Source organism: Methanothrix sp., assembly GCF_024518575.1.
Classification (GTDB): domain Archaea; phylum Halobacteriota; class Methanosarcinia; order Methanotrichales; family Methanotrichaceae; genus Methanothrix_B.
Map to the genome: position 1 here is coordinate 1 of NZ_JANIHG010000008.1, position 51,944 is coordinate 51,944.

General features: G+C 55.1%; 44 protein-coding genes and 2 tRNA genes. 34 read left to right on the forward strand and 12 right to left on the reverse strand.

Annotation, left to right across the window (positions count from 1 at the left end; translation table 11 throughout):
* A partial coding sequence (locus NQU42_RS03050; RefSeq protein WP_296608944.1) for a hypothetical protein occupies nt 1–231 on the reverse strand: 231 nt, incomplete at its 3' end.
* A gap of 411 nt (nt 232–642) precedes the next feature.
* On the opposite strand from NQU42_RS03050, the gene NQU42_RS03055 reads away from it, so the two are divergent.
* Nucleotides 643–1,599 (forward strand): TerC family protein, encoded by a 957-nt coding sequence (locus NQU42_RS03055; protein ID WP_296608945.1) that lies wholly within the window; start codon nt 643–645, stop codon nt 1,597–1,599.
* Nucleotides 1,600–1,604: 5 nt separating this feature from the next.
* Entirely contained in the window at nt 1,605–4,127 is a 2,523-nt protein-coding gene (locus NQU42_RS03060; RefSeq protein ID WP_296608947.1) for a cation-translocating P-type ATPase, read from the forward strand.
* A 103-nt stretch (nt 4,128–4,230) separates the two neighbouring features.
* Here NQU42_RS03060 and NQU42_RS03065 read toward each other — a convergent pair whose 3' ends face one another.
* The 3 genes from NQU42_RS03065 to folP form a co-directional block, all read right to left on the reverse strand.
* Nucleotides 4,231–4,962, reverse strand: a complete 732-nt coding sequence (locus NQU42_RS03065) for a DUF128 domain-containing protein (RefSeq protein WP_296608948.1) — start codon at nt 4,960–4,962, stop codon at nt 4,231–4,233.
* A gap of 80 nt (nt 4,963–5,042) precedes the next feature.
* Complete coding sequence (gene cofE, locus NQU42_RS03070; RefSeq protein WP_296608950.1) at nt 5,043–6,224, reverse strand: coenzyme F420-0:L-glutamate ligase; 1,182 nt, start codon at nt 6,222–6,224, stop codon at nt 5,043–5,045.
* Between the two features lie 2 nt (nt 6,225–6,226).
* Nucleotides 6,227–7,477 (reverse strand): dihydropteroate synthase, encoded by a 1,251-nt coding sequence (folP, locus tag NQU42_RS03075; protein ID WP_296608952.1) that lies wholly within the window; start codon nt 7,475–7,477, stop codon nt 6,227–6,229.
* A gap of 270 nt (nt 7,478–7,747) precedes the next feature.
* On the opposite strand from folP, the gene trpB reads away from it, so the two are divergent.
* The 6 genes from trpB to NQU42_RS03105 all read left to right on the forward strand — a co-directional run bounded on the left by trpB (nt 7,748) and on the right by NQU42_RS03105 (nt 13,318).
* Nucleotides 7,748–8,932 carry a tryptophan synthase subunit beta gene (gene trpB, locus NQU42_RS03080; protein WP_296608954.1) on the forward strand — a complete coding sequence of 395 codons (1,185 nt, stop codon included), beginning with the start codon at nt 7,748–7,750 and terminating at the stop codon, nt 8,930–8,932.
* The gene (gene trpA, locus NQU42_RS03085; protein ID WP_296608955.1) at nt 8,919–9,707 is read left to right on the forward strand and encodes a tryptophan synthase subunit alpha; all 789 of its coding nucleotides are present in this window, start codon (nt 8,919–8,921) and stop codon (nt 9,705–9,707) included. Before trpB ends, trpA begins: the two co-directional genes overlap by 14 nt.
* Entirely contained in the window at nt 9,704–10,309 is a 606-nt protein-coding gene (locus NQU42_RS03090) for a GDSL-type esterase/lipase family protein (RefSeq protein ID WP_296608957.1), read from the forward strand. The genes trpA and NQU42_RS03090 overlap by 4 nt, the downstream gene beginning before the upstream one ends.
* A 181-nt stretch (nt 10,310–10,490) precedes the next feature.
* Complete coding sequence (locus tag NQU42_RS03095; RefSeq protein ID WP_296608961.1) at nt 10,491–11,768, forward strand: ATP-binding protein; 1,278 nt, start codon at nt 10,491–10,493, stop codon at nt 11,766–11,768.
* Nucleotides 11,765–12,502, forward strand: coding sequence for an MBL fold metallo-hydrolase (locus tag NQU42_RS03100; RefSeq protein WP_296608962.1), 738 nt, complete (start codon nt 11,765–11,767; stop codon nt 12,500–12,502). The genes NQU42_RS03095 and NQU42_RS03100 overlap by 4 nt, the downstream gene beginning before the upstream one ends.
* Before the next feature lie 144 nt (nt 12,503–12,646).
* Entirely contained in the window at nt 12,647–13,318 is a 672-nt protein-coding gene (locus tag NQU42_RS03105) for a hypothetical protein (protein ID WP_296608963.1), read from the forward strand.
* Between the two features lie 83 nt (nt 13,319–13,401).
* On the opposite strand, the gene NQU42_RS03110 is transcribed toward NQU42_RS03105, so the two are convergent.
* Nucleotides 13,402–13,668, reverse strand: a complete 267-nt coding sequence (locus NQU42_RS03110) for a winged helix-turn-helix domain-containing protein (RefSeq protein ID WP_296608964.1) — start codon at nt 13,666–13,668, stop codon at nt 13,402–13,404.
* A gap of 509 nt (nt 13,669–14,177) precedes the next feature.
* Between NQU42_RS03110 and NQU42_RS03115 the strand changes: the two genes are divergently transcribed.
* The 20 genes from NQU42_RS03115 (at nt 14,178) to NQU42_RS03210 (ending at nt 37,811) form a co-directional block, all read left to right on the forward strand.
* A complete protein-coding gene (locus tag NQU42_RS03115) occupies nt 14,178–15,377 on the forward strand; it encodes a methionine adenosyltransferase (RefSeq protein ID WP_296608965.1) in 1,200 nt (399 codons plus the stop codon).
* An 8-nt stretch (nt 15,378–15,385) separates the two neighbouring features.
* A complete protein-coding gene (locus NQU42_RS03120) occupies nt 15,386–16,288 on the forward strand; it encodes a hypothetical protein (protein WP_296608966.1) in 903 nt (300 codons plus the stop codon).
* Between the two features lie 67 nt (nt 16,289–16,355).
* Nucleotides 16,356–16,652: a DUF424 family protein gene (locus NQU42_RS03125; protein WP_366070077.1), complete on the forward strand. Its 297-nt coding sequence runs from the start codon at nt 16,356–16,358 to the stop codon at nt 16,650–16,652.
* The gene (locus tag NQU42_RS03130; protein ID WP_296608968.1) at nt 16,628–17,683 is read left to right on the forward strand and encodes a 60S ribosomal export protein NMD3; all 1,056 of its coding nucleotides are present in this window, start codon (nt 16,628–16,630) and stop codon (nt 17,681–17,683) included. The genes NQU42_RS03125 and NQU42_RS03130 overlap by 25 nt, the downstream gene beginning before the upstream one ends.
* A 497-nt stretch (nt 17,684–18,180) precedes the next feature.
* A complete protein-coding gene (dnaG, locus tag NQU42_RS03135; protein ID WP_296608969.1) occupies nt 18,181–19,476 on the forward strand; it encodes a DNA primase DnaG in 1,296 nt (431 codons plus the stop codon).
* Nucleotides 19,477–19,814: 338 nt separating this feature from the next.
* The gene (gene carA / locus NQU42_RS03140) at nt 19,815–20,900 is read left to right on the forward strand and encodes a glutamine-hydrolyzing carbamoyl-phosphate synthase small subunit (RefSeq protein WP_296608970.1); all 1,086 of its coding nucleotides are present in this window, start codon (nt 19,815–19,817) and stop codon (nt 20,898–20,900) included.
* Nucleotide 20,901: 1 nt separating this feature from the next.
* The gene (gene carB, locus NQU42_RS03145; protein WP_296608971.1) at nt 20,902–24,126 is read left to right on the forward strand and encodes a carbamoyl-phosphate synthase large subunit; all 3,225 of its coding nucleotides are present in this window, start codon (nt 20,902–20,904) and stop codon (nt 24,124–24,126) included.
* Between the two features lie 196 nt (nt 24,127–24,322).
* On the forward strand, nt 24,323–25,573 hold the full coding sequence (locus tag NQU42_RS03150; protein WP_296608972.1) for a 3-isopropylmalate dehydratase large subunit: 1,251 nt from the start codon (nt 24,323–24,325) through the stop codon (nt 25,571–25,573).
* Nucleotides 25,574–25,668: 95 nt separating this feature from the next.
* Nucleotides 25,669–26,472: a tRNA pseudouridine(38-40) synthase TruA gene (truA, locus tag NQU42_RS03155; protein ID WP_296608973.1), complete on the forward strand. Its 804-nt coding sequence runs from the start codon at nt 25,669–25,671 to the stop codon at nt 26,470–26,472.
* A gap of 130 nt (nt 26,473–26,602) precedes the next feature.
* Nucleotides 26,603–26,755 (forward strand) — tRNA-Ser (locus NQU42_RS03160).
* A gap of 33 nt (nt 26,756–26,788) precedes the next feature.
* Complete coding sequence (locus NQU42_RS03165) at nt 26,789–26,935, forward strand: 50S ribosomal protein L40e (protein ID WP_296608974.1); 147 nt, start codon at nt 26,789–26,791, stop codon at nt 26,933–26,935.
* Nucleotides 26,936–26,943: 8 nt separating this feature from the next.
* Nucleotides 26,944–27,711, forward strand: coding sequence for a geranylgeranylglyceryl/heptaprenylglyceryl phosphate synthase (locus NQU42_RS03170; RefSeq protein WP_296608975.1), 768 nt, complete (start codon nt 26,944–26,946; stop codon nt 27,709–27,711).
* Nucleotides 27,704–28,855: a Xaa-Pro peptidase family protein gene (locus tag NQU42_RS03175; protein WP_296608976.1), complete on the forward strand. Its 1,152-nt coding sequence runs from the start codon at nt 27,704–27,706 to the stop codon at nt 28,853–28,855. Before NQU42_RS03170 ends, NQU42_RS03175 begins: the two co-directional genes overlap by 8 nt.
* 448 nt (nt 28,856–29,303) lie before the next feature.
* Entirely contained in the window at nt 29,304–30,545 is a 1,242-nt protein-coding gene (gene glyA / locus NQU42_RS03180; RefSeq protein ID WP_296608978.1) for a serine hydroxymethyltransferase, read from the forward strand.
* A gap of 15 nt (nt 30,546–30,560) precedes the next feature.
* A complete protein-coding gene (locus NQU42_RS03185; RefSeq protein WP_296608980.1) occupies nt 30,561–31,403 on the forward strand; it encodes a tetrahydrofolate dehydrogenase/cyclohydrolase catalytic domain-containing protein in 843 nt (280 codons plus the stop codon).
* Nucleotides 31,400–31,978: a DUF2121 domain-containing protein gene (locus NQU42_RS03190; RefSeq protein ID WP_296608981.1), complete on the forward strand. Its 579-nt coding sequence runs from the start codon at nt 31,400–31,402 to the stop codon at nt 31,976–31,978. The genes NQU42_RS03185 and NQU42_RS03190 overlap by 4 nt, the downstream gene beginning before the upstream one ends.
* Nucleotides 31,975–32,613 carry a molybdenum cofactor guanylyltransferase gene (locus NQU42_RS03195; RefSeq protein WP_296608983.1) on the forward strand — a complete coding sequence of 213 codons (639 nt, stop codon included), beginning with the start codon at nt 31,975–31,977 and terminating at the stop codon, nt 32,611–32,613. The genes NQU42_RS03190 and NQU42_RS03195 overlap by 4 nt, the downstream gene beginning before the upstream one ends.
* A 332-nt stretch (nt 32,614–32,945) precedes the next feature.
* A complete protein-coding gene (locus NQU42_RS03200; protein ID WP_296608984.1) occupies nt 32,946–34,403 on the forward strand; it encodes a NosD domain-containing protein in 1,458 nt (485 codons plus the stop codon).
* Nucleotides 34,404–34,429: 26 nt separating this feature from the next.
* Complete coding sequence (locus NQU42_RS03205; protein ID WP_296608986.1) at nt 34,430–35,857, forward strand: rhodanese-like domain-containing protein; 1,428 nt, start codon at nt 34,430–34,432, stop codon at nt 35,855–35,857.
* Between the two features lie 16 nt (nt 35,858–35,873).
* Nucleotides 35,874–37,811: a S8 family peptidase gene (locus NQU42_RS03210; protein WP_296608988.1), complete on the forward strand. Its 1,938-nt coding sequence runs from the start codon at nt 35,874–35,876 to the stop codon at nt 37,809–37,811.
* A gap of 83 nt (nt 37,812–37,894) precedes the next feature.
* Here NQU42_RS03210 and NQU42_RS03215 read toward each other — a convergent pair whose 3' ends face one another.
* From NQU42_RS03215 to NQU42_RS03230, 4 genes are all read right to left on the reverse strand, one after another.
* Entirely contained in the window at nt 37,895–39,043 is a 1,149-nt protein-coding gene (locus tag NQU42_RS03215; RefSeq protein WP_296608990.1) for an ATP-NAD kinase family protein, read from the reverse strand.
* Nucleotides 39,021–40,373: a TrpB-like pyridoxal phosphate-dependent enzyme gene (locus tag NQU42_RS03220; protein WP_296608991.1), complete on the reverse strand. Its 1,353-nt coding sequence runs from the start codon at nt 40,371–40,373 to the stop codon at nt 39,021–39,023. The genes NQU42_RS03215 and NQU42_RS03220 overlap by 23 nt, the downstream gene beginning before the upstream one ends.
* 330 nt (nt 40,374–40,703) lie before the next feature.
* On the reverse strand, nt 40,704–41,369 hold the full coding sequence (locus NQU42_RS03225) for an endonuclease V (RefSeq protein WP_296608993.1): 666 nt from the start codon (nt 41,367–41,369) through the stop codon (nt 40,704–40,706).
* A 164-nt stretch (nt 41,370–41,533) separates the two neighbouring features.
* Nucleotides 41,534–41,608, reverse strand: a tRNA-Ile gene (locus NQU42_RS03230).
* Nucleotides 41,609–41,932: 324 nt separating this feature from the next.
* Between NQU42_RS03230 and NQU42_RS03235 the strand changes: the two genes are divergently transcribed.
* From NQU42_RS03235 to NQU42_RS03245, 3 genes are all read left to right on the forward strand, one after another.
* A complete protein-coding gene (locus NQU42_RS03235; protein WP_296608995.1) occupies nt 41,933–42,064 on the forward strand; it encodes a hypothetical protein in 132 nt (43 codons plus the stop codon).
* Between the two features lie 136 nt (nt 42,065–42,200).
* Nucleotides 42,201–43,241 (forward strand): TGS domain-containing protein, encoded by a 1,041-nt coding sequence (locus tag NQU42_RS03240; protein WP_296608996.1) that lies wholly within the window; start codon nt 42,201–42,203, stop codon nt 43,239–43,241.
* Nucleotides 43,242–43,413: 172 nt separating this feature from the next.
* A complete protein-coding gene (locus NQU42_RS03245) occupies nt 43,414–43,791 on the forward strand; it encodes a carboxymuconolactone decarboxylase family protein (protein ID WP_296608997.1) in 378 nt (125 codons plus the stop codon).
* A gap of 92 nt (nt 43,792–43,883) precedes the next feature.
* Here the strand turns inward: NQU42_RS03245 and NQU42_RS03250 are convergent, their stop codons facing one another.
* Together NQU42_RS03250 and NQU42_RS03255 are read right to left on the reverse strand one after the other, a co-directional pair.
* A complete protein-coding gene (locus tag NQU42_RS03250) occupies nt 43,884–44,687 on the reverse strand; it encodes a D-aminoacyl-tRNA deacylase (protein ID WP_296608999.1) in 804 nt (267 codons plus the stop codon).
* Nucleotides 44,684–45,715: an Lrp/AsnC family transcriptional regulator gene (locus tag NQU42_RS03255; protein WP_296609000.1), complete on the reverse strand. Its 1,032-nt coding sequence runs from the start codon at nt 45,713–45,715 to the stop codon at nt 44,684–44,686. Before NQU42_RS03255 ends, NQU42_RS03250 begins: the two co-directional genes overlap by 4 nt.
* Nucleotides 45,716–46,393: 678 nt before the next feature.
* Here NQU42_RS03255 and NQU42_RS03260 point away from each other — a divergent pair.
* Nucleotides 46,394–47,356: a flavodoxin domain-containing protein gene (locus tag NQU42_RS03260; RefSeq protein WP_296609002.1), complete on the forward strand. Its 963-nt coding sequence runs from the start codon at nt 46,394–46,396 to the stop codon at nt 47,354–47,356.
* A 93-nt stretch (nt 47,357–47,449) separates the two neighbouring features.
* Here the strand turns inward: NQU42_RS03260 and NQU42_RS03265 are convergent, their stop codons facing one another.
* Nucleotides 47,450–48,706 carry a tRNA(Ile)(2)-agmatinylcytidine synthase gene (locus NQU42_RS03265; protein ID WP_296609004.1) on the reverse strand — a complete coding sequence of 419 codons (1,257 nt, stop codon included), beginning with the start codon at nt 48,704–48,706 and terminating at the stop codon, nt 47,450–47,452.
* 303 nt (nt 48,707–49,009) lie between these two features.
* Between NQU42_RS03265 and NQU42_RS03270 the strand changes: the two genes are divergently transcribed.
* Together NQU42_RS03270 and NQU42_RS03275 are read left to right on the forward strand one after the other, a co-directional pair.
* Nucleotides 49,010–49,633, forward strand: coding sequence for an ArsR family transcriptional regulator (locus NQU42_RS03270; RefSeq protein WP_296609006.1), 624 nt, complete (start codon nt 49,010–49,012; stop codon nt 49,631–49,633).
* A 20-nt stretch (nt 49,634–49,653) separates the two neighbouring features.
* Nucleotides 49,654–51,819 carry a CDC48 family AAA ATPase gene (locus tag NQU42_RS03275; RefSeq protein ID WP_296609007.1) on the forward strand — a complete coding sequence of 722 codons (2,166 nt, stop codon included), beginning with the start codon at nt 49,654–49,656 and terminating at the stop codon, nt 51,817–51,819.
* Nucleotides 51,820–51,944: the final 125 nt, after the last annotated feature.

Consider the following 51,944-nt stretch of genomic DNA (forward strand, 5'->3'; position numbering starts at 1 on the left):
AGGGCATCCGGGCACTGCTTCTTTATGCTGAAGTATTGCTCCATAAGTGGAGAGAGCCTGGCCATCAATCACATGTACACCACCTGTTAGATATGGCTTTCGAATATATGGATGAATATAAAGAGACATATATATGAGCCTCATCCGGTGACCGGTACCAAGAATTTCCTCCTGGATCAGATCTCTTGACCGGAAATATGGCATCGAAATCGGCATCCTGAGATCTGTCAATCCTTGTATGCCACCTGCAGATTGGGTGATGGAAATTATTCACCAAAAGTTGTTGTGTCTATTCTGGGTAGACCACCTGGTTTTTGGTTGTGTACTTTTATGTATTCGTCTCGATTTAAGCTGAAATGGGCCTGAGGCGAGTGGAGATACACTTAACAGAATCGATATGCTTGGCGATTTTGAGATGACCAATTGAAATCGGCAGCGCACCATCAGCCTCATCTTGCGCGCTGCTGGTTAAGATCCATCAAGCTATTCGAGCCCACGACCGAATGATAGACTGCAGCCGTTCCGCATGCCGGAGATCTCCACATCGTAGCTCATTTGCTTGACGTAATGGAAAGGCCTTAAATATCGGCAAATACGTATTGTGGGTTCGTCAAATCGCAAAATTTCGACGGATGTGTCCCCTTGACATCGAACCAGGTTGTGCTTTGGATCGGCTTTGGCGTTCTCGTCGTCCTGCTTCTCACAGTTGATCTGGGGGTCTTCCACAGAAGATCGAGCGTCATAACAGTGAAGGAGTCGCTGATCTGGAGCGGAATCTGGACAGCGATCGCGCTTGTGTTCAACATAATGATATTTCTCTGGCATGGCCAGGACAGGGCTGTAGAGTTCCTGGCAGGCTATCTCATAGAGAGATCGCTGAGCGTCGACAACCTTTTCGTCTTCCTGATGATATTCAGCTACTTCCAGGTTCCCGAGACGCATCAGTACAAGGTCCTCTTCTGGGGCATCGTCGTGGCGCTTCTCATGAGGGCATTATTCATAGCAACTGGTTTGACGCTAATAGAGCACTTCGACTGGATCATATACCTCTTCGGGGCGTTTCTCATAGTGACAGGGATCAAGATGGCCCTCCAGAGGGAGTCTAACGTGCAGCCGGACAGGAATCCGGTTGTGAGGATGTTCAGGAGCTTGATACCTTCGACAGATCACTACGATGGCGGAAGGTTCATCACCAGAGCGTACGGCAGAACCATGGCCACACCGCTTCTGATCGTTCTGGTCGCGGTTGAAATGACAGACCTGGTATTCGCAATGGACTCGATCCCCGCGGTCTTTGCCGTCACCGTCGATCCCTTCGTGGTTTACACATCCAACGTCTTTGCGGTACTCGGCCTGAGAGCGCTCTACTTCGCTCTGGCCGCCTGCGCTCACATGTTCCACTACCTCAACCACGGTGTGATACTGATACTGATATTTGTTGGCATCAAGATGCTTCTCTCAGATGTGTACGAGATACCGGTCACATTCGCCCTTGGTGTTGTAGCCCTGGTTCTTGTGGTCTCGATGCTGGCATCTCTGGCGAGAAGCTCAGACAGAGAGCGGGTCTTGAACTGCCTGAAGAGCTACTCAGGCAAGTGATTTGTATGCAGATCAAAGCTGCTGGTCTCTCGAGCGCTGAGGCAGAGAGGAGGCTTCGGGATGAGGGCTACAACGAGCTCCCGTCTGAGAGACGGCGTGGTCTCCTCTCAATTGCCATGGATGTTCTGAGGGAGCCGATGATAGCTCTCCTCATGGCCTGCGGAGGCATTTATTTTCTCCTAGGAGACCACAGGGAGGCGCTGATTCTGATCTTCTTCGTGTGTGTTGTGATCTCAATAACGCTCTACCAGGAGAGGAGGGCAGAGGGCGCGCTGGATGCTCTTAGGGCTCTCTCGAGCCCGAGGGCTCTGGTTATAAGGGATGGTCAGCCAGTGAGAATCCCCGGGCGGGAGGTCGTCCGCGGAGACCTCATCGTCCTTGAGGAGGGGGACCGGGTACCGGCGGATGCTGCAGTGATCTCCTGCACCAGTCTGCTGGTGGACGAATCGATACTGACTGGAGAATCTGTGCCTGTCAGGAAGACCTCCTGCGAATATCAGGAGCATCTGGAGGTCACGCCACCTGGTGGAGACGGGCTGCCCTTCGTCTACTCCGGCACGCTTGTCGTTCAGGGGAGGGGGCTGGCAAGGGTGGTAGCCACCGGCTCCAGGACGCTGATGGGAAAAATAGGTGCGTCTCTCAAGAGCATAGAGCTCGAGGAGAGCAGGCTCAAGGGTGAGACGCGGTTGATGGTCCGCAGGCTCACAATTTTCGGTCTCGCCCTGAGCACAGTCCTCCTGGTAGCGTATGCGCTCGAGACCGGCGATCTTCTAGGCGGTCTTCTTGCAGGTATAACGCTCACCATGGCGATACTCCCTGAGGAGTTTCCAGTTGTCCTCACGATCTTCCTCGCCCTCGGCGCCTGGAGGCTCTCCAGGATAAATGTGCTGACCAGAAACCTCTCTGCCATAGAGACCCTCGGCTCCGTCACCGTCCTCTGCACCGACAAGACGGGCACTGTGACCCTGAACAGGATGCGTGTGAGGAAGATCTTCGCGAGAGGCAGGATCTACGATTTGGATGGGGTGCTTCCAGAGGAAGTTCACGATGTCGTTGAGTTCGGGATCCTAGCCGGCAGGAGGGATCCATTCAATCCGATGGAGATCGCACTCCAGGAGATGGGGAGGAGGGAGCTCAACGGGACGGAACACATCCACGACGACTGGACATTTGTACAGGAGTATCCGCTCACAGATGACATTCTCGCGATGTCGGTGGTCTGGATGCGCGGGAATGAGTATGTCATAGCTGCAAAGGGCGCGCCAGAATCGATATTCGATCTCTGCCATCTCGACAGGGAAGAGGTTGAGGAGCTCAGCGAGGTTGTGGAGAGGATGGCAGAGGACGGGCTGCGCGTTCTGGGGGTTGCCAGGGCCGCGATCCCGGAATCAAAGCTGCCGGATGGGCAGCACGGTTTCGGCTTTCAGTTTCTGGGATTGCTCGGCTTCTCAGATACCCTAAGGCCAGGCGTTCCTGATGCAGTGACTGAATGCCAGAGGGCAGGCGTGAGGGTGATGCTGATCACAGGAGACCATCCTGTTACTGCATCTTCAATTGCATCCGCAATCAATCTTCACCCCGGCAATGTGCTTACCGGACCTGAGATCGAGTCGATGAGCGATGAAGAGCTCTCAAAACGCCTTAGAGATGCAAACGTCTTCGCAAGGATGGTTCCCGAGCAGAAGCTCAGGCTTGTCGAGCTCCTGAAGAGGGATGGGGAGATAGTTGCGATGACCGGAGATGGAGTCAATGACGCGCCAGCTCTGAAATCATCTCACATAGGCATCGCGATGGGCTCAAGGGGCACAGATGTCGCTCGCGAGTCCGCGGATATTGTGCTTCTGGACGATGACTTCTCCTCAATAGTCAGAGCGATACGTCTGGGGAGGAGGATCTTTGACAACATAAGAAAGGCGACCGCGTACATACTTGCAATCCACGTTCCGATCGCAGGCATATCCATACTGCCTGTGGCTCTCGGCCAGCCGCTGCTGCTCCTTCCGATCCACATAGCCTTCCTGGAGCTCATAATAGATCCTGCGTGCTCGATAGCATTCGAGGCCGAGGCTGAGGAGAGCGATATAATGTCCAGGCCTCCTCTGGATCCAAAGACCTCGCTCTTCAGCACCGGTGTGATCGGCCTGGGCGCGCTTCAGGGGATCAGCGTTCTTGCAGTGCTCTCCGCGGTTTACCTTATGAGCATATGGAGGGATATGAACGAGGCGAGAGCTCTGATATTCACCACGCTTGTTCTGGCAAACCTCTTTCTCATACTCATAAACAGATCCTGGTCCCAGACGATAGTCCAGAGCATTAGGACCAGAAACTCTGCGCTCTGGATGATCTTTGGGGGGACATTGCTTCTTCTCTCGATGATACTCTACGTGCCACCGCTCAGGGAGATGTTCCATTTCGGATACCTGCACCCAAACGACATCGTGATCTGCCTCGCTCTGGCCTCCGCGAGCGTGCTCTGGTTTGAGGCTTGGAAGCTGATACTCAGAAGAGGGCGAGCCGGCCTGGCATGAAGAGCGATGCTTCCAGACCGCGCTTGAGGAATTGTGCCACTGGAGAGCGATTCGGAGAGAATAGAGCCAGCAACCATATTTCGGAGTGATGAGTGTGGATTGATCAGAGCATGCGATCCATCAGCTCCTCTATGTGGCACATCTCAGAGATGTCGGTGAGCCCCGATATGGACTCTGTCTCGATATCGAGCCCGAGCTCGACCGCAGCCGCAGCGGGGTTTGTGCCGCCGACCAGCGCCATCCCGAGATGATCTCGCTCCACAGGCATTCCCAGAACCTCCATGTTCGGCTCGCCGAGCTCCACGACCCCCATAATCCCTGCCTCTCTGAGCTCATCAAGCAGATCCTCTATTGTATCGCGGGAGAGCATCGGAGCCTCATGCAGGTTTCCGAGTATCCTGCCGGTCCCGGTGCGCATCATCTCGCATATGCCGGTCAGCTCCTGAGCTATGAGAAGGTCGAGGGGATCTATGGTCGTGGCCCAGTACATTATCATATCTGTGAAGCGCACAGTCTCTCCGTCTATAACCTCTATTAGCCCGCCGCCCTTCGGGCGAACAGGTATCCCGTGCTTTATGAGATATCCGTCTATGGTCATGCTGCAGACGGTGTATATCCTGAACCTCTCCCCTGCTTCCTCCAGCCTGACCAGGGGAGAGACTGCAAGACCGCTGTCTATCGCATTTTTGAATATCTCAAGCGTCTCATGAAGATCATCCCTGGCCACAAGGGATCTGTTCGTTATAACCCTGCCAGCGCCCCTCGCCGGGTCGAGACTAACCTGATGGATCAGACTCTCTATCCTGCCCAGGGCAAAGACCAGTGGTTCCTGCATTATGATATGGATCTGCAATGGTTGATAAATACATGCTCATCCGTCCTGGGGGCCGGAGAGAACGCGATCCTTTTTCTCTGCTAATGCTGCTCTGATCCTGAGCATCTCGATTCGCATGAGAGGGTGAATGCGTCAGGCAGCAGTTCGCTCGCCTTCACCATCAGCGCATCGCCATTCGAGCCGACCATCACAACGTCCATATCTCCGAACTCGATCATCATCTGCCTGCATATGCCACAGGGCGTGATGGGCTTCGGCAGCTCTCCAGCGACAGCAAGGGCTACAAGATCCCTCTCACCCGCAGCCACTGCGCTGGCTATCGCGGCCCTCTCAGCGCATATTCCGGCGCCAGATGATGCGTTCTCCACATTTGCGCCTCTGTATATCCTCCCGCTTCTGCACAGGACTGCGGCTCCGACCCTGAACTTCGAGTAAGGGGCGTATGCCTGGTTCCTGGCATCGATGGCGGATCTGACGAGCTCATCGTATTCGCCTGTGTACGGACGCGGTATCGATCTAAGGACGCCGATGTACATGCACTCGTGCGGCGGTATGTTCGGTATCGCAACAGGCCCCGAATCTGAGAGCTCGACCGGCGCTCCCCGTATCACGACCGCAGGAATCCCCTCATCCCCCTCGCCCATGACAAGCTGCGCGGCAGATACAAGGTTGTCGGCCACAGCCTTAACAGTTATTCTCAGTGGCCTACCGTAGAGGTCCTTTCTTCCGCGGGCGTCCTCCACGGGGAGGATGCCATCGCATGCGAGCGCAACGCCGACACATCCGAGACGGAGCGGATGGGTCCTGCTGTCTCCTATGATCACCCCTATCCTGGCGCCGTTCGAGAGAGCGTTCCTTATTCTAGAGGCTGCGTTCTTCGGATCGGATGGAAGGAGAACCACATGCCCGGGAGGCGCATTCGAATGATCCACTCCTGCGTTAGGATAAAGAAAACCGTCCTTGAGCGTCAGAACAACACCAGGTATCCCGCCAAGGATCTCATCAGACTCCCTGAGGATCAGCTCCATCTCTGCGGGATCCTTTTCGTACCTGGATGCGAGGGAGATCGCACGCTCACCGGGTGTGATATCGGCGAGAGAGACGACGCGACCCTCTCCGGTTGCAACGAAGCTCTCGGAGACGACGATCACATCTCCATCCATGAGCCTGATGCCGGCCTCATCAAGCCCCCTTCTGAGAGATTCCACGATATCATCGCCGGGCTTCAGGAGGCCTGTCTTTATCCCGAATATCTCCAACATTCTCACCCCTTACTTTGCGGACTGGAGGTGGTGGTTTGGTCATCAACACTCCTGTACCTGCTCACATCTGTGTATAGGACGCGCTCGATCTCGCTCGCTATTGATGGCAGAGAGAACGGCTGAAGCCTGAGCTTTCTCACAAGCCTCTCGATCTGAGCCAGCGTTCCGAATATCACAGCTCTGTTCGCCGAAGGATCACATCTCAGGGCGCCTCGGGGCACCGCAGCATCTCCACCCGCAGCCAGCATCTCCTGCTTTATGACCAGCGCCTCCATAGGGGTTATGTCCTCGATGGCAACCGCCATAAACGAGCCCTTCTTCCAGAGTATATCATGAGCTCCCGGGTCGACCTCGACCCAGTCGAGGATGCACATCAGCTCCTCTGCCGAGCCTGCGAGCTGGAGCAGCTCAACCCTTCCGGAGCGCATCTGCCTTCCACGGGCGGCCTGGGCGATCCTGACCGCATCCCTGCATACAGCAACATCGTGTGTTCTCACCACATGAGCTCCGTTGTAAACAGCTATGGCTGTCGCAGCTATCGATCCAGTCAGCCTCTCAGCAGGATCCCTGAGATCGAGAACAGCGCCGATGAACGACTTCCTGGAGACGGCTGCGACTATCGGCTTCATCAGTGAGCGCAGGCTTCTCATCCGATCCAGAATCGCGAGATCGTACTCGTATGTCTTTTCAGGGATCCACCGGCCGATTCCTGGATCTATCAAAATCTTTCTGGGGTCGACTCCGCCCTTCACAGCGGTGCAGACAGCCGCTGCGAGCCTGGGGATTATATCCTTCATCTCCAGGAGATCCCCGGGCCTCTCCTTTGAGGCCATGACGAGCAGCGATGCATCGTGCTCTGCGACTGCCTTTGCCATCAGGGGATCCTTGAGGCATGAGACATCGTTGATGCAGCTTGCGCCTCTCGACAGCGCGAGATCTGCTATAGATGCCCTCTGGGTGTCCACAGAGACCTCGACATCAACATCATCCAGGATGTTCTCCAGAGCGGGGAAAAGCCTCTCACGCTCCACATCCTCTGAAATGAAAGGAGAGCCGGGCGCTGTGGATACAGCTCCGACATCTATCACCTCGGCGCCCTCATCTGCCATCTTCCTGGCGAAAGATGCCGCGCCCTCAGGCGTGGAGACGGATCCCTTGTAGAACGACTCGGCGCTCAGGTTGATTATCCCCATGAGCCTGACGGGGTGGACGTCTCCGACTTTCAATCTGCCCAGCTCGCCCTCTATGGTCAATCGCAACGCCTCTGATTCCAGTGGTCTCCTTTGTGTTACCTACTATATGGCTATTCTGTTGGCGGGGAGATCTTGCTCGGGACGCGCGGAGAGGCGATCGTGCGGCGCGGCCCAAGGCCATAGGAAATCAGGCAGAAGGCCCCTTCCGGGGAAGGGTGGATGTCACAAGACCGTCCTCATGCATCCTCACACCATCCGGCAGTTTTAAATACAATGTACTATTAAGTCCAACAATGTATTTTGTTATACATCAAACTGGTGGCGTGATTTATGGATGAGATATCCTGCGAGGTCAGGTTCGGCAGATACGGTGGCAGGTTTGTTCCCGAGACGCTGGTGCAGCCGCTTGTCGAGCTCGCTGAGGCGTTTGAGAGGCTGCGAGCGGATCCGGAGTTCTCAGGGGAGCTCTCAAAACTCATGAGAGATTTCGCCGGCAGGCCGACGCCGCTTTACAGGGCTGAGAATCTCAGCAGAGCTATTGGAAGGGATGTGTACCTCAAGAGGGAGGACCTCCTCCACGGCGGCGCACACAAGATCAACAACACGCTGGGGCAGGGCCTTCTGGCCAAATACATGAAGAAGAAAAGACTGATAGCAGAGACCGGTGCCGGCCAGCATGGGGTCGCCACGGCGATCGTGGGCGCGCTGCTGGGATTTGAGACTGAGATATACATGGGCGAGGTGGATATCGAGCGGCAGCGCATGAATGTCTACAGGATGGAACTTCTGGGCGCCAGGGTGATACCTGTCAGATCTGGTTCCAGAACACTGAAGGATGCGATAAACGAGGCTCTCAGGGACTGGGCTGCCAGTTACGAGAGCACCCACTATCTGCTCGGAACAGTCGCCGGACCTCATCCGTATCCGTCGATCGTACGGGAGTTCCAGAGGGTCATAGGAGATGAGACTAAATCACAGATCCTCGCTGAGGAGAAGAGGCTTCCAGACTCCATAGTCGCATGCGTCGGCGGGGGATCGAATGCGATGGGCATATTCACCCCGTTCATAGAGGACGACGTCAGGCTCATAGCGGTCGAGGCTGGAGGCAGGGGTCAGGGCATGGGAACTCATAGCGCGGAGCACGGGGCGTCGCTCGCATTTGGGGATCCGGGGGTGCTTCACGGAGCCATGACAAAGATACTGCAGGATCCATACGGCCAGATACTGGAGTCGTACTCGATAGCTGCCGGCCTGGACTACCCTGGGGTGGGGCCTGAGCTCGCACATCTTGTGGAGACGGGGAGGGTCGAGACGGCGACAGCTGGCGACAAAACCGCGATCATGGGGTTCAAGGCTCTCTCAAAGCTGGAGGGCATAATACCAGCGCTCGAATCTGCTCATGCGGTTGGATACGCGATAGAGCACCCTGAGATGCTGGGTGAGCTGAGCGTGATAAACATCTCAGGCAGAGGGGACAAGGATCTTCACACGGTGATCGCCTATGAATCTGTCTGAGGTGTTCAGGAGATGCAAACCTCTCATAGTCTACATCTGCGCCGGCGATCCCTCTCCAGATGAGACCGTGGAGATCGCAGAGCGAATAGTGCGCGCAGGTGCTGACGTGCTCGAGCTCGGCCTACCTCACTCGGACCCGATCGCGGATGGTCCCGTAATACAGGCAGCATCCCAGAGGGCGATAGCCGCTGGCATGAACACAGACCTCTACTTCGATATCGCATCCAGAATAGATGGCGTGCCAAAGGTCTTCATGGGATACTACAACATGGTTTACCGGCGTGGCCTGGATAGGTTTGCATCAGACTGCAAAGCATCTGGTATATGCGGGATGATTGTGCCAGATCTGCCAGTGGAGGAATCGCGCCCCCTCAGGGAGGCGGCGAGCCGGCATGGCATAGATCTCATAAACATGATAGCTCCGAACACTCCTGATAAACGCATCCTTGAGATCATCTCCCTGAGCTCTGGTTTTGTGTACCTCGTCGCCAGATCTGGGGTCACGGGCGCAAGCGCAGATCTTCAGGAGTCTACAAGGCATCTGATAGAGAGGGTGCCTCCCGTCATTCCAAGAGCTGTTGGCTTCGGAGTCTCCAGGCCAGAGCATGCTGCTGAGCTCGTCCGCGCCGGCGCAGACGGTGTCATAGTCGGCTCTGCGTGTGTTGATCTCATTGGGAGAAGCGAGCTCGATCAGCTCGAGGATCTGATCAGACGCATGAAAAGGGCGATGACCGAGGTAAGTGTTAAGTCAGCAGCATCCATCCGGCAATCATGAGTCAGTTCACCAGACGGACGGTTGAGGCGCTGCGGGCTGGAGATCATGTTGTGATAGTCGCATTCGGCGACTCGATCACGGCCGGATATGCTGTGAGGCGTGGCTTCCCTTACTTCTGGAAGCAGGCTCTTCAGGAGAAATACCCTGATGCGAGGATAGAGATGCACAACGAGGGCGTATCAGGGGATACAACAAGAGATGGACTGGCGCGCCTGGAGCTCTCGGTCCTCTACTACAGACCTGATCTGGTCACGATAAACTTCGGCATCAACGACGCAGCCTACGGAATCGGTCTGGAAGAGTTCAGATCAAATATCTCAAGGATGGTGGAGATCATACTCACAGAGTGCGGCAGCGAGATGCTCCTTCTGAGCTCACAGCCCCTGCTCACACCATATTACGATAAACTTGTGCTCGATTATTACCGTGCTATGGGGGAGATCGCAGCCGCAATGGGTGTGGGATTTGTCGATGTTTATGCAGCCTGGATGGAGCGCGTGAGATCCGGCACGCAGCTCGACTCGCTTGTGCTGCCCGGCCTCGATCACCCCAACGAGGATGGATACAGGATAATAGCAGAGGAGCTGATGAGGCTCTTCTGATCGCCCCGGTACTTACAGCATGTTGCTGGATAACCTCGAGAGGGGATGGCGCAGAGATTGTGGCTCACAGGTCGTGGTAAGCCCGGAGAATATCGTTTCCTGCATCTCTCATGTCGAACGGAAAGCTTTATCTCTTTTTATAGGTCACCAGTTACCTCCAGTTCTGAATGGAGTTCTGAAGATGGGTTCCGAGATACCCGGTTCTGTAGAGGTGACCGAGCTCCTGCTTACGGCAGAGATATACAACAGGTTTGAGAGCCTCACGGAGGATGATCTGCCACCAAAGATAAGAAAGCACTACTTCGACGCGGAGCACAGGGGAGTGAGACGCCCCATATACGTCACCATCTCTGATGTCGAGAAGATATACAGCATAGAGGACGTGAGGAGCATTGCGAAGCGCCTCCCGTTCATCGATATAGAGGAGTTCGGATCCCAGCTGAGGCTCACGGTCTTTGATCTCGGTGCCAGGTGGTTTGCCAGAGAGGGCATCGAGCGGGTGAGATCAAACCCTGTCCTCGCTTACTACTACGAGAGCTATGATCATCTCGATGTCAGCTATGCGGAGGCGAGGCGCGCAAACAAGTCAAGATACGCGGACCGCGAGTGGATCGAGGCCAAGATCAAGGAGCTTCAGGAGACGGTACAGGACTCGGAGGATATGCTGAAGCTCGTCCAGATAAGATCGCCTGAGGATATCAGAGAGCGCATCGAGGATCTGGTGCTGACCGATGAGCAGAGGGCGGAGATATCAAAGATAGAGAAGGCAATAGAGCACAGGGATTACCTTCGCAGGGTCGGCTTGAGGGAGATAGGAAAGAGCCTCTTCGTCGGCTCTCCCGGCACAGGGAAGACAACAACCGCGAGGGCGATCGCAGAGTGGCTTGGCATGCCTCTCATAGAGGTCAGGCTCTCGATGATCACCAGCCAGTACCTGGGCGAGACCTCGAAGAACATCGACAAGGTCTTCGAGCTGGCCAAGCGGCTCAGCCCCTGCGTCCTCTTTGTTGACGAGTTCGACTTCGTGGCGAAGACCAGGACATCGGACGAGCACGGCGCGATAAAGAGGGCGGTAAACACCCTCCTGAAGGCTATCGATGAGATAAGCCTAGTGGAGGATGGCGTCCTCTTCATAGCTGCCACAAATCACCCACAGCTTCTGGATTACGCTGCTTGGCGCAGGTTCGATAAGGTCCTGGACTTTCCCCTGCCTGACGAGCAGATGCGCCGCAGCATACTGGAGAAGATACTGTCCAGGATCGATGCTGAGGTGGACATCGACGAGATAGCGTGCCTGACAGATGGTTACTCGGGATCAGATCTGCGCCTGGTTGTCCGTGAGGCGGTGCTGAACGCACTTCTGGAGGACCGCAGAACTCTCAGGCATATAGATCTCCTGCGCGCCATAGAGGACTTCGAGCACAGGATCAGAGAGCACAGAGGCAGAGTGGCTTTATGAGAGTCGTGATGCTCGGAACCGGCGATGCGATAGGCACCCCGAAGATAGGGTGCAGGTGTCCAACATGTGTTGATGCCCTCAACGGAGGAAGGAGCCGGAGGCTGAGGTTCTCGATACTTCTTGAGAGCGACGAGGGCAGGGTGCTCATCGATACAAGCCCGGATCTGAGGTGGCAGCTCATCAAGATGGGCATAAGCAAGGTTGATGCAGTCATCTGGACGCATGCACATTACGATCACTACGCCGGCTTCGGCGACTTTCACAGGGTGCAGAACCATGTACCTGTATACGCGACCCGCGCCACCATGGACTACATAATCAGCTATCTCTACTTCCTGAGACCGCAGCGGCATGATGTGAGACCTATGGAGCCATTTGAGATCGCTGGCATGGAATTCACGCTCTTCGAGGTGAATCATCCTCCGGTCGAGACTATGGGAGTGCTGGTTTCCGCGGGTGGTAAAAGGGTCGTCATAACGAGCGATACAAGCGATTCGCTATCAGAGGATAGTATGGATATCATGAGAGATGCGGATCTCTTCATCGCGGATGCGATAATGCCACCCGGATACAAACTGAACAAGCACATGAACGCTGAGGAGGCGATCTCTCTCGCGCGGAGGCTGAATGTGAGGCAGACCGTGCTGACGCACCTGAGCCATCTGTATCCGCCTCATGATGAGGCTGTGAAGAGGTGGCCGCTTGCACATGACATGATGTCTATATCGCTGTGATGGCAGATCGCGCTGGCGTCTGAGTAGCATGGAGCAGTCGGATCCGGTCGGGCATTGTTGAAAACAACAACCAGCGCTTTGATCGCTACAGTGAAGCCTCAACAAAATCATTCGATAGTTCGCTTGAAATGTTGGAGAGTAATTATGATACACATGCTGCTTGCGGATTCTGAGCTTGAGCTTGTGCCGAGAGAGATCATGGGGTATCCGGCGGTCAGGCTCAACGCTAAGAAGAGGAACAAATCTCCGGCAAAGAGTCTTCTGGATGCCAGCCTCCATCACTCCGCGATGCGGGCTCTGCCCATGGGAGATCGCCGCGGGAGGCCGGATATAGTCCATCTCTTCCTTCTTGTTGCTCTGGAATCGGTGCTCAACCGGATGGGCCAGCTAAGGGTATGCATACACACAAGGAATAACGAGATGATAACCCTAGATCCCACAACCAGGATACCCAAGAACTATCCCCGGTTTGTGGGCCTGATGGAGAGCCTCTTCGAGGCCGGGAGTGTTCCGGAGAGGGAGCCGCTCATTGTGATGCAGAGGGATCGGAATATAAGCGCATGCATACGCGAGATACCGCACGAAAAGGTCGTCCTTCTCTCCCCGGATGGAAAGAGGGTCAGGCTCAGTGATTACGTGAGGGGCTGCGATGGCGCTCTCTTCATACTTGGCGGCTTTCCGAAGGGGGAGTTCCTAAGCGATGTCCGCTCCGAAGCTGACGATACGATATCGATCTACGAGGAGAGCCTCCCTGTATGGACCGTGGCATCTGAGATACTCGTCAACTATGAGAACCACGTTCTGGAAGAGATGTGAGCAGAGCGGGCTCGAATGAATCTGCCGGAAAATCGGGTATGATGAGGGATGCAGCCTTCAGGCAGTTTTAGGCAGAGTCCATGCTAATCCTGCTCTGACGTCTCCTTCAGAACATCATGCACTCTCTTCAGATCCTCGAGCAACTTGACGCCCTTCTCAGTCGTTGTATATGTCACAGTTGAGCCCTGAGAGACCTCAAGAAGACCACGGGCGATCAGAAGATCCAGGTAGGGGTTGACTGTCTTGAAGTTGAGGTTTACCTGGTAGACTATAGCGGTCTTTGTGGCACCTCCGACGCATTTCTGAAGTATCTCAGATATTATGCTAAGCTTGTCTCTTTTAAGCACCATCTTCTCATATCCAGGATACAAGATCAATTTAACAATATCCTAACTGTCTCCGTCATCTCTCAGACGTTATATAAAGATTTTATCGCTGATCAGGGTCCTGTTTAGTTCCGAAAGTCTTGACTTCATATAGCCAATCCCCCTGGACATCTTAGGTGGATGGCCTCAAACTGCATCCGCAGTCTCTTGCTTTGTTATCATGCGATGCCGCTGGATTCCGGGATGCAACATATCGAGGGCTTCTGGCTGTTCTGAGACAAGTTAACAATGAGTTCATCTCAAGATCGCCACGAACATCGATTCGGTTTGGTGTATTTTCCAGTCACCTGCAGCACCCTCCACATTCCGCTTAAATAGCTTCGAGACAGCTCCATAACCTGCCCTATTGAAAGCATATCGGAAGAATGAGGACTTTCCAGCGAGTTAACAACTGTAACTCCATTCAGCCCGACCAAAGTATTAATAGGGAGCTGGTGGATTTGAGCTCGAAGATCTGAACCGAGGATGGGGTCATGACCAGAAATATCAGGGTCGAGGAGCTAACCCAAATGCCTGTTGAGAAGCAGAAGATAGAGGTCGTGGAGCGCAAGGGGCTTGGGCATCCGGATAGCGTTGCAGATGGCATTGCAGAGGAGATCAGCCGGGCTCTCTGCAGGGAGTATATCGATAGGTTCGGCCGGGTGCTCCACCACAACACCGATAAGATACAGATAGTGGCGGGACGCTCCAGGCCGGCCTTCGGTGGCGGTGAGGTCATCCAGCCCCAGTACATACTGCTTACAGGCAGAGCTACACGGATATGCGGAGATGTTGAGGTGCCTGTGGACGCGATAGCGCTGAGAACAGCACGAAGCCACCTCAAGAGAGCTCTGAGAAACCTCGATCTGGATACACATGTCATCATCGACTGCAAGATCGGCACAGGCTCTGCGGATCTGTGTGAGATATTCGATAGGGACGCCTCCACTGTGCCGAGTGCGAATGATACCTCATACGGCGTTGGATACGCTCCGTTATCCGAGACTGAGAGGATAGTCTACAGCACGGAGCAGGAGCTTCTGTCGCTCAGGAGCAGGATACCCGCGATAGGTGAGGACATAAAGGTCATGGGTCTCAGGGAGGACGATACGATCTACCTGACGATCGCATGCGCAATGGTCGACAGGTACATAGATGACCTGGATCACTACGTGGAGACGAAGAAAGAGATTGTGGAGGAGATCTCCGCCAAGGCGCAGTCTATGACGAGGCGCAGGGTTAACGTCCAGATGAACGTGGGCGATAACATAGCCACCGGCTCCGTCTACATCACTGTCACAGGCACCTCTGCAGAGATGGGGGACGACGGCGCTGTGGGAAGGGGCAACCGTGCAAACGGCCTGATAACACCTAACAGGCCGATGAGCCTGGAAGCCACGTCAGGGAAGAACCCGATCAACCACGTCGGCAAGATCTACAACCTCCTCTCAAACCTCATAGCAAAGGAGATCGCTGAGGAGGTTGAGGGTGTGGAGGAGGTTTACGTGAAGATACTCTCACAGATCGGCAAGCCAATAAGCCAGCCGCACATCGCCTCTGTCCAGCTCGTCCTTAAGGACGGTGTGAGTCTGAACTCGGCACATTCCAGGGCGCAGGAGATAACCGACAGGTGGCTCGAGGAGATCCCCAGGGTGCAGCAGATGATCTTCCGCGGGGAGCTCCAGACATACTGAGGTGGGTTATGATAGCGCTGGCTCTGGCTCTTCTGTTTGTCCTGATACCCCAGGTCTCATATGCCGCAGACACGCTGATCTGGAGCGGAGAGAGGCCGGATGCGCTAATAAGCTCCGGCGAGGACATCTATGCTGCGATCTACAGAGATGGCCGTGATACAACGGAGATCCTGAGGATCTCTCCTGATGGGACAGTTCTGGGCCGGTTTGAGATCGATGGGCGTGTCAGAGGGATGGCATTCAGCAACGGTGAGCTGCTGGTCTCACACTCGGACAGGATAACCTCGATCAGGAATGAGAGCATCCTTGATATAGCAACAGGTCTGATCAACCCGGGATCGATAGCAGCTCTGGGGGATCGGATCTTTGTCGCGGTTGATGGTGGGGTGCTCAGAATAGGCAGGCATGGAGAGGATCTGGCAGTAAACACTGGAAAGCATATCTTTCTCGAGATATGGACAGTTGAGCATGGCATCTCCAGGAGAGGACCCGGCCCGCGTATCATGATCGATTTCCCCACCTACTCGCTGGATGATGGCGTTCTCAGATCTATTATGCCGGTTGACGGTGTGGAGGGTGCGGATCTCATAGTCGGAACGGGCATATCTCTCTCGGGAGATCTCGGCGGCGGTGCGAGCAGCATGCTCAGTGCGGTGAAGCTGCCGTATACAGCAGAGGTATCGACGGTGGAGGCTAACGAGACCGATCGGTTCGGTATTCTGGGCATCGAGGATGGCTGTGTGCATATGGCCCACATGGGCGAGATCTTCCGGCTCTGCCCTGGCGAGTCCAGGAGCTTCACGAGAAACACATCCAGCCCGGACGGCTCTCTTGATATAATGCTCACGACCACGGTCACAAACCACGGGTTTGTTCAGCTGGAAACGCCTGGCGTGCAGGAGGAGATATAAACCAGGCATGACACATGAAGATATTGATAGCATGATGAGGAATAGTGGCGCACCAGATTACAATGAGATGTCGATGTGTCTCAGGACGTACACAATCGGCGGCGAGGTCCTGGTGGCAGTCTGCGACAGTGAGCTGCTCGGACAGCGGTTCACGGAGAACGAGCTCCAGCTCGAGGTGAGCGCGAGCTTTTTCGGCCATGAGCTGGCATCGGCGGCGATGCTCGAGAGGGCTCTTGAAGAGGCCACGATGGCCAACTTCGTAGGCGAGAGGGCTGTCGCATGGGCGATAGAGTTCGAATATGTCGATCGCGAGAACGTTCTGCGTATCGATGGGGTTCCGTGCGCCCAGATGGTGCGAATGTGAGGAGCATATGTCCCAGATGCGGTGGGGCATCTGATGGCGGGCTCTGCCTCTCCTGCATTCTCGAGACTACAGAGTTCATGATCTGCCCGGATCAGATCGAGCTTGTCGTCTGCCCGGTCTGCGGCTCAATCCTGGATAGGGGAAAGTGGAGGGAGTCAGATGCGGACCTGGATGAGCTCATAAAAAACGCTCTCTTCAAGGCGATCTCTGTACACCATGAGCTCGAAGATGTTGAGCTGGAGATCATCATAAATCAAAGGGGATCCACGAGGTTTGTGGCAGATGTCCATCTGAGCGGCACGTTCAGGGGCACGATCGTGCATGCTGACTGTCAGGTCAGGGTCAGGGTATCAAGGCGCACATGCGACAGGTGCAGCAGGATCTCCGGCAGATACTTCGAGGGCATAGTCCAGGTGAGGCGAAGGGACAGACCGCCGGAAGAGAGCGATCTCTCCGAGGCCAGGGAGATCGCCCAGAGCCTTGCAGCGGCTGGATATAAGAAAGGCGACCGTCTTGCATTCATCCAGGATATAAAGGACGTCAGGGGAGGCATAGACATCATCGTGGGCTCCACACAGCTTGGAAGACATATAGCAAAAACCATCGCTCAGAGGTTTGGGGGCAGGATCCAGGAATCTGTGAAGCTTGTGGGATGCAGGGACGGAAAGGATATCTTCAGAACGACAATGCTTGTGCGCCTTCCCCGGCTCAGGAAGGGCGATGTGATATACTCAAAGGGCGCGGTGATGGAGGTGGTGGGTTTCGAGGGAAGAAGGACAGCTGTCGTATCTCTGGACAAGGGCGAGCGGTTCTTCATATCTGAAGATGAGGCTGATGCTGCGGAGATCATAGGAGACAGCTCGAAGGCCAGGAAGAGCGTGGTGATCTCCGTTGACGAGAGTGTGGTGGAGGTTCTGGATCCGGAGAGCTACCGGACCGTGCTCGCGATTCGCCCGGCTGGGATGAAGCTCGAGTCAGGGTCCGAGGTGAAAGTATTGCATACAGACAGGGGTCTGTTTTTATTGTATTAGTAGTATAAATTATATGCCGATGCTGCGGTACCTGCTGTGTTGAATAATGTTTGAGAATCCGATAGCATAGGCCGGATTCATACGAATTGCAATCCTAGTAAAAATCAATAGCTATCGACCTTAAAGCTCTTAATTATTCAACACAGCAGCGGTACCAAAAAGTTATTAAACTAGTTTTGCCCCTTACTCTTTGATAGATGCTCGCGTGGGAGCTATTATAAGAGCATTGTATCTCACATGAGAGCTCGGTAGGACCACAGTGGGCAGTTATCACATAATCCATAAAGCTGATACATAAGCATGGGAATAGTTGGATAAATGCACGTTCATGATCATTACAGCTCGATAGGAAGGGCACCTGAAGGGTATTTTGGCTGAAAGACTGTGCAGGGTGGAGCAGTTGGGTGATGCCGATACAGTGTGGGTAGGTCTCCCTGTCGGGCAGTGAAGGTCTGCGTGACTTTTATCTAACTATTTTAAAATTTGGGGTGTCTTATATGCAGAATGTTGACACAACAAAATATATAATTTACGCTGATATCACTGCAGATGGCATAGTGGAGCGGCCGGATGTTGTGGGAGCGATATTCGGCCAGACGGAGGGGCTGCTGGGCAGCGATCTCGATCTCAGGGATCTCCAGAAGACTGGAAGGCTCGGCAGGATAGACGTCCAGATATCCTCAAGCGGCGGAAAGTCGATGGGCACGATCTCCATACCATCAAGCTTCGATAAGGTCGAGACCGCGATTCTGGCTGCAGCTCTTGAGACCATAGACCGGGTTGGGCCCTGCATGGCAAGGATACAGGTTACAAAGATAGAGGATGTAAGAGCCGCAAAGAGGAAGTACATCATCGACAGGGCGAAGAGGATACTGGTGGAGATGTTCGATGAGAACATCCTGGAGACGGAGCAGATCACCGAGGAGATCAAGCAGTCTGTGAGGGTGGAGGAGATCACCTACATAGGCAAGGACAACCTGCCGGCGGGGCCGAACGTTCTGGATTCGGATGCGATTCTTGTTGTGGAGGGGCGGGCTGATGTCCTGAACCTTCTCAAGTACGGCATAAAGAACGCCGTCGCCGTTGGTGGGACGAACATACCTCCAACGATCACAGAGCTCTGCGCGAAGAAGATCGCCACAGCATTCACAGATGGCGACCGCGGCGGAGAGCTCATCGTCAAGGAGCTCCTGCAGGTCGCAGATATAGATTACGTCGCACGTGCGCCAGAGGGCAAGTGTGTGGAGGAGCTGACGCAGAAGGAGATCATACGCGCACTCCGCCAGAAGATCCCGGTCGAGCAGGTCATGGACATGTACAAGATCAAGCCGATCTCGAGGAAGAAGCGGGAGATCGTGACCAAGCGGAAGAGCCTGATAAGGGAGAGACCAGTCTCTGTGAGGACCGTCGCCCAGGTGGTTCCGATAGCGCACCGTGCTGAGATCGCTCCGCCGCCCGAGATCCAGACAAGAGCGCTTCAGAAAGAGGCTCATGAGCACTACGAGGAGCCGGAGGACTGGTTCAAGCACCATCTCGAGGAGCTCGACGGAACGCTAACTGCAAGGCTCTTCGACAGGAACAACAACCCGATAAGGGATGTGGCTGTGCGCGATCTCGCAAAAGAGCTGAAGGAGTCCAACGGCAGCGTTCATGGCGTGATATTCGATGGAGTGATCACCCAGAGGCTTCTTGATATCGCGGCTGAAAAGGGCCTGGACTACCTGATAGGCGCCAAGATGGGGAGCATAGCGAAGACACCTGTGGGGATAAAGGTCATAACAAGCGGTCAGTGATAAGATCTCAGGAGATTCGGCCAGGATCTCCTTCGCATTTTTATTGGTTGACCGGGTGATTTAGCGGAGCAGGCGCTCCGCTTTTCGATCTAGAGGCCATGTGAACGCTCCCGCCCTGAAGGGCGGGGTCTTCTCGCTTCGGCTTATTCTCTCCCAGAGATTCAGGAGTTTACGGACTACAACTGATCTTCAGCTGGACCTGTCCTGATACAGATGGTGTGTCTCCGACATCCAAATGCATGAAGGCCAGAATTTCTTGATCAGGCTCTTATTCGGACAGGTCCCTTCAGCTCATCGAAACATATTTAGATCACCTCATTGCTTGTGGTGGCGATACTATGATTGGGGTCTTAGGGTTAGAGGATGGCACTCTGGTAGAGGGCTACGGTTTTGGTGCCCCAGGGATCGTAACCGGAGAGATCGTTTTCACCACGGTGATGTCTGGATATGAGGAGGCGCTGACAGATCCCTCCTACAACGGGCAGATCCTGCTATTCACCTACCCGCTGCAGGGCAACTACGGCGTGAGCGGTGATGAGTTCCAGTCGGATCGCATGTGGCCCAGGGGGATGGTCTGCAGGCACATCTGGCCGAGCCCGAAGCATCACAGGTCTACGAGAACGCTCGCGGAGTTTCTTGTTGATGAGGGAAGGCCCGGGATCCACGGCGTGGATACCAGGATGCTCACAGTCAAGATAAGAAGGCTTGGTGCCATGAAGGCAGCTCTCGCTGTTGGAGAGTCTGTGGTGAGAGGGATCGACATCGTGCAGCTCGCCAGGGATCAGCCCTCGATATCGTCCCTGGATCTGCTGAGCGAGGTCACGTGCAGAAGCCCTTACAGGATAAGAGGATCTGGCCCAAGGCTGGCGGTGATCGACCTCGGGATAAAGCGGCACATACTCAAGAGCCTGGAGTGCCGCGGGTTCGATCTGCACGTTCTTCCTGCACATTCGAGCATCTCGGATATAGAGGCGGTCGAGCCTGATGGTCTTTTCATATCAAACGGACCCGGAGACCCTGAGAGGGCGGTGAGCGCCATAGAGGCTGTCAGGCATTTCGCGGGATCGATGCCGATATTCGGAATATGCCTCGGCCATCAGGTCATCTCGCTGGCGCTGGGCGCTAGGACGTTCAAGCTGAAGTTCGGCCATCACGGAGGCAACCAGCCTGTGAAGGACCTCGAGAGCGGGATCGTCTACATAACATCTCAGAACCACAACTTTGCAGTTGTTCCCGAATCAGTTGAAGGTACAGATCTTGAGATAACGCAGCTGAATGCGAACGATGGAACTGTGGAGGGGATCAGGAGCAGGTACCTGAAGATCCTGGCGGTTCAGTACCACCCTGAGGCGCATCCAGGACCGATGTGCACCGAGGATCCGTTCTTCAGCTCTGTTTTGAAGATCGCATCCGGAGGCGATTGAGATGCCGAGGCGCCCAGACATCAAGAAGGTCCTCCTGATAGGCTCTGGCCCTATCCAGATCGGGCAGGCAGCGGAGTTCGATTTCTCGGGTTCGCAGGCATGCAAATCCCTCCGCGAGGAGGGCGTGGAGGTCGTCCTGGTCAACTCAAACCCGGCAACGATAATGACCGACCCCGATATGGCGGATAAGGTCTACATCGAGCCGCTGGTGCCGGAGATTGTTGCAAAGATCATAGAGAAGGAGCGCCCGGATGGCATAATAGCCGGGATAGGCGGCCAGACCGGCCTGAACATAACAAGCGAGCTCGCAGAGATGGGCGTTCTGGAGAGATACAACGTCGAGGTGCTCGGGACTAAGGTGAGATCGATCCAGGAGGCCGAGGACAGGGATCTCTTCAAGAAGGCGATGGAGCGCATCGGAGAGCCTGTGCCGAGGAGCATTGCCGTCACAAGCCTTGAGGAGGCGGAGGAGGCGATGAAGGAGCTCGGCCTTCCTCTGATAGTGAGACCCGCGTACACACTCGGTGGCAGCGGCGGAGGGATCGCGAGGACGCGTGAGGATCTCATGCGTATATGCGAGATGGGTTTGAAGAGATCCCGCATACATCAGGTGCTCCTCGAGGAGAGCGTCATTGGATGGACAGAGGTGGAGTACGAGGTGATGAGGGACTCGAACAACACATGCATCACCATCTGCAACATGGAGAACATGGATCCTATGGGGATTCACACAGGAGAGTCGATAGTTGTCACGCCGATACAGACGCTCTCCGATCATGAGATCCAGATGCTCAGATCTGCTGCAATAAACATCATAAGAGCGCTGGGGATAGAAGGAGGATGCAACATACAGTTCGCGGTCAGAAACGGCGAGTACAGGGTTATCGAGGTCAACCCCCGCGTCTCGAGATCATCAGCTCTGGCCTCGAAGGCCACAGGCTATCCGATAGCCCGCGTCACTGCCAAGATAGCCATCGGCCTCACGCTCGATGAGATCAGAAACGATGTGACAAAGGAGACGCCGGCATCATTCGAGCCCACCGTCGATTACGTCGTCATAAAGATCCCGAGGTGGCCATTCGACAAGTTCGTCAAGGCCGACAGGACGCTCACAACATCGATGAAGTCCACGGGAGAGGTGATGGCCATAGGCAGGAGCTACGAGGAGGCTCTCATGAAGGCCATCAGGTCTCTCGATATCGATATAGATCTGGGATACAACGGCAAGTACACACCATGGAGCGATGAAGATGTCAGAGAGCTCCTAAGAACGCCGACGGATGAGAGGCTCTTCGCGATATACCAGGCTCTCAGGCGTGGTTTCTCGGTGGATGAGATCTCACAGCTGAGCATGATCGATCCGTACTTCATCGAGAGGATTCAGAACATAATCCAGATGGAGGACGAGCTGAAAAAGGGCCTCACCCCGGACAGGCTCAGGCGCGCTAAGAGGATGGGGTTCCTCGACAGCAGGATCGCAGAGCTTGTGGGATTGAGCAGGGAGGAGGTCACCGACTACAGGCTCTCTCTGGGGATAATACCCACATACAAGATGGTGGACACGTGCGCAGCTGAGTTCGCGGCATCGACTCCATACTACTACTCGACATACGATGAGGAGTGCGAGCTGTCTCCATCCGATAAGAAAAAGGTCCTGATCCTCGGCTCAGGTCCGATAAGAATCGGCCAGGGCATAGAGTTCGATTACTGCACAGTCCATGCGGTCACAGCCCTCAGGGAGATGGGAATCGAGGCTCACATAATCAACAACAACCCAGAGACAGTCTCCACAGATTATGACACCTCTGACAAGCTCTTCTTCGAGCCCGTCACCCTTGAGGACGTTATGAACGTGATCGAGAAGGAGAATTACTGGGGAGTGATGGTGCAGTTCGGAGGTCAGACGGCTGTGAACCTGGCGGTGCCGCTGGAGCGGGAGCTGAAGCGGCGGGGCCTGAAGACCGTGATCCTGGGAACATCTCCTGACAGCATAGATATCGCGGAGGACAGGGAGCGCTTCAACAAGCTGCTCAATTCACTGGGAATACCGCAGCCTAGAGCGGGAATAGCCTACTCCCCGGAGGAGGCGAAGAAGGTTGCAAAGGAGATCGGCTACCCTGTTCTGGTCAGGCCGAGCTACGTCCTCGGCGGCAGGGCGATGGAGATAGTCTACGACGAGTCAGGACTGGAGCTATACATGCGTGAGGCTGTGCGCGTATCTCACGAGCATCCGGTGCTCATAGACGACTTCCTGCAGAACGCTGTCGAGATAGATGTCGATGCTGTGTGTGACGGTCGCGATGTTCTCATCGGGGCTATCATGGAGCACATAGAGGAGGCCGGGATACACTCGGGAGACAGCGCATGCATGATCCCCCCACAGACGCTTCCAGAGGACGTCGTCGCGACAGCGAAGGATTATGTAAGGCGCATAGCTCTGGCGCTGGGGGTCAGGGGAATAATCAACATTCAGATGGCCTACAAGGATGGCGTCGTTTATGTCCTCGAGGCCAATCCCAGATCGTCCAGGACGATACCGTTCGTGTCGAAGGCCGTGGGCCTGCCCCTGGCGAAGATCGCTGCAAAGGTTATGGCAGGAATGACTCTGAGAGAGATGAATCTAAACGTCGAGCCCGAGATACCGTATGTGGCTGTCAAGGAGGTGCTCCTGCCGTTCGACAAGCTCCCCGGCGCAGACGTCCTCCTAGGCCCTGAGATGAGGTCCACAGGGGAGGTCATGGGGATCGACTACAACATGGGACTCTCGTTCTTCAAGGCGGAGATGAGCGCTGAGAACAGCCTCCCGCTCGATGGAATCGTCTTCATCTCTGTGAGGGACGAGGACAAGGCTGAGATGGCAGAGGTGGCCAGGAGGCTTGCCAGCGCAGGTCTCAAGATAATAGCAACCGACGGCACATCTGAGTATCTGAGAAGAGCCGGAGTTCCGGCGGAGCGCGTCAGGAAGATCTACAACGGCAGCCCGAACGTTCTGGATTACATCAGGAGGGGCGAGGTGAAGCTGATAATAAACACGCCCACGACCAAGCAGTCTGTGAGGGATGGCTTCCAGATACGCAGGAGCGCAGTAGACTACCACGTGCCGTACATAACAACCGTACAGGCGGCGAAGGCTGCGGCCGAGGCGATAGAGAAGGCCCTGAAGGGAGAGCTGACGATAAAGGCGCTGGATGAGTACCACAGGGAGGTGCGCTACAGGTCTCTCTGATCCTGTAGCGGCTCAACCTTCACACCTCTTTTGCACTCATCGGCACACGCCACCGTTAAACATCAAGCTGTTTTTGAGAGATGCTTTCCGGTATATCTCTCACCATCGCCCTGGTTTGTGGCCATGCTGATGCCATGGGGATCAGAAGTGGCTTCAGGGTCAAGATTTATCTATCATGGGAGTGATGGGCCTGAGCATGGCTGGTCAAACCCTCTCGGAGAAGATATTCTCAAGGGCCGCGAACAGGGAGGCCAGGGCTGGCGAGTTCGTCATGGCCTCGATAGATCGCGCGATGATACATGACATAACCGGGCCTCTCGCTGTCAGGGGCTTCTACGAGATAGCAGGCAGGGGTGCCAGGGTCTGGGATCCCTCCAGGATTGTGATCCTCTTTGACCATCAGGTGCCTGCAGACAGCATAAAGGCGGCTGAGAACCACCAGATGCTGAGGGCATTTGCAAGAGAGCAGGGCATCATAAACTACGATGTATTCAGCGGAATCTGCCATCAGGTCATGCCCGAGAACGGCCATGTGCTTCCAGGGCACCTCATAGTCGGCACGGACTCTCACACATGCACCTACGGGGCGCTGGGAGCTTTCGCGACCGGCATCGGCTCGACAGACATGGCCAGCGTGTTCGCCACAGGAAAGCTCTGGTTTATGGTACCTCAGACCCTCAGGCTTGTGATAGACGGGCGCCTGCCAAGGAGAGTCACATCAAAGGATGTGATACTCAGGATCATCGGCGACATCGGCGCGGATGGCGCGAACTATCTCGCATGCGAGTTCGCCGGATCCGCGGTCGAGAGGATGAGCGTCGCAGAGAGGATGACCATGACCAACATGTCGATAGAGATGGGCGCGAAGGCAGGGCTTGTGGAGCCGGACAGGGTTACCATGACATACCTCAGGGAGTGGGTCACCGAGGAGCCGATCAGGGGGGATGAGGACGCGATCTTCACAGAAAGACACTGGGACGTGAACGATCTCGAGCCACAGGTGGCCATGCCCCATCGTGTCGATAATGTGGTACCTGTCAGCACTCTTCATCATGTGAAGATCGATCAGGTCTTCCTCGGATCGTGCACGAATGGTCGATTCGAGGACCTCAAGCTCGCTGCAGAGGTGATGGGCGATGAGCCGGTTGCACGGGGCGTCAGGATGATCGTCATCCCTGCGAGCAGGAAGGAGTACATGAGGGCGCTCAGGGCAGGACTCATTGAGAGGTTCATGGAGGCTGGTGCGATCGTAGAATCGCCGTGCTGCGGCCCGTGCATGGGCGGAAGCTTCGGGCTGATCGGGCCTGGAGAGGTCTCTCTGTCAACATCTAACAGAAATTTCGTCGGAAGGCAGGGCAGCCCGCAGGGTGAGATCTACCTCTGCTCTCCCGCAGTCGCGGGTGCAAGCGCCATAACCGGGGAGATCACGGATCCGAGGGAGATCTGATAGCTGTTGAGGTCTGCAATGTCTTTATCTGAGAGATGAAGTTCTGAGCGGCGCAGTGGCTGCGAATGGCCTCTGCGTGATCATTTTATGATGCGATGAAGATTGCACTGAAGGTCGCATATCTCGGAGATCGTTACTACGGCTTCCAGAGGCAGCCGGGTCTCCGAACGGTGGAAGGAGTCATAAGAGACGCTCTCCTGAGGATAGGGGTCGCAAACGGGGACTTCTGCTATGCAGGAAGGACCGACCGGGGGGTCAGCGCGCTCGGCCAGGTCATCGACTTCTGGATCGATGATGAGAGGGAGCATCTCGCATCTCCCAGGGTGATCAACGGCTTCCTCCCATCTGATGTTTGGGCATGGGCAAGAGCGGTCGCGCCGGCCGGGTTCAGCGCCAGGTGGAACGCCTTGTGGAGGGAGTACAGGTACTTTCTCTTCTCCCCAGATCTCGACCTGAGTTCCGTGAGAGAGGCTGCAGAGCATCTTCTCGGCACCCACGACTTCCGGAACTTCTCCACGTCAAAGGTGGACACGGTCCGCAGGGTAATCTCAATTGATGTGAATGAGTGTGGAGGGATTGTGGTCTTCGATATAAGAGCTGATGGTTTCCTCTGGAACATGGTCCGGCGCATCGTCGGGGCCCTGGAGCTGATAGGCATCGGCGAGAGACCTGTGGAGTGGATCCAGGAGCTTCTCGATCCAGCGACCCCCCACGGCGCGCCTACAGCGCCGCCAGAAGGGCTGATGCTGATGGACGTCGGCTACAGTGATCTGGAGTGGGTGGAGGATAACTACACGAAGCAGCGCGTCTCGAGGATGCTCATCAGCGAGGCCAAAAGAAGGGCCGCAATCTCTGAGGTGGTAAAGGAGGTGCTCTCGCGGATGGGGGATACATTCTGATACGCTGAGTACGTAAATGATCTGCGACACAGTGTGAAGGCTGATGATGCGCTCTCTTCATGAGAGCTGCTCTGGAGTGCAGCCACAGGGGCAACAGATATAAACCATCAGATCTCTCAGCTGAAGTCGTGCCGGGGTGGCAGAGCGGACAAGCTCTGGGCCGTGCTCCAGCGGCAGAGGTCCATACGCGGCAGGCTCGAGACCTGTTGTCCCTTTCAGGGACGCTTGGGTTCAAAATGGCGCGGACGTCGAGTCCACCATGAAAATCCCAACCCCGGCGCCAAAACGATATCCTTCATCGGGGAGAGTAACTATTATGGCCAGATTTCCAGAGGCAGAAAATCGAGTTCTGAACGTCAAGATATGCATGCGCTGCAATGCGCGCAACCCCGTCAGGGCGACACGCTGTCGTAAATGCAGGTACAAGGGCCTCAGGATGAAGTCCAAGGAGAGCAGAGGATAAACGGGTCTATGCTCAGAAAGCGTGTCGAGATAGGTCCTGTGGAGTCGGAGCTCTGGGACGCCGTGGAGTCTCAGGGGGCGGCGCACCTTACCCTCATAGATCCGGCGTCGCAGGATCCGGAGCGGGCTGCGCAGATGGCGAGATCAGCAGCGGACGCTGGCACCAAGGCCGTCATGGTCGGTGGATCTGTCGGTGCCACCGGCTCCACACTGGACAGGACCGTGCGCGCCATAAAGGAATCTGTGGAGCTACCTGTGATCCTCTTTCCGAGCAGCGCTGCAGGCCTTTGCGATAGCGCTGATGCGGTCTTCTTCATGAGCCTTCTGAACTCGAGATCCAATAGCTATCTCATAGAGAACCAGGCGCTCGGAGCACCGATTGTCTCCAGATATGGGCTTGAGGCGATACCCATGGGCTACATAGTGGTTGAGCCCGGGGGCACGGTCGGCTGGGTTGGCGATGCGAAGCTCGTGCCGCGGAGAAAGCCAGAGATTGCGGCTGCGTACGCGCTCGCAGGGCGCTACCTCGGGATGCGTCTGATATATCTGGAGGCAGGCTCCGGCGCAGAGTCGCCCGTCCCAGCGAGCATGGTCTCTGCGGTCAGGGAGGCGATCGGCGATGCGATTCTGGTCGTGGGCGGCGGGATACGCGACGCAGAGAGCGCCAGTAAGCTCGTGGCTGCGGGCGCGGATCTGATAGTCACAGGCACAGGCATTGAGCAGTCAGGTGACGTCTTCGAATTTGTAAAGAGCATCGTCACCGCGATACATGTCTAGAGATTCTCTTATCAATGCAGTCCGGAGCCTTGGTGTCGATGGATTGCTTCTTGTGGGCGACAGCATATGCGATGCAGATGTCTGTTATGCATCTGGATTCCTCTCCAGCGACAGGTTTGCGGTGCTCATCTCTGACAGGATCTACATTCTGGTATCCAGCATGGAGAGATATAGGGCCTTGGCAGAATCCAGGGCGGATGTTGTGGAGACGACGTCCGATTATTCCATGAGGTCGAAGATCGCGGAGCTCGGCGGTCTCGAGATGGCGTACGCGAATGTCATCGAGGAGTTCGTCTCAGCACGTGGTATCGCGCGTTTGGGATTGCGGACGAATACGCCAGCGTATCTTTACAGAAGCCTAATGGAGCATTTCGATGTTGTTCTTCTCGAAAAACCATTGGAGAAAGTTCGCGCGGTCAAAACTCCTGAGGAGATCGCCGCGATTAAAGATGTTCAGAGATCCTGTGAATCTGCCATGGCAGTCGCTGTTCAGCTTATCAGAAAATCTAGGCCCTCTGGTGAAATGCTCATTTTGGACGGTACACCGCTCACATCTGAAAGAGTGAGGCGCGCTGTTGAGCTCAGGCTTGCAGGGCTTGGATGCGAGACTCTGGATACAATAGTCTGCGGCGGTCTCATGAGCTCCAGTCCTCATTCAAGGGGCAGCGGGCCGCTTCCTCCAGATATGCCCATCGTCATAGACATATTCCCTCGATCGAAGAGCAGCAGGTACTTCGCGGATATGACCCGCACGGTCGTCCGCGGGGAACCATCGGCTGAGATCATGGAGATGTATAGCGCGGTGAAGACAGCACAGGACGCGGCTATGGGGTGCATAAAGGATGGCGTGAGCGGGGCTGATGTGCACGAGGCTGTCTGCAGGACATTCGATGATCTAGGTTACACAGAGCGCGAGGAACGGGGTTTCATCCACTCAACAGGCCATGGCGTCGGGCTGTCGATACACGAGAGCCCCTCTCTGAGCGAGCATGGGGAGATGCTCAGATCATGCAACGTGGTCACGGTTGAGCCCGGGCTTTACTACCCAGATGTTGGCGGCGTCAGGCTTGAGGATCTCGTTGTTGTCAGGGAGAATGGCTGCGATAACCTGACAGCATTCGAGAGAGAGCTCGTGATCCGGTAGGCATATCTGTTTGGAATCCCGCTGGCGTTGCAGCACTCATAGCGCAGCGATGTTCCCAGGAACTGATGTGAAGCGAACTGCTGTGTTGAATAATTAAGAGCTTTAAGGTCGATAGCTATTGATTTTTACTAGGATTGCAATTCGTATGAATCCAGCCTCTGCTATCGGATTCTCAAACATTATTCAACACAGCAAAGCGAACAGAAAGTCTTTATAGCGCTTATTCTGTGAGCGTTGCTGCCTGCGGTTTGAATATACGGCTTCCAAGATCTGGGTAAGTGTTCTCTGCCGGGGATCTCTCGGGCTCGAAAGGCCAAAGCTTGAAGACGATAAGACAGGCATTCTGGGAGTTTTGATCTCACCCATACCCTTTGAGATTGTCGCTGCGCACTAGATAGACTTATATCTGCATAGCGTATTTGCCATCAAAACCATAATGGTGATTCGATTGAGCCTCTTAGATCATGTCGACCCGGAGATATCAGCGGTGATACGCAAGGAGCTGGACCGGCAGAGAAACACACTGGTTCTTGTCGCTGCGGAGAACTTCACAAGCCCTGCGGTGATGGAGGCACAGGGCTGCGTGATGACCAACAAATACGCTGAGGGCTATCCGGGAAAGAGGTACTACCGCGGCTGCGAATTCATGGATGAGGCTGAGAACCTTGCAAGGGAGAGGTGCAGGGAGCTCTTCGGGGCTGAGCACGTCAACGTCCAGCCGCACAGCGGCTCACAGGCGAACATGGCTGCTTACTTCGCCACGCTCCGGCCCGGGGACACCATAATGGGCATGAACCTCGACCATGGTGGTCACCTTTCTCACGGATCCCCTGTCAACTTCTCAGGAAAGCTCTATCGTGTCGTTCCGTATGGCGTGAGCAGGAAGACTGAGATGCTCGAATACAGCGAGATCCTGGAGATCGCCAGGGAATGCAAACCAAAGATGATAGTATGCGGCGCCTCTGCATATCCGAGGATCATAGATTTTAAAGCGATGCGTGAGATCGCCGATGAGGTCGGAGCCCTCCTGATGGCTGACATCGCCCATATCGCTGGTCTGGTTGCTGCTGGTGTCCATCCAAGCCCAATTCCTTATGCAGATATCGTGACGACCACAACGCACAAGACCCTCCGCGGGCCGAGAGGCGGCGTGATAATGTGCAGGGAGGAGCTCGCCCAGGCAATCGACAGAGCGGTCTTCCCGGGGATACAGGGCGGACCGATGATGCACACGATAGCTGCGAAGGCAGTAGCATTCCGGGAGGCGATGACACCTGAGTTCAGGAGGTATCAGGAGCAGATAGTGAGGAATGCAGCGGCTCTCGCAGCCAGACTCATCGAGAACGGGTTTGAGCTCGTATCCGGAGGCACAGATAACCACCTCATGCTCGTCAAGCTTCTGAAGGAGAACATAACCGGAAAGGAGGCAGACGAGGCCCTGGAGAGCGCTGGCATCGCTCTGAACAAGAACATGATACCCTTTGATCCGAGGACTCCATTTGTGACAAGCGGGATCAGGATCGGCACTCCTGCCGTCACAACCAGAGGCATGAAGGAGAATGAGATGAGGGAGATAGCGGATCTCATAACAGAGGTCATTCGGGATATAAGAAACCCCGCTACAATAGAGTCGGTCCGTTCCAGGGTCAGGGCTCTTTGCGAGAGGTTCCCGCTTTATCCCGAGCTCTGATGGGGTGATCTTCTCTTGATAATAGATGGAAAGGCGCTCGCGTCAGATATCGAGGCAGAGGTAAGGGGAAGGGTCGAGAGGCTTGGCTTCAATCCAGGCCTGGCCACGATACTGGTGGGAGACAACCCTGCATCTCAGATGTACCTGAGGATCAAGCATGCCGCATGCGAGCGTGTTGGCATAAGATCGGAGAACATCGTGCTTCCGGGGGATACGGATGAGGGCACCCTCATAAAAACGATCATGGAGCTGAACTGCAGAGAGGATGTGCATGCGATACTCCTCCAGCTGCCGCTGCCGGGACACCTCGACCCGAGGAAGGCCATGATGGCGATAGCTCCTGAGAAGGATGCAGATGGGTTCCATCCTGAGAACATGGGCGCGCTGCTGCTCGGCGCAGAGAGGCTTGTTCCATGCACGCCGAGAGGGATAATCTATGCGCTCGAGCGTCTGGGAGTGAAGATCGAGGGCGCAGAGGCTGTTATCGTTGGGCACAGCAATGTGGTTGGTAAGCCGCTTGCAGCCATGCTGCTGAACAGAAATGCCACAGTGCAGGTCTGCCATGTCTACACAAAGGATCTGAAAGAGCACACCAGAGACGCGGAGATACTCGTGGTCGCAGCAGGAGTCCCCGGGCTCATAAAGGCTGATATGGTCAGGGAAGGGGCGTACATCTTCGATGTGGGCATAAACAGGGTGGATGGCAAGACCGTGGGAGATGTCGATTTTGATGCCGTCAAGGAGAAGGCAGCCGGGATAACGCCGGTGCCTGGCGGTGTCGGGCCGCTCACCGTGGCGATGCTCATGAGCCAGACCGTGATGGCTGCGGAGCTCTCGCTCGAGAGGCGAAGATCATGAGCCTGGTTATCGCGTTCTCCGGCAGGGAGGCTGTTATCGCCGGTGACAGGAGGAGCATAGCATTCGCCGGAGATTGCAGGTCGCTTGAGGAGGAGCTTTACTCCGGCAGGATTCATGATGACGAGGAGCTGCTCAGGAGGGCCGGAGAGCTTTCTGCGACGATATACATATCTGACGGCAGGGAGAAGGTCTGGCGTGATGGGGATGTGCTTGTGGGTGAGGTGACAGAGGTCTCCGCGTCCAGCAGCAAACGCAGAAGGGTGTATGTAACATCAGGAGCATATCTCATCGTGGACGTGATTGATGGAAACGCCAAGATCTCCGGAAGGGGCGGTGCCTCGCTAATCATTCTGGGGAACAGGCACACACGGGATGCTGCTGGAAGGATCCTCCAGAGTCTCGGGAGGATCAGCGCTGATGCGATAGCGAGAGTGATGAAAGAGGTCAGCGCTGGAACCGCAACCATGAGCAGGGAGCACACGATTCTCCAGGTTAAAGCGTCTCATAAAGACCCTGCATCCGTTCTCATGCAGACCTTCTCGAGGGACTGCGAGAGGATGGGCTGGAGGTTATGAGGTCGGCAGTTGTGCTTGCCGGCGGGGAGGGCAGACGGATGGGCGCGGAGAAGACATCCGTTATGCTCTACGGCAGGCCCCTGATCGAGCATGTGATCGAGAGAATATTCGATACGGTCGATGAGGTCATCGTTGTCGTGAGAGATGATGCGCAGGCGAGGCGGCTCGAAGGCGCGATTTCCGGCTGCAGGGTGGTGATCGATCGCGCGCATGGCGTGGGACCGATCGCAGGTCTCCAGGCCGGAATGGATTCAGCTCGCGGACGCTACGCATTCGCAGCAGGCTGCGATATGCCTTTTCTCAATCCTGATGCGATCGATTTCCTCTTCTCGCTCGCAGAAGGTCATGACGGCGCGGTCCCTATCCTGAATGGCATTCCTGAGAGGCTGCATGCGGTTTACCTTGCGAGGCGGCTCGAGGAGGCATGCAGAAATGTGATCGCGAGAGGCGAGCGCAGGATATCAGCCTCGCTAGCAGGGCTTGACATCAAATTTGTAGATGCCGGATTGTTCAGAGCTGTGGATACCGAACTCCTGAGCTTTTTCAATGTCAACACACCAGACGACCTCAGCACCGCGGAGAGGATCATGAGAGGGCTGGCTGAGAGAGGCGCTCCGGGCTGCTGTGATGGATGACGTCTTGGGGACGCTTTCATTCTTCTGGCATGCCTCTGCTTGTCGCATGCGGGGTTTTCACCCATTCTGCACGTCTTTTGTTACGTGCGCCGTTTTCATCGCTCCGTCCTCTCCACTCCAGCGATTCAAATGTGTGCTTCCAACGGCTCTCCAGAACACATGCGCTGGACTGGCCCACAGCCCGATACCCACAAGTTCGGGCAAGATTTATAAGATCATCACATCTCGTTAGCCGGGGTGGTTGATTGAGCATTCGCCTGAACCGGCAGCGTCTCAAATGGCCTGGGACGGAAGAAGAGATGTGTGTAAATTCATGCGGCATGATTTTCGGTTTGTGCATATCAGCGGCGATCGCGCTCCCTCTGATTATGCTCCTCTCCATGGCAGGCAGCGCAGCCATAATACATGCAGGAGGCGATATACAGAGAAGCATAGATTCAGCATCTCCAGGGGATACTATAATCGTCGGGCCGGGGGTTTACGAGAAGTTCACGGTGAACAAGCGTCTGAACCTCATAGGCGATGGTGCAACCGTGATTGCATCATCCTCAGACGCATGCATAAGCGTAGAGGCTGATATGGTGAACATCACCGGATTCACAGTCAGAAACGGCCTCTACGGGATACGGTTGAGCAGGGTCAGGGGGTGCAGCATCACAAACAACACGGTGACAGGCTGCAAGCAGCCTGGAATCGTACTTCTGACGTCCTCTGGAAACACAATCGCGAACAACAACGCCAGCTACAATGGCGTCGTCGGGGAGGGGTGGTATGGTATATACCTCACAGACTCCTCCAACGATAATCTGATCGTGAACAATATCGCGAGCAACAACGGAGCGTACGGGATACACCTCTCCACATTATGCTCGAACAACACTTTGAGGGGGAACACGCTAAACGGCAACATGTACGGAGTCTACATGTTCACAGGCTGCTCTAACAACATCATAGAGAAAAACCTGATCTCCGGAAACAAGGCAAACGGGATCGATCTGCGGTTCAACTGCAACCACAACATAATAAGAAACAACACAATCACCGATAACCAGGTCGCGGGGATATCCCTCCTGGACTCAGGCGAGAACGAGATACTCAGCAACGATATACGCTCAAACATCAGGTTCGGCATACAGATACAGGGAAAGAGCGATGCCAACACAGTTGTCGGGAACAACATCACCCGGAGCCCCACAGGGATATTCGTGGAGTCGAACAGCAATATCTTCCACACCAACCGTCTCATCGATAATGTGGTCCAGGCCGTGGACCGGGGAGAGAACATATGGAACGCGCCGTACCCTGTTGGTGGGAACGCCTGGAGCGATTACTCAGGCGTGGATGAGCGCAGCGGACCTGCACAGGATGTTCCAGGAGCTGATGGGTTCGGCGACACTCCCAAAGAGATCGGCAACCGCTCGAGGGACATGTACCCTCTCATGGGATATGAGCTCAAACCCATAAAGATACTGAATGCCAGCCTGCCGGAGGAGATCGAGGCCGGAGAACAGCTTCTCATAAAGGCCTGGATCGAGTCTGTAAACGGTCTTTCCCAGGTATCGGCACGGATTCCTGAGTCCAGGTCTTATGTGCGTCTATACCAGGCAGGCGATCATTACGAGGGCGCTCTCACCACCGCACTTCTAGATCCTGGTGAGTACTCAGTTGTGATCACAGCAACAGATAGAAGAGGATATGAACTAGAAGAGGTTATAGGAAGGTTCAGGATCACACCAAGGGCTGGACGCAGCTTTGAGGCTGCGATGGCCCAGCTGAGAGGAAGATCATGATTCGCAGATTCATCATTGTGTTTGGAATGGTGCTTATCATCGCTGCAATGAGCATGCAGTGGGCGAGTGCTACATGCCCGATGTGCAAACCAGATTATGAAGAATATCCACACGAGGGATTCCTGAAGAGCCTGGGGCCGGAGGAGGAGAAGACATCAGCCCCGGTGATCTCTGCAAAGACCGAGCGGCTCAAGAACCCTCTGTTCAACAAGAGCGCTCAGACATCTCAAAAAGAGACTGAGAGCAAGAGTACGACCACAGATGTGCCGGTGAGAGCTAGCGAGATGCTTGTTCCGGTCACAGGCGTTGCGCGCTCCGATATTGTCTTGGATGTCAGCAACGGCGCCACGGAGTACATAGATGGCGCTGTGCACATAAACTACATGGACTTCTACAACGAGAACAAGGAGCTGAAATCCGCAGAGGAGATAGCAGCGCTTCTTGGAAACGCGGGGATAACTCCAAACGACAGGGTTGTGCTGACGGGCACCGATTACGACTGCCCGACATGTCTGGGTGGGCCGTTCGGAGCAACATTTGTGTACTGGCTGATGCTGTACCTCGGGCATGACGAGAGCAGGCTGAAGCTCCTGGACGGGGATACAAATGACTGGAAGGCGGCAGGCCTGCCGGTGCAGAGCACACCGTATGTGAGACCGGCCACAACCTACACAGTTCAGAGGATCAGATCAGAGCTGCTGGCTACAAATGATTATGTGAAGAATGCTGATGTGCAGATCGTGGACTCCAGGCCGTTCGATGCGTTCGGCCAGGGAGCGATACCTGGAGCTCTGAACATACCCTACGATATGGTCACCGAGAACGGCAGGCTGAAGGACGAGTCGGAGCTGGAGAGCGTCTTCGCGGGCCTGACGAAGGAGAAGCCTGTTGTGGTCTATGCGAATACAGAGTTCAAGGCGTCTATGGTGTGGTTTGCGCTGAGGATGATGGGATACGATGCCAGGATCTACACATGGAACGACTGGCTGAAGAACCTGCCGGCGTTCAGGATGCGACTCAACAGCACCCTGACGAGGGCTGAGCCGAATCCTGCGTCTCCAGGTCCTGTGAAGATCCACGCTGTCTTCGAGCTGCCAGAGGAAGGCGGAGAGGGCACGAGCGGGACGGCAGATGAGAACCTGACGACGCTCAGCGTAATGGGTTGTGCGACATGCGAGCCCATAACTGTATGGTCAGGCTCTCTCACGAAGAATAAGAACCCTGGACTGAGCCTGGGCAGCTCCACGCAGTACTTCACATGCGCCGCAAAGATAAGGGACTCAGAGGGGAATGAGGTCGCGTCTATTCCCATGGAGAAGGTCTCGGATGATGAATACGTCGGGACATGGGACGCGACAAACGCATCCCCTGGCAGCTACTCTGTCGGCTTTGCTGTGACGGTTTACTCGCTCTCAAAGGAGTTCGAGAATGCCCTCACAGTTGTGATTCAATAGTGCAAGAGGCAGTGGGGTGGTCGGTCCGGAGAAGAGGCTCATAGGCAGAAAGGCAATCTGTATTTTCTCGGCAGCCCTAGCTGTTGCTCTCCTCTTCTCCATAGTCTTCGCCGAGGACCCATTCATCTCAGACAGGGCGACGAGGTGGTTTCAGAAGGAGTTCAGGGCTCTCATGGAAAGGGATCACACCGACACCACACCGCCGGTCATAACCAATCCCAGGATCTTTCCATACCAGCTGAAGCGCGGAGATCCCAGGGCGGAGATAAGCGCGAACGTCCACGACGGATCCGGAATCTCCTCGGTATACGCAGAGGTCGGCAGAAAACAGGTGCTCATGTTCGATCTGGACGGGGACGGGAGGTACATCGGCTACTGCGGCTCGAACCTGCCGCCAGGTGATTATGATGTAAACATAGTTGCCGTGGACAGGGCGGGCAATGCAGCCGTAACCCCCTGCAGAGCGCTCAAGGTCCTCGATCCGCTGGACCTAAACGCGAACAGGATAGAGGACTCGCTCGAATCGCTGGGACCTGAGGAGACCAGGGTGATAGTGCTCCATGATGATAATGTGACAGAGTCGGATGGCGAAAAGCTGCGAAGCATCGATATTCTCAGGGGAAGCGCCATGCTAGTTCCGGGAAACAAAATCCCGGAGCTGGCCAGGCTCAGGGGTGTTAAGGGAATCTACAGAGATCAGAAGCTCAGGGTTCTGGGGGCGCAGTGTGAAAATAGCCATGCTGGCTCAGATATGCCTGGACCTCCTGAGAACCCCAGAAGAGCGGCCACAGGGCTTACAGGCAAGGGAGTGACAGTTGCGCTCATAGATACAGGCGTGGATGCGGGGCATGAGACCCTGGACGATATCGATGACGATCCTGCCACATCAGACCCCAAGGTCGTGGCATTCGTTGACATGGTCAACAAACTTGAGAAACCGTATGATGACAATGGTCATGGAACGCACTGCGCAAGCCTGATATCCGGCACAAAGGGCATGGGTGTGGCGCCCGGATCGAGGCTCGTGGTGCTCAAGGTCATGGACAGGGATGGATCATGCTATCTGTCTGACGCTCTATCCGCGCTCGACTGGTGCGCCAAGAACAAGGATATCTATGATATCAGGGTGATATCCTTCAGCGTCGGAGGAGATCGGAGCTCTGACAGGCCGACGCTCCTGGATGAGGCATGCAACAGGATGGCCGAGGAGGGAATCGTTGTTGTTGTGGCGGCCGGAAACTCCGGGCCATCGCCATCCTCCATCGTCGTTCCGGGAGAGGCTGAGGAGGTGATAACCGTCGGCGCCATAGACGCAAGAGGGAAGATCTTTGAGAGATCCTCACGCGGGCCCACCTCGGATGGAAGGATCAAGCCGGACATCGTGACCATCGGGGTCGATGTGCCATCAGCGCTTGCAGGGACGAGGGATGATGAGAGCTGCATGAGCGGGACATCCATGGCAGTTCCACAGGTTGCTGGAGCTGCTGCTATAATTCTGGAGGGCTTCGGGAACCTGACGCCAGCTGATGTCAAGAGGGTGCTTCTTAGATCGGCGGATGATCTTGGAGATCCAGGCGCGGATAACACATTCGGCTGGGGGGCGATGAACATCACCAGGGCAGTTCTGTACCTGAGAAACGATCCGGAGATGGTGGCCGGGCCTGAGCTGAAGAGCGTTGACCTGAGCTCGAATGAGGCAAACGTGGGGGATCTTGTTGTGATCGAGGCGCTCGTCGCGGGCGAGGTCGAGGAGGTGACATCCACTATAACAGGAGCTGAGAAGGAGGTGGAGATACCCATGGTCGACTTCGATCTCAACAGCATATACACCACCTTCTGGGAGACAGGCCTCTGGAAGCCAGGGGATTACACAATAAAAGTCGAGCTTCGCGGGAGGTATGGTGAGAGGGTCTGCAGATCCAGACCCTTTCGCCTGAACCCCAGGACGAGATAGCCAGAGTCGCGAGAGAGCTCCGCTTTCACCGCCCCGGCAGCCACTCTCTCATCTCGGTCCTGGGGTTCTCTTCGCCATCTCCATCATGCATCAAAAACATCGCTTGCAGCCCTTACCTCTTTGAGCTGCGCTATCCGGTATCCTGTCACCACCTGCCGCCTTCCCGCGAGTGCCCTGTCGATCTCTACATCTCCCGTGTCGACCAGAAGATACTTCAGATCCCTTAGCTTGTGTGGCGTAGCAATCAGTATCAGCCTCTCCGGGCCCACAATCCTCAGGACCCTCGGGCTTATCTGCTGGCTGCCTCTCCCCAGAATGAATCCCTGAGCACCTATCGGGCTGACGATGATCCTCACATCCCCATCGATCCCCTCGAGGAGCCTAAGCAGATCGCTCTCGGATGCGTCCTTTATCAAGGTCCTCCCGTTCCGGATGACATCGACGCCCAGAAGCGTCTTCTCGCAGCCGATCAGCTCGGCGATCTTGGCTGTCGTGGTTCCAGCTCCGAGTATGTAGTAGGAGCCGTCGCTCATGAACTCCCTGGCAAACTGAGCGATCTCGCGCTTGAAGTGCTCCTCGTCAGAGCTTGCGTAGATCTGTTTCCTCTGCTGAACCAGCGCAGGAAGATAGGGCGTCTTGGCCACGCCGTAGATGCGCACCACAAGCTCGCCCTTTCTGTAGCGCTCCTCATCGACATCAGCTATCTCTGTCTCCCTGACCCTCAGCTCGCCCCTGAGATATCCATAAGCGAGATCTGCAGCTGCCTCCGGGCTCACAGCAAATACCCCGGAATGCATCTTCACGCCCGCTGGTATGCCGAGGATCGGCAGATCTCCAGAGGCAGATGCGACGTCCCTCGCTGTGCCATCTCCTCCGCAGAAGAGTATCAGATCAACACCCTCAGATGCAAATATGGAGCACGCTCTTTTCGTGTCAAAAGGTGTTGTTTCCTCCCCAGGAGTGTGTACAACAGAATGCTCAACGTCAAGCTCAGACAGCAGGCCCTCTCCCATAGAGCCGCCTGCAGTGAGCACCTCCACAGGGATTCTTCCCGCTGAGAGCTCAAGAAGTCTCCTGAAGGCCCTCTCAGCTCTCTCCCTGGATACAGGGGAGGCGCCGAGGCTCTCCGCCAGGGCCGCGACGCCATCTGTGCCTTTTAGCCCGACCGCGCCTCCCATGCCAGCTATCGGATTGATCAGAAACCCGAGCTTACACCTTTGGCAGCCTGGCAAGCGATTGCCTCACCAGCTCCTCTGGATACTCGTAATCCTCGAGGATTCCATCATTGTACGCATCATATGCAGATAGGTCGAAGTGCCCGTGTCCGCTCAGGTTTATGAGCAGGGTCTTCATCTCTCCGCTCTTCCTGCACCGGATCGCCTCGTCGATCGCGGGCTTGATCGCATGTGCAGATTCTGGCGCTGGCACGATGCCCTCCGCGCGCGCGAAGATCGTCGCGGCCTCGAAGACCTCGCGCTGGTGGAACGCCTGGGCCTCGATGATTCCCGCGTTCACCAGGTTGCAGAGGAGGGGCGCATCCCCGTGGTACCTCAGCCCTCCGGCATGTATTCCCGGCGGGACGAAGTCGTGGCCGAGCGTGTACATCTTGAGCAGCGGCGTCAGGCGCGCGGTGTCCCCGTAGTCGTATGTGTACAGACCCTTGGTGAGGCTCGGGCATGCAGTCGGCTCGCACGCCACAAGCCTTAGCTCCTTTTTGTCATTGAGCTTGTCAGGGATGAACGGGAAGCAGACTCCAGGGAAGTTGCTCCCACCGCCGCAGCAGCCGTAGATCACATCAGGGTAATCGTCAACAAGCTCGAACTGCTTCCGCACTTCAAGCCCCTCGACCGTCTGGTGGAGAAGCACGTGGTTCAGAACCGATCCGAGGGCGTAGTTTGTATCATCATGCGTGGCCGCGTCCTCCACAGCTTCAGATATCGCTATCCCCAGGCTGCCAGGCGTGTCCGGGAACTGCTCCAGGATCCTCCTGCCTGCGTTCGTCCTGTTGCTCGGGCTCGGGAAGCACTCCGCACCCCAGACCCGCATCATGCTCCTTCGGTACGGCTTCTGATCGTAGCTGGAGCGGACCATGTAGATCGTGCATTTAAGGCCGAATATGCAGGTGGCAAGCGCCAGCGCCGAGCCCCACTGTCCTGCGCCGGTCTCTGTGGCTATCCTCTCTATGCCCTCCTTCATGTTGTAGTAAGCCTGGGGCACAGCTGTGTTCGGCTTGTGGCTTCCCGCAGGGCTCACCCCCTCGTACTTGTAGTAGATCCTGGCGGGAGTCCTGAGGGCCTTTTCAAGCCTGACAGCCCTGTACAGAGGTGTTGGACGCCAGAGCCTGTAGACATCCCTCACCTCCTCAGGTATGTCTATCCAGCGTTCGGTGCTCATCTCCTGCCTTATAAGGGACTTCGGAAATATCGGCTCGAGGTCCTCCGGCTTCAGCGGCTCATGCGTCGCCGGGTTCAGCGGCGGGTCGAGCGGCCGGGGCAGATCAGCTGCCACATTGTACCATCTCTTCGGGATATCCTCCTCATCGAGCAGTATCTTTGATCTCAATCGGTTGTCCTCCAGATGGATTAGAGAAACAATATGTTCATCATAGAACCTGAAATCACATTATATAACCCTTTTGAGGACGGTTGCAAGCTGAGAGCCATTCCTGCTCCATTCAGCGGGCACCTCACTTGGTTACTCATATCATTGAGATCAACAGCATGCGCTCTCGCAGTGTTTGAGATCTCTTAGCCAGTGAATGTCAATTCCTGAATTGCACATCAAGCTGATCTGCGCTTAAAGAGCTTTTGCAGCTGGGCCCTCTACAAACTGGCGAGTCAGCAGCACAACTGGAAAGCGAGTTGATCAACGCATGAGATCTCCACTCATCTCTCATCGCTTTGATCTCGCCCTCTTCGATGAGAGGATGTGCGCCAGTCTCAGCGGTTCCGGCACTCGGTGGGATCTCGCGCAGTTCAGCGCGATCTCGATCGCGGAACTCAGGTCTGACATGTGCCCCGGGGATACGAACACCGGTTTGACGTTTGTTCTGGTCCTGAGAGCAGCACCAACAATCTCCCCACGATCAACCACCAGGGAGAATGACCCCCTCTCCTTTCCGGGCTCGGAGAACTCCCCGCAGAGCCTCGACTTTGCACACCCCACAGAAGGCCGATCGAGGAGCAATCCTAGATGGCTCGCCTCTCCAAATCTGCGCGGATGCGCGATCCCCTGCCCATCGAAGAGCAGGACGTCAGCATCATCGATCCCCTCAAGAGCCCTGAGGATGACGGGCCCCTCACGAAATGTCAGAAGCCCAGGTATGTAGGGATAACCCACATCCATATCCGCGAAGGAAACATCGAGTAGACGCATATCCTGGTAATCGAGAAGAACTGCGGCCGCGTATGCCCTGGATCCAGAGAAAGATACATCTGTTCCAGCCACAGTCTCCAAGCGCTCCACCCTCTGAATTCTCACACTGCCGGCCAGCATCTCCTGTATCTCAACAGCCTCATCGGGTCTCACATCCCAGGAATGCAATAACTTGTATCTCATTTTCACCAAGCTCAACACCAAAACGTGTTTCTTGACATTGGCTATCGTCTGCTCAAAATGGAACATTTAAAATAAAATACATGTGATTTACAGTACCTGGCAGCCTGCCAAGTGTGGATAGACGCATAACTTCAGGTGATTCATAGCCGCCAACCAGGGTAGGATGGGCCTGGCCGGATTTGAACCGGCGACCACTCGGTTATGAGCCGAGCGCTCTAACCGGACTAAGCTACAGGCCCGCAGGACCACATGAACCTGATTTCTGTGCAACCACTGGCGTTATGCCTACTTTCCACCCCTGTATTTATAGCTTGTGTTATGCATCCCGATTGCCATATGAGAAATAAAATATTTAAATAAAAATCCATGGCATACGGACATACCGCTCGGCGCACAGCTTCTCTAACACAGACTGCGCGGATCGGGTGAGCAGCATGGCCATCACAGGGAACACATTTGCCACATGACTCGTCTCTCGTGGGATCGCTCCAAGACGTGAGCATGCGTACTGAACTTCTATGTCAACCGTTACGATTATATGACGATGCCATTCACTAGCATCTGTGATAGGCATGTCATGGACCAAGAGCAAGAAGTACTCTGAGAAGGAGAGGATGAAGATCGAGAAGGGGTCGGGATTTGAGAAGTTCTGGACTCTGATATGCAACTGGCTCTGGAGGGCGATCTCCTGGTAGCTCCAGGAGGTCGTGTGTTTTTCAGCGCCTCATCGAGTACATCGAAACTCTTTTAGCAGATACCATCGTTCTCTGAACCTCAGGACGTTGTTATGGATATCCATCGACTGGAAAGATCAGCTGTGGGGCTGGCCCGATGAGCATCGAGGAGGAGATCAGGGCCCTCGAGGAGGAGATCCTCAGAACGCAGAAGAACAAGGCGACCGAACACCACATAGGTCGCCTGAAGGCGAAGATTGCCAGGCTGCGCGAGGAGCAGGAGAGGCGCACAGCCTCCAGAGCGAAGAAGGGTGGAGGCGTACGTAAATCGGGGGATGCCACAGTCACTCTTGTGGGGCCAGTTGGCGCCGGAAAGTCCACACTTGTTAGCAGGCTAACAGGAGCCAGGACCAGCGAGGATCCCTACTCAATGGAGATCGTCCCCGGAATCATGCAGCACAGGGGCGCAAAGATACAGATCCTCGATGTGCCTGATATTACGGTCTCAGGTGATGCATTATCCGCAGTGAGGGATTCTGATCTGGTGCTGCTTGTCACGGAGCCGTATGGAGGGCCGCTAGATCCCTACCTGAACAGGCTCTATCAGAGCGGTGTCCGCCTGAACCAGAACCCCCCATCAGTTCTGATAAGAAAAACATCAAGAGGCGGCATAAGTGTGACGAGCACAGTCGACCCGGGTATAGACAAGGGATCGATCGAGGCGATACTGAGGGAGTACAAGATACACAGCGCAGATGTCCTGATAAGGGAGAGTCTCACCCAGGAGAGGTTCATCGATGCCATCGAGGCCAACAGGCGCTACATAAAGGCCATACATGTGATGAACAAGGCGGACCTCCTGGATCCCGAGGAGCAGGAGCGCGATGGGGATGCGATACCGATCTCGGCCATAGATGGCACTGGGATCGACAGGCTGAAGGACGAGATATTCGACCGGCTGGAGCTCATAAGGATATTCATGAAGCCACAGGGGAGGCCGCCGGATCTCGACGAGCCCATGATAATGAGAAGGGGCGCTAACATAGGCGATCTCTGCGATAGGATCCACAAGGACTTCAGGCAGCGTTTCAGGTATGCAACTGTCTGGGGATCATCTGCAAAACACAACGGCCAGCGCGCAGGGCTCGATCACATCCTGAGCGATGGGGATATAGTGACCATCGTCCTGGAGAAGTAGGAGAATTTTGGAGCGAACCTGATCTGGCCAGATCAATCCCACAAACCATATATCTCATGGGCATAAAATAAATGAATAGAAGCTCGTAAAATTCAGAGGCATCTCACCGGCGTGAGGGCCTGTGGATAGAACGAATCTGTGTTGTGTTCGGAGCATAAAAGGAGGTAAAAACATGTGTGGATGTGGCGATAGACATGGCGAGATAATGCGAGCTCTTGGGGATAAGATGGGTGGATATGTTCCCGAGACGCTGAAGGCGATATACGACCACAGGCCGGAGCTCGTGGAGCTCATCGAGAGGCTTGACAGGGTGCTCCTCGAGGATGGAGCCCTCGACAAAAAGACAAAGAGGCTCATCGCGCTGGCCTGTGTTATAACGAGAATGTGTGAGGACTGTGTATATCCACAGGCGAGGGTTGCTGTGAACTACGGCGCGACAAAGGAGGAGATCCTCGAGACTCTGGAGATCTGCATGATCACGGGGGGCGTACCGACGTTCTCGATCGCCAAGGGTGGCATAAGCAGGTTGTTCAAAGAGATGGAGGATTGAGCTCAGGTTTGCGGGCTGAAATACCTTAACATGCTGACGTGAATCGGCAGGCGCTTGCTTGATACTGTACATCCATTTTTTGAGCTGAACTCTCACAGAGCCCTGACGTCTTTTGTGCTCATCACCTTCAGATCGAGGTTCGATGCTATCTCCTCGAGCCTCCTGCGCTCCTCTGAGCGGAAGGATTTGCCATCCAGATAGACCCCGGAGGCTCCTGAGAGCTCGGCAGCTTTCTTCATCGCCTCGATGCTCAGCATCGATGCCTGGTACTTCGAGAACATGTGACCGAATGCGACAGGCCTTGAGAGCATCAGCTCAGTCTGCCTCTGCACATAGTGGCCTCCGCCAATTCCGAGAAGCACCGGCTCGCCGGCGTGCTCACGAGCACCTTCAAGCTCAAGGATCGCCCTCGCGACCGCGGTTCCTGCAGCTGGGTCGATCCAGTGCTGCTCACATGAGCCTATCTCGGCGAAGAGCGATGGGGTGTGCAGATCAACAGGCCCGTGGTGTGTGGCCTCACCAGAGATTCGAAATCCTGATGGGGAGTTACGCTGCAGGGCCATGAGCAGTCTCTTCAGCGCATACGGCGCTGGTCTGGAGAGCTCGAATGATCCCTCCTGAACAACCCCGGTGAAGTGACCTCCGAGCCATGCCACAGCCTCTTTTGACCTGTGCCTGGATGCGAAGACGATCAGCCTCGGCGAGAGGCCCATGCGATCCAGTAGATACTCCAGGTTTCTGAGTCCCACAAGCTCACCCTCGATGCACAGCATGCAGTAGCTCCTGTGGAACCTGATATCACCCTGCGCCTCCCATTCAACGAGCTCGAGCAGCCTCGAGGCTATGTTCGAGCTGGCCGGATCAGAGGAGGAGCAGATTATCACTATCTTGCTCATATCTCCTTTTCAATCCCGAGCATCTCAGCAACAGCAGGTGCGTAATCGAGCTTCTCCACCCTAATCGCTCTCAGTGGCATTATGACCATATATGGTCTGCCATCTATGAGATCCCTCTCAATTGCGCTGTTAACAAACGCATCCATCCCATCCTTGAGATCAGAGTAGCTGGATGAGAGCATCGCTCCGCAGACGTCTCCAGGCTGCATGTAGTAGAAGAGCTGCGATCCCATCATGCTCAGGAGAGATCCCGCATCCTGGAAGCTCACATCCTGCCTCATGCGAAGATGGTAGAAGCACATGAGCTCACAGCATATCCTCTGCCATTCAACGTGCGCCTCTCTGAGGAGAATGTTGGCATCGAAGAACCTGCTCTTCTTCCCAGATATTGTCGGCCTTGATATACCGGTCCTCTTTGAGAGTTCCAGGTCTGAAAGGCCAGGGTATCTGACGAAGGCGTAGAGCGTGAGTCTGTCCTTCTCGGACATCTTTAAATCATCCAGAGGCATCAGCGAGACAGGACCAACTTGAGCATCCTTTCTATCGAGCCCGAATATCTCGCTGACTGCTGCAGGAACATTGTACTGATAGCTCGCAAGCCCCACACAGAGATGCACACATCTGAAATCCTCAAGCATGCCGCTCTGCCGGTATCTGCTCAGAATGCTTTCAGATCTTCTCTTGAACTCTGTCAGGTTTCTTGAGTAAACCAGGGAGAACGCATCTGTAGCTGTTACAGCACAGAATACACAGCTGGGGCTCAGGGTCCATTCGGACAGGGATTCTCTGCCATCGATCCCTGGAGAGAAGCGCATGAAGACCACGCTGAGGATCTCGGCGCCCAGAGCGCCACCGGACGGAACGTTCAGAAACCTTATAATCTGCCAGTCTCGAAACTTGCGTTTGCTCTTGAATATCGTTGATCTGTCTACATCAATAAAAGAAGCCAGGTCGATGTCGCTGAGCCCGGGGTATCTGGTCAGGCCGTAGAGCACAAGCTTCTCTTTTGATGTTAATTTGAGCTCCATCTGATGAAAGACTATTTTTTAACTATTTATAGGTTACCTCATCGCTTGCATCCCCACAATGTTGCCTTTATATTTGAAACCTTTTCTGTGGATCTAACTCCCTGACCAGGTATCAAAGCCAGCATTTCGTCGATGTGTGCAGGATATTTTTCGAAGTCAATAAATCTGAAAATTTTAACTTGCTGGAGCGGAGGTAGGTTTAAAGATGAGCTCAAAAATTCTCTAGGTACGCTAGAATACACCAATTATACCACATCAAGTGTCAGAAAGAACGTATCCCGCAAATTCTATTTTATTAGAGATACTTTATTTATTAACATGCTAATTATCTCTCCAGAAGCCATTTCAGTATTATGATTCTGAAAGAAGGGTACCAATAAGATATGTTCATCGCCTGTGTTTGTGCCTTATTGCCGTCGATGGCCCCTGTCTATTCTGAGAGAGGTTTACGCGAAGCTGAGCTGCGCCCATGGAAATGCAGATCTCATCGTCCAGCAAGCATATGATCTCACAAAATGTGCTGTGTTGAATAATTAAGAGCTCTAAGGTCGATAGCTATCGATTTTTACTAGAATTGCAATTCGTATGAATCGAGCCTCTGCTATCGGATTCTCAAACATTATTCAACACAGCAACAAAAGGAAGAGATTAAAAAGCGGCGAATCAATACTTCATGGGATGATCAGGACTCTTGTGGTTTATGATAGCAGATACGGCTCGACCGAGGAGGTCGCACGAACGCTATCGCTGATACTCGGCCCCTCGGATGCTGTGAAGGTCGGCGAGATCCAGCCGGAGCACAGGAGGTTCGAGCTCTTCGTTCTGGGCGCGCCCGTGTACAAGGGTGTTATCAGCCCGAACCTGTGGAACTTTGTGAGGGAGAACCTGAGCTGGCTGAGGGAGAAGAGCATCGCTCTCTTCACCACCTCCATAGACAGGAAGGATGGCGAGACGAACCTTGAAAGCCTAAAGAAAATGCTTGGAGACAGCGTGATCCTCTCTAGAGCCCTCGGCGGAAGGATGTGCGTCGAGAGGCTCAGCTCGAACGATCTCCTCGGCATGGAGTCGTTCTGCAAGAGGAAGGGGTTTCTCTTCCAGGACATCGACACACTGGTCACAGAGGAGGTTGTCGAGTTAGGCCTTGAGATCAAGAGGGCAAGAGACATGCTCTCGCCAAGGATGCCTGTTAACGAGCTCCGGAGGCTGATAGATGCGTTTCTGGCATCTCACAACACATGCACACTTGCAACTGGTTATGGATCAAGAGTGAGGGCGACGCCACTTGAGTACCTCTACAGGAATGGCGCCATCTACTTCCTGAGCGAGGGAGGGGAGAAGTTTGCCAACATCGTGCTGAATGACAGGGTTTCCCTTGCGGTTTACGATCCGTATGAGAGCATGAGGGACGTGGCAGGCATACAGCTCTCCGGAAGGACATCGTTTGTCGAGGTGGGCAGCGATGAGTACATTGATGTGCTCAGGCAGAGGGGAATAAGCCTCAGCACAGTATCATCGCTCCCCGTGCGGCTTCACATGATCAAAGTTGTGCTGGAAAGAGCCGAGCTTCTCTGCGCCAGGCTGAAATCCAAGGGTTACGAGATAACGCAGATCTATGACTTTCCTGAGTTCAGAACGACATAATCCGGGCAATGCGGGTGTGAATGACAAACCGCCATCATTCAGGAGGGAGCGACTCATGAGCACAAAGAGCAGAGGGATCGCGCTGATAGGTGACTACCTGCTCGGATGCGCTCTAGGGTCGCGCATTCTCACAAGAGGTTTCGCTAGATGCCTTCTCGCTGATGGTGGGACCTCGTAGAGACCATCCTCAATATCCCTGGGCAGCTCCACGATCTCGGCCTTCATGGATCTCGTCTTGCATCTCCTGCACCTGTATCCCTGGCCGGATCCCGCTGACTTCATGCGTCTGCCACATGAGCACAGCGGCGGCCTGGAGGATCTCTGCTTCTCCAGAGAGATTATGTCGATCTTCTCCAGGTTCAGTGTGCCGGACTTCATGGAGCCGTAGACTTCTATCAGATCTCCAGGGATCAGCGATCTGACGATCTTTCTGAAGCATTTCGTCGGCTCGAATGCAGCACATTCTATGTTTCTCTCGCCCAGATCGATGGGGAAGAAGACATGCCCTCCTTCGATCACGCGCGGCTCCCCGGCAACGCTGCCGCGCAGCCTGTAGCTTCTGTCATCGTGGAGATCGCAGGATTTGTTGTCCCTCATATCTATGATGTGCGCATCAGTCCCCTGGTTTGTGATGTACATCACGCACCCCTCGGGCGCCTCAGATCTTATCATGCTGAAAGCCCTTCTTATCGCCTCGGGATCGTCGCCGCGAATGCCGAACAGCACCGGATCAGGCGAGTGCGGGGAGAATACTACGCGCCTGTTCGAGTAGTCCACCGTGTCCCAGGTTGCAGGATACGTCGCTCTATCCGCATCCCATATCGAATCCTCGTCGAGGATTCTCGGCGTGCCCCAGAGCTCTCTCCGTCTGTAGGCTATGAGCTCGTATGTGAATTCATCGAACTCCGAGCCGACCGCTGCGAGCGCGCCGATGAGGCCCCGCTGGTTCTTGAAGCCTCGGTGCCATATGCCCTCAGATGAGAGTATCCTCCTCGCATCCTCAATCTCCAGGATCTCCGTGACCGCTCTCCTGTAAAACCGCTTCATCTCTCCAGTGATCCTGTCAGCTATCACGAGCCCCGGGTTGGTGTTTATTCCGGAGAGATCTGAGAGCTCCAGAAGGGCATCCAGGGCGATCTGCCCGATCCTATCAGTGTCCTCCGCCTCCACAGGTATGGCGATGGCTGCATTTCCTCTGGTCTTGTATCTCGCACATGGATTGAGGCGCACCAGTTTTGGCGCGCCGGTGTGATATCCGCTCGCTCTGAGCCTCTCTATCAGTACCGCTGCGAGATACGTTGTGCAGAATCCCCTCTCCGAGTCTGTGTCATCTATACCAATTATAAGCATCCCGAAATCACATCTCTCGATTCCAGAGAATTGTCACTGCCACCCACAGAATCGGATTCGCTCCATAAATAAGCCTTTGGCCTGGGAATGGGAGATTTTCCATGAGTGCTCGATGGTCAAAGGTACAACCACAGGCGCTGCACATATCGCATTGCCGGTGCTGTCTCGAGGCGAATTCATCCACACATGGAACCTCATGAATCGTCCTGCCAGAAGATATCGATTTCCGTGATATCGGGCCGAGACCAAAACGCTTATATCTAACTTTTTGTTACTAACCACCAGTTATGATTTCGTGGCAGGGTGTTCGGCTTGGATCCAGTCGAGCTGCTTGATGTTCTGGGGAACGAGAACAGGAGGCGCATACTTCAGCTTCTCTCGTTCCGGCCATTCTACTTCAACGAGATAGCCAAGAGGCTCGATGTCGGACCGAAGGCTGTGATAGATCACCTTGGCGTGCTGGAGTCAGCAGGGCTGATAGAGTGCTACAGGGATGAGAGGAGGCGCAAGTACTTCCGGCTGGCGAGAAATCTCGTCCTTGAGGTTGCACTGGCGTCGCACTCATATGGGGTGAGAGCCTATGCCCTCTCCGGTCCATCCATGGAGAGGGAATCCGACTGCCGCGATCTCAGAACGATACACGAGGAGCTCTCAGCGCTGGCAGCTGAGATGGACAGGCTGAGAATGATGATGGCGGATGTGGCAACTAGGGAGCTGGAGCTGCGCCAGAAGGCGATGAGGGCGATAGACGAGTGCGCGACCGATGAGCTCGAGGCGGAGCTGCTCTTCTCCCTGCTATCAGGCAGCTCCACAGAGGAGAAGCTCGCCGAAAGGCTCAAGATGCCTGCAGCAGTTGTGAGGGAATCGCTCGCCAGGCTTGAGTCGAGAGGGCTGGTGCGATTCGAGAATGGCTCCTGGAGCATTTGAATCTGTGAGGAAGATCGCCGATGAATGATCAGATAGTCCTCAGAGTGGCAGAGGCATACCACAGGGATGCAGGTAAGAGCATAGCCAGAATCAGTCTGGATATAATAAACAGGCTGGGCCTGAAGAACGGCGACGTTGTTGAGATTCAGGGCAGGAACAAGGTATGCGCCCTGGCATGGCCAGGGAACCCGGGAGATGCACCTGACATAATAAGGATCGACGGGAACCTGAGATCAAATCTTGGGGTGGGGATAGACGACAGGGTCTTCGTCAGACGCACTGAAGTAAAACCTGCAAGAAGGGTGCTGCTCGCTCCGACCAGAAGCATAAGGCTGATAGGCGGACCGCAGTATCTCCTCAGGATCCTGGAGGGGAGGCCGGTCACAAAGGGCGAGCAGATAAGGATAGAGATGATCACGAACTCCCTGCTGATGGTGGTAGTGAGCACAACCCCCTCAGGACCTGTTGTCATAACAAGAGACACGGTCGTAAACATAACAAGCGAGCAGATCGAGGGGTTCCAGTTCAGAGATGTCACCTACGAGGATATCGGCGGCCTGGGCAGGGAGATAAGATCGATACGCGAGATGGTTGAGCTGCCCCTCAGACATCCTGAGGTATTCCAGAAGCTCGGCATAACGCCTCCAAAGGGAGTGCTGCTTCACGGTCCTCCGGGCACCGGCAAGACGCTCATCGCCAGGGCTGTGGCAAGCGAGACCGACGCGACATTCACAGCCATATCCGGACCGGAGATAATGTCCAGGTACTACGGTGAGAGCGAGCAGCGGCTCAGGCAGATCTTCGAGGATGCACAGAAGAGCGCGCCATCGATAATCTTCATCGATGAGATAGACTCGATAGCCCCGAAGAGGGAGGAGGTCCTGGGCGATCTCGAGAGGCGGGTCGTCGCACAGCTCCTCTCGCTCATGGATGGGCTCACATCCAGGGGAGAGGTGATAGTGATAGCGGCGACAAACCGCCCGAACGCCCTCGACCCTGCTCTGCGGCGCGGCGGCAGGTTTGACCGGGAGGTCGAGATAGGGATACCAAACAAGAATGGCAGGCTGGAGATCCTCTATGTGCATACGAGAGGCATGCCGCTCGAGGAGTCCCTGGATCTGAGCGAGATCGCCGAGATGACTCATGGGTTTGTGGGAGCAGACCTTGCATCTCTCTGCAAGGAGGCTGCGATGCACACGATAAGCCGGATCCTTCCAGATCTCGATGTCGAGGAGGAGATCCCGCCTGAGATCCTGGATCAGCTGAAGGTGAGCCGCGAGGATTTCCTTGCTGCAATGAAGAAGATCGAGCCGAGCGCGATGCGCGAGGTTCTTGTGGAGATCCCTGAGGTCAGATGGTCTGACATCGGCGGCCTTGAGGATGCAAAGCAGGCGCTGAGGGAGGCTGTGGAGTGGCCGATAATGTACCCTGAGGCGTTCGAGGCTGTTGGTATAAGACCTCCCAGAGGCGTCCTCCTCTACGGTCCTCCAGGCACAGGAAAGACCATGATCGCCAGGGCGGTCGCAACAGAGTCCCAGCTCAACTTCATAAGCATCAAGGGACCGGAGCTCATGAGCAAGTGGGTGGGCGAGTCAGAGCGCGCTGTTCGTGAGGTCTTCAGGAAGGCGAAGCAGGCAGCTCCTGCGCTGATATTCTTCGATGAGATCGATTCGATAGTTCCCGCGAGGGACTCCGGCAGGGACTCGCACGTCACGGAAAGAGTTGTGAGCCAGCTGCTCACCGAGATCGATGGCCTTGTCGAGCTGAAGGATGTTGTAGTTCTTGCAGCCACGAACAGGCCGGATCTGATAGACCCGTCGCTCCTGCGGCCTGGAAGGTTCGACAGGATGATCTACATACCGATGCCGGATCTCGCTGCGCGAAAGAAGATATTCGAGATATATCTGCGAAGGATGCCGGTGGCAGGTGATGTGGATATCGATGATCTCGCAGCCAGAACAGAGGGATACACAGGCGCGGACATAGAGATGATCTGCAGAGAGGCCGGAATGCTGGCCCTGAGGGAGAGGCTCCATCCCGGCATGAAGCGCGAGTCCTTGATTTTAGGGCAGATCCAGGTGAAAAAGGAGCACTTCGAGAGGGCATATCAGAACATAAAACCTCACATGCCGCCTGAGACGCTTAAGGAGTACCTGAAGATAATGGAGATGTTTGGCAGCGTCTGAGTTGATTTCGTGACAGCGGAGAAGGCGATGTCATCAACGCTTCGTCGAGCGGTTCCGATGCGGATGTTCGAAGCGCGAGAAGCCATCTGCAGGGCTATGGCAATGCGGAGCAAGAGTTTAAGATG

What these genes read in the sequence shown, in the direction of transcription:
- NQU42_RS03060 (WP_296608947.1), top strand. Translation starts at nt 1,605, where the DNA reads ATGCAGATCAAAGCTGCTGGTCTCTCGAGCGCTGAGGCAGAGAGGAGG.
- NQU42_RS03065 (WP_296608948.1), bottom strand. Translation starts at nt 4,962, where the DNA reads ATGCAGGAACCACTGGTCTTTGCCCTGGGCAGGATAGAGAGTCTGATC.
- cofE (WP_296608950.1), bottom strand. Translation starts at nt 6,224, where the DNA reads ATGTTGGAGATATTCGGGATAAAGACAGGCCTCCTGAAGCCCGGCGAT.
- trpB (WP_296608954.1), top strand. Translation starts at nt 7,748, where the DNA reads ATGGATGAGATATCCTGCGAGGTCAGGTTCGGCAGATACGGTGGCAGG.
- trpA (WP_296608955.1), top strand. Translation starts at nt 8,919, where the DNA reads ATGAATCTGTCTGAGGTGTTCAGGAGATGCAAACCTCTCATAGTCTAC.
- NQU42_RS03090 (WP_296608957.1), top strand. Translation starts at nt 9,704, where the DNA reads ATGAGTCAGTTCACCAGACGGACGGTTGAGGCGCTGCGGGCTGGAGAT.
- NQU42_RS03095 (WP_296608961.1), top strand. Translation starts at nt 10,491, where the DNA reads ATGGGTTCCGAGATACCCGGTTCTGTAGAGGTGACCGAGCTCCTGCTT.
- NQU42_RS03100 (WP_296608962.1), top strand. Translation starts at nt 11,765, where the DNA reads ATGAGAGTCGTGATGCTCGGAACCGGCGATGCGATAGGCACCCCGAAG.
- NQU42_RS03105 (WP_296608963.1), top strand. Translation starts at nt 12,647, where the DNA reads ATGATACACATGCTGCTTGCGGATTCTGAGCTTGAGCTTGTGCCGAGA.
- NQU42_RS03110 (WP_296608964.1), bottom strand. Translation starts at nt 13,668, where the DNA reads ATGGTGCTTAAAAGAGACAAGCTTAGCATAATATCTGAGATACTTCAG.
- NQU42_RS03115 (WP_296608965.1), top strand. Translation starts at nt 14,178, where the DNA reads ATGACCAGAAATATCAGGGTCGAGGAGCTAACCCAAATGCCTGTTGAG.
- NQU42_RS03120 (WP_296608966.1), top strand. Translation starts at nt 15,386, where the DNA reads ATGATAGCGCTGGCTCTGGCTCTTCTGTTTGTCCTGATACCCCAGGTC.
- NQU42_RS03125 (WP_366070077.1), top strand. Translation starts at nt 16,356, where the DNA reads ATGTCGATGTGTCTCAGGACGTACACAATCGGCGGCGAGGTCCTGGTG.
- dnaG (WP_296608969.1), top strand. Translation starts at nt 18,181, where the DNA reads ATGCAGAATGTTGACACAACAAAATATATAATTTACGCTGATATCACT.
- carA (WP_296608970.1), top strand. Translation starts at nt 19,815, where the DNA reads ATGATTGGGGTCTTAGGGTTAGAGGATGGCACTCTGGTAGAGGGCTAC.
- carB (WP_296608971.1), top strand. Translation starts at nt 20,902, where the DNA reads ATGCCGAGGCGCCCAGACATCAAGAAGGTCCTCCTGATAGGCTCTGGC.
- NQU42_RS03150 (WP_296608972.1), top strand. Translation starts at nt 24,323, where the DNA reads ATGGCTGGTCAAACCCTCTCGGAGAAGATATTCTCAAGGGCCGCGAAC.
- truA (WP_296608973.1), top strand. Translation starts at nt 25,669, where the DNA reads ATGAAGATTGCACTGAAGGTCGCATATCTCGGAGATCGTTACTACGGC.
- NQU42_RS03165 (WP_296608974.1), top strand. Translation starts at nt 26,789, where the DNA reads ATGGCCAGATTTCCAGAGGCAGAAAATCGAGTTCTGAACGTCAAGATA.
- NQU42_RS03170 (WP_296608975.1), top strand. Translation starts at nt 26,944, where the DNA reads ATGCTCAGAAAGCGTGTCGAGATAGGTCCTGTGGAGTCGGAGCTCTGG.
- NQU42_RS03175 (WP_296608976.1), top strand. Translation starts at nt 27,704, where the DNA reads ATGTCTAGAGATTCTCTTATCAATGCAGTCCGGAGCCTTGGTGTCGAT.
- NQU42_RS03190 (WP_296608981.1), top strand. Translation starts at nt 31,400, where the DNA reads ATGAGCCTGGTTATCGCGTTCTCCGGCAGGGAGGCTGTTATCGCCGGT.
- NQU42_RS03195 (WP_296608983.1), top strand. Translation starts at nt 31,975, where the DNA reads ATGAGGTCGGCAGTTGTGCTTGCCGGCGGGGAGGGCAGACGGATGGGC.
- NQU42_RS03205 (WP_296608986.1), top strand. Translation starts at nt 34,430, where the DNA reads ATGGTGCTTATCATCGCTGCAATGAGCATGCAGTGGGCGAGTGCTACA.
- NQU42_RS03225 (WP_296608993.1), bottom strand. Translation starts at nt 41,369, where the DNA reads ATGAGATACAAGTTATTGCATTCCTGGGATGTGAGACCCGATGAGGCT.
- NQU42_RS03240 (WP_296608996.1), top strand. Translation starts at nt 42,201, where the DNA reads ATGAGCATCGAGGAGGAGATCAGGGCCCTCGAGGAGGAGATCCTCAGA.
- NQU42_RS03245 (WP_296608997.1), top strand. Translation starts at nt 43,414, where the DNA reads ATGTGTGGATGTGGCGATAGACATGGCGAGATAATGCGAGCTCTTGGG.
- NQU42_RS03250 (WP_296608999.1), bottom strand. Translation starts at nt 44,687, where the DNA reads ATGAGCAAGATAGTGATAATCTGCTCCTCCTCTGATCCGGCCAGCTCG.
- NQU42_RS03255 (WP_296609000.1), bottom strand. Translation starts at nt 45,715, where the DNA reads ATGGAGCTCAAATTAACATCAAAAGAGAAGCTTGTGCTCTACGGCCTG.
- NQU42_RS03260 (WP_296609002.1), top strand. Translation starts at nt 46,394, where the DNA reads ATGATCAGGACTCTTGTGGTTTATGATAGCAGATACGGCTCGACCGAG.
- NQU42_RS03265 (WP_296609004.1), bottom strand. Translation starts at nt 48,706, where the DNA reads ATGCTTATAATTGGTATAGATGACACAGACTCGGAGAGGGGATTCTGC.
- NQU42_RS03275 (WP_296609007.1), top strand. Translation starts at nt 49,654, where the DNA reads ATGAATGATCAGATAGTCCTCAGAGTGGCAGAGGCATACCACAGGGAT.